Raw genomic sequence first — 46371 nt, 5'->3', positions numbered from 1 at the left:
CCCGCCCAGCCTCGACCACGCAGGCCCCGAGATTGGGAGACACGCCCTAGGCCCCGCCCCCGGCCCGACCGGCTAGAGCCGGGCCAGTTCGGCGGCGAGGTCGTCCAGCCCGAGCGAGCCCTGCGACAGTGCGGCCATGTGCCAGGCCTTGAGGTCGAAGTCCGCGCCGCGGGCCCGCTGCGCCGCCTCCCGGCCCTCGCGCCACGCCCGCTCCCCGAGCTTGTAGCTGATCGCCTGCCCCGGCATGCCCAGGTAGCGCACCAGCTCGCTGTCGAGGAAGGCGACGTCGGCGCCGGAGTGCTCGCCGAGGAACGCGCGGGCCAGCTCCGGCGTCCACGGCCGGCCCCGGTGCTCGGCCAGCACGCCCTCGGCGTCGTCGGGCACCGGCAGCTCCAGGTGCATGCCGATGTCGATGACGACCCGGATCGAGCGCAGCTGCTGCGCGTCGAGGAAGCCCAGCCGCTCGCCGGGGTCCGGGAAGTAGCCCAGCTCGTCCATCAGCCGCTCCGCGTACAGCGCCCAGCCCTCGACGTTGGCGCCGACCGAGCCCACCGACGTCTGGTACGTGGAGAGCTCACCGGAGACCAGCGCCCACTGGGCCAGCTGCAGGTGGTGGCCGGGGACGCCCTCGTGGTACCAGATCGACACCAGGTCCCAGAGCGGGAAGCGGGTGCGTCCGAGGGTCGGCAGCCAGGTGCGGCCCGGCCGGGAGAAGTCCTGGGCCGGGCGGGTGTAGTACGGCGCCGCGGCGCTGCCGGGCGGGGCGATCATCGCCTCCACCCGCTTCACCGGCTCCGCGAGGTCGAAGTGCGTGCCGTCCAGCGCGACGATCGCGTCGTCCATCATCTGCTGCAGCCGCTCGCGGATCGCCTCCACGCCCTCGACCGCGGGGCCGTTGACGCCGAGCCAGCGCATCGCCTCCATCGGGCCGGCAGGACGGGAACCAGCCCCCGGCAGCACCTTCTCCGCCTCGACCCGCTGCTCGGCGAGGATCCGCCGGTGCTCGGCCCAGCCCCACGCGTAGGCCTCCTCCAGCCCCGTCCCGGCCCCGAGATCGGAGCCGGTCCACCGCCGCGCGGCGACGGCGTAGCGGTCCCGGCCGACGGCGTCCGGCGTGCCCTCGGCCAGCGGGGCGTACTCGTCGCGCAGGAAGTCCCGCAGCTCGGCCACCGCCGCGTCCGCCGCCTGCGCCGCGGCGTCGAGCTCCCCGCGCAGCGCCTCGGGACCGGCCGCGACGAAGCCGGCGAAGTACGGGCCGGCCAGCCACTCGTCCAGCTGGGCGACGACGGTGCGCACCTGCCGCGGCGCCACCAGCAGGCCGCGGCGGCCGCCCTCGGTCAGGGTCGCGCGGTAGCCGCGGTACGCCTCCGGCACGCGGGCCAGCCGGCGGGCCAGGACGGACCAGTCCTCCTCGCTCGCCGCCGGCATCATGGAGAACACCTGGCGGACCGAGTGGATCGGCGTGAACAGGTTGTTCAGCGACCGGAAGCCCTCCCCCGCCTCGTGCGCGGCCAGCTCGGCGCCCAGCCGCTCGCGCAGCAGGCGGGCGCAGCGGCGCTCCACCGGGTCGTCGTCCAGCGACGGGTCGGCGGCGAGCACGCGGTCCAGCTCGGCCAGCGTGACCCGGGCCAGCTGCGCCTCCGCCTCCAGCCCGGCCGGGCTGGTGTCGGGCAGCCCGTCCGCGCGCGGGCGGGTGCCCAGCGCGGTGCCCAGGGTGGGGTCGAGCTCGGTGGCGGCCTCGACGTAGCCGTCCGCGACCTGTCTCGGGGTGGTGGGGCGGGGAGACGACGGCGGGGTCGGCGGGGCGGTCATCGGATCCGCTCCAGCCGCGCCGACATGGTCGGTCGCAGTGGACCGTCGCCGACGGCGCGGTCGATGGCGTACATCAGCGCGCCCTCGACGATGCCGTACAGCCGCACCGCCCGGCTCACCTCCGGGGCGTCGGGCGTGCGGGCGACGACGTCGCTGGTCAGCTCCCAGCTGGTCGTCGTCCGCGCGGTGCCGACGTAGATCTCGACGAGCCCGTCCGGTGCGGCCACCAGCAGCTCGACGTCGTCGTTCCCGCGGGGCCGCCAGAACCCGGACTCGCGCACGTCCGGGCCGACGATCTTCCCGTCGTCGGTCAGCCGCCAGGTGCGCGACTCGTAGGCCAGGAAGCCCCGGCCGTCGTGGCTGAACCGGATCCACTGGCCGAACCGGTGGTCGCCGCTGGTCCCGGCGGCCTGCCCCTCCCCGTGCCACTCACCCAGCAGCGGCAGCACCGAGAGGATCTCCTCGGAGACCTCGGCGCCGGTGCGGACGTCGGAGGTGTCGGGCACCGGCAGCTCGGTCTCGCCGTTCATCGCCGACCTCCCTCGGGACGCCGGGACAGGCGGACCGCGCCGTAGCCGGACCCGAGCGCTGCGAGCGCCGACAGGGTGACCAGGACCCAGGCAGAAACCATGGGAACCACCGTAGTGACGCCCCCGCCGCGGCGGGGTGCCCAGGTCGGGTCGGCAGGGGCCGTCACCGGCCCGGCCGGGTGCGCAGGTAGCGACGGCGGCCGAGGGCGGCGACCACGGTGAGCGGCACCAGCACGGCGGAGGTGAGGCCGAACAGCAGGGCGTAGCGACCGTCGTCGGCCGGGCCCGCGCTCAGGGCGGCGCCCGTGGACCCGCCGAGGAACAGGCACGCGGCGAAGAGGGGCACCACCTGGGCGCGCGCCTCGGGCGCCACCGACGTGGCCCACGTCTGGAGCGTGGAGTGCATGAAGGCCCAGGCCGCGCCGAGGAGGACGCACGCCACGAGCCCACCGACGAGACCCCGGTGGACGGCGAGGACCCCGAAGCCGCCCACGCCGGCGACCCCGCCGACGACCAGCAGGGTAGGAGTCGTGAGGCGCCCGGACAGCGGGCGGACGACGCGGGTGAAGAGGAGCACGGAGATCCCGTAGGCGGCGACCACCGAGCCGGCCACGCCCGCGCCACCCGTGATGGACTCCTGCACCCCCGGTGCGATGAAGGTGAGGACGCCGGTCAGCGCCGCACCCTCCACGAAGGCCAGCACGAGGACCAGCGCCGTCCACGGCCGGCGGACCGCGGACACCAGCGTGCGGACGGGCCGGGCGGACCCGGGCACCCGCGGCAGTTCGGGCAGGGTGCGCAGCAGCACCGCCAGGACCACGCCGGCCGCCGCGGTGGCCGCGAACGCCCAGCGCCAGCTGATCAGCTCGGCCGACCACCCGGCCCCGAGCGTGCCCGCCGCCATGCCGACGGCGACCCCTGCCATGAGGTCGGCCAGCGGCTGCTGACGCCGCTCCACCGGGACCCGCGTGCCGACGTACACCAGGGTGGACGGGATGGCCGCCGCGAACAGCCCGCCGGCGATGCTGCGCAGGACGGTCAGCGCCACGACGTCCGGCGCCAGCGCGGACGCCAGTCCCACGACCCCCGCGCCGGCGAGGGTCAGCCGCAGCGTGCGCACGGTGCCCACGCGGGCGGCGACGATGCCCCACACCGGCTGCATCAGGCCGTAGGTGAGGTAGTAGACGCTGGCCACCAGCGTCACCTCGGCCACCGACACCCGGAGGTCGGCCGCGATGACCAGCAGCATCGGCGCGATCGTCGCGCGGTCCAGCGAGCTGACCAGGTTGACGCCCTGGAGCCCGCGCAGGTGGGGGCGGGCGACGCCCGGCGGAAGGTCCTGCGCCGTGTTCACCCCTGCCGCCAGCCCACCGGGCCATGATGCCTCCGGCGGTGCCGCGACCGTCGACCCCCCGGGTGCGGCGTACCCGGCAGGCGGGATGATGGGCGGCGGCGGCACTGCGGCACGGACCAGGGGGAGCGGACATCGACATGGCCGAGGACGGCCCCCAGGGGACGGCGCCGACCCCAGCGGGCCAGGCGCTGCCCGGAACGCCGTCCTGGTACTCGGTGCTCCACGACTCGAGCTTCATGTTCGCCGCCGTCTGCGAGCTCGACGGCCGGCTGCTCACCGCCAACCTGCTCGCGGTCGAGGGCCGCGGCTTCGACCGGGCGGAGCAGCTGGGCCGGAAGTTCTGGGACACCGGGTGGTGGGCCGGCAGCGCCGCGGCGCGGGAGCGGATCCGACAGTGGTGCCAGGAGGTGGCCGCGGGCGGCGAGCCCGTCCGCGCGGTCACGGAGTTCTTCCTCGCCGACGGCAGCCGGCGGATCGCCGACTTCACGCTCCAGCTGGTGCGGGAGGGCGCGCGACCGCAGTTCCTGCTGGCCACCGGCATGGACATCACCGACCGGCTGGACGGCGAGCGCACCGTCGCCGAGGCACGCGCCGCGGGGGCCGAGGCCTCCGCCCTGCGGCGGATCGCCGCCACCCGCGCCCGGGACCTGGAGGTCCTCGGGGAGACCGAGGCGAAGCTGAGCCGCGCCCTGGCGATCAGCGAGCGGGTGCTGGCCAACGTGGCCGACGGCATCTACGGCCTCGACGCCGAGGGGCGGGTCGAGTTCGTCAACCCCTCCGCCGTCCGGATGACCGGGTTCGCCGCGGAGGAGCAGCTGGGCCACGACCAGCACGGCCTCATCCACGCCCACCGTCCCGACGGCTCCCCCTACCCGCGGGAGGAGTGCCCGGTCTGGCGCGCGCTGCGCACCGGTCGCACCGTCGTCGCCGACGACGAGACGTTCTGGCGGCGCGACGGCACCGCCATGCCGGTCGAGATGATCATCGTCCCCACGCTGGAGGACGGCGTGCAGACCGGCGTCGTGGTCTCCTTCCGCGACCTCACCGAGCGCCGGGCCGCGCAGCAGCAGGCCGCCGAGCTGGCCGAGCTGTCCGCGCGCGCGGCCAGCGAGCGGGCGCTGTCGGACCGGCTGCAGCAGTCGCTGCTCACGCCCCCGCCCGCGCCGGACCACCTGCAGATCGCCGTGCGGTACCGCCCGGCCGCGCACGAGGCGCAGGTCGGGGGCGACTGGTACGACGCGTTCCTGCAGCCCGACGGCGCCACCGTGCTGGTCATCGGCGACGTCGTGGGCCACGACAGCAGCGCCGCCGCGGCCATGGGCCAGCTCCGTGGGCTGCTGCGGGCGCTCGCCTACGACTCCGACGGCAGCCCGGCCGCGGTGCTCACGCGGGCGGAGCACGCCGCCCGGGGTCTCGACGTCGCGACCATGGCGACCGGCGTGATCGCCCGGATCGAGCGCCATCCCGACGTCCCGGTCAGCGGCATGCGGCTGCTCCGGTGGAGCAACGCCGGTCACCTGCCGCCGCTGCTGCTCGCCCCCGACGGGACCGTCACCGAGCTGACCACGCGGCCGGAGCTGATGCTGGGCATCGACCCGGATGCGCCCCGCTCCGACCACGTGGCCGACCTGCCCGACCACCACACCCTGCTGCTGGTCACCGACGGCCTGGTGGAGCGGCGGGACATCGATCTCGACGAGGGCTCCGCCCGGCTGGCCGAGGCGTTGGGCGACCTGGGCGAGCGCCCGCTGGAGGAGCTGCTGGACACCGTCCTCGCCCGGCTGCTGCCCGATGCCGGTGCCGACGACGTCGCGATCGTCGCCGTCCGCACCTTTCCGGAGGACCGCCCGCGCCCCGCGGAGGCAGGTCCCAACCGGCTCCCGCCGGGCATCGACTGACCCGACCGATCACTGAGGGCCGCGACGACCCGGGCGCCGCCGCTTCCGCCGGGCGGTGGCCGGCCCCGCCGGGCCGATCGGCATCCGGGCGCGGACGCGACAGCGCCCGCCCCGGCGGTGCCGGGACGGGCGCACTGTCACCCGATGGAGCGGCCCCCCTTCAGGGCCCCGCCCTGAGCCTGCGAAGGGTGGGTGGAAGGGGGGTCCTTCAGTCGATGACGATGGTCGTCTCGTTCAGCCCGACCTCGGCGTCGAGAACCCGCTCACCCTTGCCGACGGCGGCCAGCGAGCGGACCTTCCAGGCGCCGGGGGCGGCGAAGAACCGGAACTCGCCCTCCGGGCTGGTGACCACCTCGGCGGTGAACTCGTCGGTGGAGTCCAGCAGCCGGACGTAGGCACCGGCCACCGGGGCGCCGTCGTGCCACACCGCTCCCTGGATGACCGTCTGCGTGCTCAGGTCGATCCCGGCGAGGGAACCGCCCTGCTTCGGGGCGCCGCACATGTCAGCTCACTTCTCGATCGGGACGCCGACCAGCGAGCCGTACTCGACCCAGCTGCCGTCGTAGTTCTTGACGTTCTTCTTGCCGAGGAGCTCGCTGAGCACGAACCAGGTGTGGCTGGAGCGCTCGCCGATGCGGCAGTAGGCGATGGTCTCCAAGCTGTCGTCGAAGCCCTGCTCGCCGTACAGCGCGGCCAGCTGCTCGTCGCTCTTGAAGGTGCCGTCCTCGTTGGCCGCCTTGCTCCACGGGATGTTGATCGCCGTGGGCACGTGACCGGCCCGCTGCGACTGCTCCTGCGGGAGGTGCGCCGGGGCGAGGATCTTGCCGGAGAACTCGTCGGGCGAGCGGACGTCGACGAGGTTCTTGCTGCCGATGGCGGCCACGACCTCGTCGCGGAACGCGCGGATGGAGAGGTCGGGCTCGGAGGCCTGGTACTGGGTGGCGGGCCGGTCGACGGTGTCCTTCGACAGCGGGCGTCCGTCCAGCTCCCACTTCTTGCGGCCGCCGTCCATGAGCTTCACGTCGCGGTGGCCGTAGATCTTGAAGTACCAGTAGGCGTAGGCGGCGAACCAGTTGTTGTTGCCGCCGTAGAGCACCACGGTGTCGTCGTTGCCGATGCCCTTGGCCGACAGCAGCGCCTCGAAGGCGGTCTTGTCGAGGTAGTCGCGGCGCAGCGGGTCCTGCAGGTCCTGCTTCCAGTCCAGCTTGACGGCGCCTTCGATGTGGCCGCCGTCGTAGGCGCTGGTGTCCTCGTCGACCTCGACGAAGACGATGCCGGGCGTGCCCAGGTTCTCCTGGACCCAATCGGCGGTGACGAGCACGTCGTTGCGGCTCATGGGTGGTCCTCCGGATGATCGGTGTGCGGTCGGTCGGTCAGGCGGTGCGGGACGACGCGGATCGCTCGAGCGCGGGACTCACGGGGGAAATGGGGCATCCCGACGTCGCGGAGAGCGCGTCTGGACGGTGCGGTGCCGCCCTCTACGGGGCCGGACACAGGCAGCTGCCGACGCGGCACAGGTCCACTGTGCGGCGCGAGGTCAGCAGGATGCCCACGGCGCGAGGGTAGCCGATCACGCGGGGGTGCCTCCGTGGGCGTCCACCAGGGCGGCGAGCTCTCCGAGCCCCGGTGCGCCGCTGCTGCGGTGCAGCACCCGCCCCGCGGGGTCGAGGAAGAAGAGCGTCGGCGTGACCTCCACGCCCAGCTCGCGCACCTCGCGGAGGTGGCTCTCGGCGTCGACGTGCACGGTGGCCAGGGCCGGCCGGGTGGCGCGCAGCTGGTCCAGCCGGGCCTTCGTCGCCCGGCACGGGCCGCAGAACGCCGTCGAGAACTGGACGACGGTCAGCCCGGCCTCGCCCGGGCGCACGCCCAGGCGGTCGAACACCGGGGAGCCGTCCGGGCCCTCCTCCTGCCGCCGTCCCGTCACCCCCGGCACAACCGGACCGGTCCGGGGCGCTATTCCGCCGTCAGCACGGCGTCGCGCGCCTCGACCCGGACGTCCACCCCATCGCTCGCGGGCGTGACGTCGGTGAGCTGGAGGCCGAACGGAAGCTCCAGCCGGTAGCGCAGGTCGAGGAGGTCGGCCGCCCGGCCGACCAGGGCGCGGGGGACGTCCACCCCGGCGCCGGAGGCTCGTTCCACGTCGATGACCAGTTCGTCGCCGTCCACCGACACGGTGCCGGCCGCGGTGAGCGGCAGCGAGTAGCCGAGGATCTCGACGGTCCGGGTGATCCGCAGCCCGTTCCCCTCTGGCGCCAGGGTGGTGTTGCCGCCGAGCTCTCCGGCCAGCAGCTCGTAGGACAGCGTCGCCGTGCCGTCGATGCTGTCGACCGGCACCTCCCGGACCTCGCCGGAGAGCACCGAGGACAGCGGCAGGGAGACCCCGCGCAGGGCGATGTCGGCCTCAGTCCCCTCGGGCCGGCCCAGCTGCTCGGCGGTCAGCGAGATGCGGACGTCGTCGTACCTGCCGCCGACGGCCTGGGTGAGGAACGGGAAGCCGCGGATGTCGATGTCCGGCTCGCCGGCCAGGCCGCCCTGGTCCGCGAGCTGCAGCGCCACCTGCCCCTCTGCGACGACCACCGCCACCCGGTCGACCAGCACCGCCAGGCCGGCCAGCAGCAGGAGCAGGACGGCGAGGACCTTCACAGCAGCGTCAGCAGGCCGACCGCGACCGGCGCCGCCGCGGCCATCGGCAGCACGACCTGCACCACGGTCAGCACCCAGGGCGACGAGTCGCCCGGTGCGGCGCCGGCCTCCACCACGACGTAGCTGGCGGCCACCGCCACCAGCGCGACGACGCCGGCCACCACCGCGCCGAGCAGCAGCGCGCGGAGCATCCCCAGGTCGGCGAGGTCACGGGCGGCGAAGGCCACCCCCGCGCCGGCGAGCACGGCCAGCACCAGGCCGACCAGACCGCGCGGCACGCCGTCGGCCACGCGCGGGCGCGGCAGCACCCGGTCCACCAGGTGGCCGACCGCGAGCGACACCCCGGCGGCCAGCGCGACGAGCACCAGCCGGCCCTCGTCGGACGTGCCGAGCACCAGCAGCGCCGCCAGCGCCCCGACGGCGGTCAGCAGCAGCGCCGCGCCGGCCAGCGAGTCGACCAGGGCGTGCCGCGGGGACCGCAGCATCTGCTGCAGCACCGCGGCCAGGAAGCCCACGCCCAGCACCGCCAGCAGCCCGCCGAGCACGGGGCGCTGCGGTAGGACCAGCACCAGGTCGGCGGCGACCGCCGCGGCCGTGCCGACGGTCAGCGAGGCCGTGAAGCCACGCATCCTGGCGACCAGCACCCAGGACAGCACGAGCGCCAGCTGCAGCACCAGGACGGCGGCCAGCGCCCCGACGCCGTCGAGGGCGGCAGGCAGCCCGGCCAGCAGACCGGTGGCGAGCACCGCCACCCCGGCGGCGGGCAGGTGGTGCGCCCGGTCCGGCGTCGCGGGCGGGGCGGCGGTCGAACTCACCCCCGGATCGTCTCAGAAGCCCAGCGCCCGATCCGTTCGACGAGCGGGGCCGAGGCGCTGCTCTCGGCGTGTCCGAAGCCGGGGACCACCCAGGCGGTGGCACCCGGGTCGGTGACGCCGTGCGCGACGACGAAGGTCAGCGCCGTACCGGCCGCGGCGGCCGGCACCACGAGGCCGTCGAGCTCCACCCCGTCCCCGGCCGTCACCCGCAACGGGCGGGTGCCGACGAGTTCGGGCACGTCGACGGGCACGTCGGCTATCCTGCCCTCTCACCTCGACAGCGTGGTCGCAGGTCCGGCCGACGTCCGCCGGCCACGGCCCCTGAGGAGACGACATGCGACTCGTGCTCATGACCGCCGCCCGGCAGGCGACGACCGAGGTGCTGCCCGCCCTCGGCCTGCTCGGTCACCAGGTGCGCGTGGTCGCTCCCGAGCTGTCCAGCCTGCTCGACGGCGACTCCGGCGACGTCGTGCTCGTCGACGCCCGGCACGACCTCATCCGGGCGCGCACGCTCTGCGGGCTGCTCTCCTCCACCGGCGTCGCCGCCGCACTGGTCGCCGTCCTGTCCGAGGGCGGCCTGGTCGCCCTGTCGGCCGACTGGGGCGTGGACGACGTGCTGCTCGACACCGCCGGCCCCGCCGAGGTGGACGCCCGGCTCAAGTGGGCCACCTCCCGCCGGCTGGCCGCCGCGACGCCCGCGGACGGCGCCGACGGCGGCGTGACGCAGGCCGGCGAGCTGGTCATCGACGAGCACAGCTACTCCGCGAAGCTGCGTGGCCGCGCCCTCGATCTGACCTACAAGGAGTTCGAGCTCCTCAAGTACCTCGCCCAGCACCCGGGCCGGGTCTTCTCCCGCGCCCAGCTGCTGCAGGAGATCTGGGGCTACGACTACTTCGGCGGCACCCGCACCGTCGACGTCCACGTGCGCCGGCTCCGGGCCAAGCTCGGTACCGAGCACGAGGCGCTGATCGGCACCGTGCGCAACGTCGGCTACAAGCTCGACCAGCAGGTGGCCGACGCCGCCGCCAAGGCCGCCGCCTCGGACGACAGGACCGACGCCGAACTGGTCTGATGGCGCAGGTGAGCACCGGCAGCACATCCGACGTCGACGTCCCCGCGGTCCTCGAACTGCTGCGCGCCGCCACCGCGGCCGACGGCGTGCGCCCGCTGTCGGAGGACGCCGAGCTGCGTCTGCAGCACCGCTCCCCCGGCGGCTCCGACCTGGTGGTGCGCAGCGACGACGGCGCCCTCGCCGGCTACGCGCGGCTGGACGACGGCGTCGCGGAGCTGGTCGTCCACCCCGAGCACCGGCGCCGCGGGCACGGGACGGCGCTGCTGCGCCAGGTGCTCGACGCGGCCGGCGACCGCGCGCTGGACGTCTGGGCGCACGGGGACCTGCCCGGCTCGGCCGAGCTGCTCGCCGCGCACGGCTTCGACCGCGCACGGGTCCTGCTGCAGATGCGGCGCGACCTCGCCGGCGTCGACCCCGACCCCCGGCCCGCCCTCGCCGACGGCGTCACGGTGGCGCCGTTCCGCCCCGGCCGGGACGAGGACGCGTGGCTGGCGGTGAACGCCCGCGCCTTCGCCTGGCACCCGGAGCAGGGACGCATGACCGCGGCGGACCTGGCGCTCCGGGAGGCCGAGCCGTGGTTCGACCCCGAGGGTTTCCTGCTCGCCTGGCGCGGTCGGCCGGACGACGGCGGGGAGCTGCTCGGCTTCCACTGGACGAAGGTGCATCCGGCCGGTGACGCAGGCCCGGAGCCGGTCGGGGAGATCTACGTGCTCGGCGTCGACCCGGGCGCGCAGGGCCTGGGCCTGGGCCGGGCGCTCACCGACCTGGGGCTGGCCCACCTGCGCGGGCGGGGCCTGGCCGAGGTGCTCCTGTACGTGGAGGAGGACAACCAGGCGGCCGTGCGGCTCTACGAGGCACGGGGTTTCCAGCGGTTCGCCGTCGACGTGGCGTGGCGGTCGGCGCGCGGCTGACGGCCTCCGGCCAGCCCGCCGGGGACGCTCAGCCCTCCCCCCACAGCTCCTCGGTCGGGGGCAGCTGCGGACAGGACTCGTTGAGGAGTTCCCAGTGGGCCGCGTCCCGCGGCTCGACGAAGGAGTACGGGTTCCACGGCCCGGCCGCGGATTCGTCGCCCTCCGCGACATGCGCCGCATCGATCCATCCGTCCCTCGGCGGCGCCGCCGGGACGTCCTGGCCGTGTTCCCGCAGGCACGGGGTCAGCGTGTGCGCGTAGTAGTCGAACACCACACCCTGCTGCTCCCGGGTCAGCTCGCGCAGATACCGGGGGTGGGTGCTGAACCTGGCGCTGCACACGTACACGTCCTCGTTGTAGGCAGCCTGGTCCCCCGGGTCCATGTCGCCGGAGTCCAGCGACCCGTCGCTGGACGCCCGGACGCCGGGCCAGCCGGCTTCGACCAGGCACGCCGCGAGGACGCGGGGCGCCTCGTCGAGGTCCACGTACCGCTCGAGGGCGATCTCCGGGGGGTCGGTGATCCCGTAGAGCTCGGCCAGGTCGTGCAGATGATCGGAGCGGGCCTCGGCGGTGGACCTGACCCCCTCGTCGGGGCGCGCCGCGCAGCTCGTCGCGAGCGCGGCACAGGCCACGACCGCGAGGACGGCATGCACTGGTCGAGTACGCACCTGCGTTCCTTCCCTCGGTCCTCGGTCCTCGGGCGCGGTGCTCGGGCGCCCGGTGGCCGCTCGGGCGACAGGGTGTCGCCCGAGCGGCCCGGTGCTCAGTAGTCGCAGGTGAGCCGGGACGAGAAGATCGACCCGTTCGTGTTGACCTGCGCGGAGGTGACGCTGGTCCAGTCGCCGGGGTTGTACAGCGTGGTCCGACGGGTGCCGCCGTTCACGTACTGCTTCTGCCGGATCTGGCTGTTCCGGAAGTGCACGTGGTTGGTGGTCCCGGTCGAGGACGCGGTGGAGAGGATGAGGCTCGAGCCGCAGTTGAGGGCGCCGAAGCTGTGGATCTCGGCGGAAGCAGGAGCGGCCATGGCGATGATCGCAGCGGGGACGACCGCTCCGGCCAGGACCCGGGAGAGACGGAACTTCATGGTGCCTTCTTCCTGTCGGTGTGCCCGCCGGACCGGCGGCGGAATGGAAGTTATTGACGCACCGGTTCCTGCACAACAGCGTTCCGGTAATTTGTCGTCTTGTAATCCGAGGTTCATCGCGGCGCGGTCGGCGCGCAACTCCGAGCCCGCTCCCGGGGCCTCGGCACGGACCGCCTAGCGGATAACCACCCCCGCGGAGCACACCGCCCCGGACCTCCGGACCACCGCGCGAGGCCGTCGCGGGAGGGTCTCCCCAGCAGGTCGCAGGCGATCCGGCCGGCGCCGCGAGTCCTCGTCCAACCCGCCACAAAAGGCGATTCCTGCCCCGGAGTGACCCGGGACACCGGTGATCATCGAAGACCTCAGCGGTCGTTCACCGTCCGTTCACCTGAGCTGGGTCGGCGCGCCACCTGGCCTCCCTAGCGTCCTCTCCCGACGGTCCATAGCAGCCCGGAGAAGGTCCGGGCCCATGTCGAGAGGCACTGAGTTGAAGCTCCGCACCAAGACGCGCGCCACGGCCCTGTCCATGGCGCTCGCCGGCACCCTCGCGCTCGCCGCCTGTGGTGCTTCCAACGAGTCGGGCAACGGGGGCGGTGGCGGCGGCAGCGACGAGCAGTCCCTCAGCGGAGACCTCGTCGGCGCGGGCGCGAGCAGCCAGCAGGCCGCCATGGAGGCCTGGCAGGCCGGCTTCCAGGGCGAGTACCCGGACGTGAACTTCAGCTACGACCCGGTCGGCTCCGGCGGTGGGCGCGAGCAGTTCGTCGCCGGCAACACCGACTTCGCCGGCTCGGACGCGGCACTGGACGAGGAGGAGCTGGCCGCCGCGCAGGAGCGCTGCGCCGGCGGGGAGATCTTCGAGCTCCCGAACTACATCTCGCCGATCGCGGTGCTGTTCAACCTCGAGGGCGTCGACGACCTCAACCTGTCGCCCGACACGATCGCCTCCATCTTCACCGGCGGGATCACCACCTGGAACGACCCGGCCATCGCCGCGGACAACCCGGACGCCACGCTGCCGGACGTGCCGATCACGCCGGTCCACCGCGCCGACGACTCGGGCACCACGGACAACTTCACCGACTACCTGTTCCAGGCCGCCGGTGACATCTGGACCAACGAGCCCGACGGCGTGTGGCCGCTGGAGGGTGGCGAGGCCGCCAACCAGACCAGCGGTGTCGTGAGCGTCGTCGAGGGTCGCAACGGCGCCATCACCTACGCCGACGCCAGCCGCGCCGGCTCCCTGGGTGTGGCGAACGTGGGCGTGGGCGACGAGTTCGTCGCCCCCACCGCCGAGTCCGCCTCCGCCGTGGTGGAGAACTCGCCGGCGGTCGAGGGCCGGGGCGAGTACGACGGCGCCATCGAGCTCAACCGCACCACGGAGGGCTCGGGCGAGTACCCGATCGTCCTGGTCAGCTACCACGTCGGCTGCATCGAGTACGACGACCAGGCGGCTGCTGACAACGTGAAGGCGTTCATGGAGTACGTGATCAGCGAGGACGGCCAGGCAGCGGCCGAGGAGAACGCCGGCAGCGCGCCGATCTCCGACGCCCTGCGGGAGAAGGCACAGTCCGCGGTCGACGCGATCACCGCCGCGAGCTGACCTCAGTACGCCACGATGGCCCGGGACGTCCACACGACGTCCCGGGCCATCGCACCGCCCGGCCCGGGAGACCGAGCAGATGACCCGGACCAGGCGTACACATCCACGAATGAACCCCACGGAGCAGCGGTGACCGCCACGAAGGCCCCGTCCGAGCCCACGCAGCAGCCGGCCGTCCGCCGGCCCGGCGACCGCATCTTCGCCGGTACCGCGAAGGCCTCGGGCATCCTCATCCTGCTGGTCCTCGCCGGGGTGGCCGCCTTCCTCATCGGCGAGGCGATCCCCGCGCTCGTCGCGCCCGCCGAGGACATCCCCGGCGGCGAAGGGCTGGCCGCCTACATCGCGCCACTGATCCTCGGCACGCTGCTGGGCGCCGTGCTGGCCCTGCTCGTCGCCACCCCGCTCGCCGTCGGGATCGCGCTCTACGTCACCTACTACGCCCCGCGGCGCATCGCCGCCGCCATGGGCTACGTCATCGACCTGCTGGCCGCCATCCCCAGCGTCGTCTACGGCTTCTGGGGCCTGGCGGTCCTGGCGCCGGCCCTGCGACCGTTCCACCAGTGGGCGGCGGACACGCTCGGCTTCATCCCGTTCTTCGCCGGCCCGGCATCCACCACCGGCCGCACGATGTTCACCGTCGGCCTCGTGCTCGCGGTGATGATCCTGCCGATCATCTCCGCCATCTCCCGGGAGGTGTTCAGCCAGGCCCCGGCCCTGCACCGCGAGGCGGCCCTGGCGCTGGGCGCGACCCGCTGGGAGATGATCCGGATGGCCGTGCTGCCCTACGGCAAGTCCGGCGTCATCGCCGGCGCGATGCTGGGTCTGGGCCGCGCCCTCGGCGAGACCATGGCCGTGGCCATCGTGCTCTCCGGCGGCGCGGGCGCGACGCTGACCCTGATCAGCAACTCCAACCCGTCGACGATCGCGTCGAACATCGCACTCAGGTTCCCCGAGGCCACGGGCATCGACGTCAACACGCTCATCGCCAGCGGCCTGGTGCTCTTCGTCATCACGCTCGGCGTCAACATGCTCGCCCGCTGGGTCGTCAACCGCCGCGCCGACTTCTCCGGAGCCAACTGATGAGCACCCCCACCCGGATCGCCCCCGACGCCCCGGCACGTCCGGTCGGCCCCGTCCGCGTCCAGCGGCGGCTGCCGCGCTTCGCGCCGCTGGGCCTCTACCTGGGCGGCGTCGCGCTCGGCTTCGCGCTGTCGGCCCTGACGGGCTTCAGCCTCGCCACCGCCGTCGTCTACGGCGTCGTGCTCGGCACGCTGGCCGTCTACGTCGCGTCCCGCGCGGTCGAGGGCCGGCGCAAGGCCACCGACCGGCTGGTGACCTCCCTGGTGACCACCGCCTTCGGGGTCGCGATGGTGCCGCTGCTCTCCCTGGTGTGGACCGTGCTGGACAACGGTCTGCCCCGGTTCGACGCCGCCTTCTTCACCAACTCGATGTACCGGGTGGTCGGTGAGGGTGGCGGCGCGTACCACGCCATCCTCGGCACCCTCGTGATCACGGCGCTCGCCACGGCCATCTCGGTGCCGATCGGCCTGATGACCGCGATCTACCTCGTGGAGTACGCCAGCGGGCGGCTCAAGAAGTCGATCACCTTCTTCGTCGACGTCATGACCGGCATCCCGTCGATCGTGGCCGGCCTCTTCGCCTTCGCGCTGTTCACGCTGCTCTTCGGCGGCGGCGTCCGGCTGGGCGTCATGGGGGCGGTGGCCCTGTCGGTGCTGATGATCCCGGTGGTCGTCCGCTCCTGCGAGGAGGTGCTGAAGCTGGTCCCCAACGAGCTGCGCGAGGCCAGCTACGCCCTGGGCGTGCCGAAGTGGCGGACCGTGGTCAAGGTCGTGCTGCCGACCGCGATCGCGGGCCTGGGCACCGGCGTCACCCTGGCCGTCGCCCGGGTCGTCGGCGAGACCGCTCCGCTGCTGGTCACCGTCGGCCTGATCACCGGCACGAACCTCAACCCGTTCGACGGGCGCATGGCGACCCTGCCGGTCTTCGCCTACTACCAGCTGACCCAGCCGGGTACTGCCACACAGGCGTTCCTCGACCGGGCCTGGACGGCAGCGCTCGTTCTCATCATTCTGGTCATGGCACTCAACGTCGTGGCCCGCCTGATCAGCCGCTTCTTCGCTCCCAAGACCGGTCGCTGACCGTTCCGACGCCGACCGACCGACCCGGAGGACACCCACGTGGCCAAGCGCATCGAGGTCTCCGACCTCAACATCTACTACGGCAACTTCCGCGCCGTGGAGGGCGTCAACATCTCCATCGAGCCGCGGAGCATCACGGCACTGATCGGGCCGTCGGGCTGCGGCAAGTCCACGTTCCTGCGCTCGCTGAACCGGATGCACGAGGTGCTCCCCGGCGCCCGCGTCGAGGGGAAGGTCGTCATGGACGGCCAGGACCTCTACGGCGCCGACGTCGACCCGGTCGACGTCCGCCGCCAGATCGGCATGGTCTTCCAGCGGCCCAACCCGTTCCCGACGATGTCCATCTACGACAACGTCATCGCCGGCAACCGGCTGAACAACAAGCGGATGAAGAAGTCCGAGACCGACGACCTGGTCGAGAAGTCGCTGATGGGCGCCAACCTCTGGAACGAGGTCAAGGACCGCCTCGACCGCCCCGGCTCCGGCCTGTCCGGTGGCCAGCAGCAGCGGCTCTGCATCGCCCGCGCCATCGCCGTCGAGCCCGACGTGCTGCTCATGGACGAGCCCTGCTCCGCGCTGGACCCGATCTCCACGCTGGCCATCGAGGACCTGATGACCGAGCTCAAGGAGCGGTTCACCATCGTGATCGTCACGCACAACATGCAGCAGGCGGCACGGGTCAGCGAGTCCACCGGCTTCTTCAACCTCAACGGCGTCGGGCAGCCGGGCCGCCTGATCGAGTTCAACCCGACCGAGAAGATCTTCAGCAACCCTGACGAGAAGGCCACCGAGGACTACATCTCCGGCCGCTTCGGCTGAGCCCGGCTGGCACGATGCCGGGGTGCTCCCCCCACCCCGGTTGGCCACCCTGGACGACGCCCCGGCCATCGCCCGGCTGCTGCGGGAGAACCGCGAGTTCCTCGCGCCCTACGAGCCGCACCGCGAGGACTCGTACTTCACCGACGCCGGCCAGCGAGCGGAACTCGAGGCCGTGCTGACCGCGCACGCGGCGGGCACGATGGCGCCCTACGTCGTGCTCGCCCCCACCGGTGAGGTGGCCGGCCGGATCACCCTGGGCGGGATCGTGCGTGGCGCCCTGCTGTCCGGCGTGATCGGCTACTGGGTGGCGCAGCGGCACACCCGTCAGGGGCTGGCGTCGGCCGCCGTCGCGCACGTCGTGCGGACCGCCTTCGACGAGCTCGGGCTGCACCGCCTGGAGGCCGGCACGCTGGTGGGCAACACGGCCTCCCAGCGGGTGCTCGCCCGCAACGGTTTCGAACGGTTCGGGCTGGCCCCGCGCTATCTCCGGATCGCCGGCCGGTGGCAGGACCACGTGCTGTTCCAGCGGACCAACCCGCGGCTGGAGGAGGGCGAGGGCTGACCGGCCCTGCTCAGCAGCGGACCTCGGCCGCCTGCGGCTGCGGTGTCGCCGCCGCGGTGTCCACCGCGGGCTCCGGCGCGACGTCCGCGCCGATCTCCACCGGCACCACGGTGGAGTAGCCAGGGCCGATGACCAGCTGCACCGCGCCGCCGATCGCGTCGCTGGGCTCGAGCACCGCGCCGGGGACGCTCGCCGCCACGGTGCGCGCCGCCTCCTCCGCCCCCGGGCCGAAGCGCACCACGCTCTGGCTCACGGTGCCCGGCTCGTTGCCCACGGCGCCGACGCCGAAGCCCTGCGCGCGCAGCGCGTCGGAGACCGTGCCGGCCAGGCCGGTCGTCCCGGTCCCGTTCAGCACGTCGACGGTGATCTGCCCGGGCGCCGTGGTCAGCGGCGGGGGCCCGGCCGGCGCCTCCGTTGCAGGGGCCTGGGCCTCGGCGGCGGCCGCGTCAGCGGCGGAGTCGGCGCGCTGGGCCTCGAGGACCTCCTCCGGCAGCCGCGCCCCGTCGATCATCTCGTCGAACAGCGCCCTGGTCGCCGGCCGGTCGAGGACCACGTAGGCCTGGTCGGTGCCGGCCGGCACGTAGCCGACCTGCGCGACCGGCAGCCCGGCGCGGTGGACGGCGTCGCCGGAGAGGTCGCCGAGCGTGCCGGCGAGGACGCGGAGGTCGCCCAGCGTCGTCTGCTCGTCGACGGTGAGGGCGTCCGACGCCCGGTTGAGGAACCGGGTCAGCGTCACCGGGTCCAGCAGGGTGTCGGCCGACATCGCCGCCCGCAGGGTGGAGGTGAGCAGCCGCTGGGCGCGCTCGGCGACGGCAGCGCCGGTGACGTCGAGCCCGGCGTCCCCTGGAGCGAGGAAGCCGGACGCGGCCGGGCCGGACAGCTGCGACGGGCCGGCCGGCGGCGGCTCGGCGGCCGCGGCGACGGCATCCGACGGGATCACGCAGACGGGGACGCCGCCGAGCGCGTCGACCATGCCCGGCAGCCGGGCGAGGTCCACACCGAGGTAGTGGTCGATGCGCAGGCCCGACAGCTGCTGCATGGCGCGGACCATGCACGCCGGGCCGCCGTCGAGCAGGGAGCTGGCGAAGGCCTCGGTCACCGGGTTGCGCAGGTCCCCGTCCGGGGTGCGGCACACCGGGGTGTCGATCAGCGCCGTGGGCGGCACGCTGACCAGGACGGCACGGTCGCCGTCGGCCGAGACGGAGGCGACCAGGGTGGCCACCGACGCCGCGCCGGTCTGCCCCGGGATGCCGGTGCCGACCACGAGGTAGGTCTCCACGGCGTCCTGGAGGTCGGGGGCGAGCACCTCGGGTCCGTCGACCGCCAGCGCGTCCACCCGGTCGATCCGCTGGTCCACGTAGAAGTAGAGGGCCAGGTGGTAGAGCACGATGACGCCCAGCACGCCGACGAGGGCGATGGCCGCACGCACCGCCCGGCGCCGGCCCGGGCTGCGCGGCGGGCGCTCCGGCCGGCGGCGCGGGGTCGGGGAGACCGGCGGGGCCGGCGGGATGGCCAGGCCGGGCAGCGGCGGGATCGGGCCGCTGCGCCGCGAGGGGCGCTCGTCGGGGGCCCAGGCGGCGGGGTTCCGCCCGGGTACCGGTGGGAGCCCGGCCTGGGCGCCGGGCGAGGCGTCCGGCACCGGTGGGAGGCCGGGCTGGGCGCTCGGCACCGGTGGGAGGCCGGGCTGGACGACGGGCGCAGCAGCCGGCGGCCGCACCGCTCCGGGCACCGGCGGAAGGCCGGCCCGCACCGCCGGGGCGTCGTCCCGATCGGCCGGCTCGACGCGCGCGGCCGCGCGGTGGACGGGCAGCTCCCCGGGGGAGCTCCCCCGCTCCGGGGCCGCATCGGCGGCCCGGCGGGCTGCGCGGCGGCGACCCGAGCCGTCGCCCTGCCGGGCGAGCAGCTGCTCGACGGTCACCGGCTCGGCGACGCCTCCCCCGGCGGTCCGGCCGCGTCGGGTGCGAGCGGGGACGCTGCGAGCGTCCCCACCGTCCCGCGTCGGCTGATCCCCCACAGGTGTCGACACCTTCTCGTCGTCCGCACGTACGTGTCCCGTCGACCCACGATACGGACAATCGGCCGCGTGCCACGCCGACGCGCGGCACGGGGGCGGACCCGAAGGGGGCAACCGAATGGTGCCCGACCAGCGGGATGCGTAGCGTCGACCGAGTGCGTCTGCCTTCTGTGCCCGGCCCTTCCGACGTGCTCGCCCTGGTGGGGGGCGTCCGGGAGGGGATGACCGATGCGCTGGCACTCGTGCCCCGCGCCGCCGCGATCCTCGGCCGGGTGGAGGACCTGCTCGACCGGGTGTCCGGAGTGGTGGACCGGGTGGACACGCTCGTGGACCGCGCCGACGGCGCTCTCGGCCGGCTCGACGCCACCCAGGCCAAGGCCGACGAGGCCATCGACCGCGTCGGGGACACCCAGCAGAAGGCCGACGCCGCGATCGACCGCGTCGGCGAGACCCAGCAGAAGGCCGACGCCGCGATCGACCGCGTCGGGGACACCCAGCAGAAGGCCGACAGCGCGATCGACCGCGTCGGCGAGACCCAGCAGAAGGCCGACAGCGCGATCGAGCGGGTCGGGGACACGACCGGCCGCGCCGACGCCGTGCTCGGGCGCACCGAGGGGCTGGTCGGCCGGGTCGAGCCGCTGCTCACCGACTACGAGCCGGCGCTGACCGCGCTCGCCCCGGCGGTCCGGCGGCTTGCGGCGTCGTTCGACCCGACCGAGGTCGACGCGCTCATCACCCTGATCGACCGGCTGCCCCAGCTGCTCACGCACCTGGACGAGGAGATCCTCCCGGTCCTGGAGACGCTCGGGACGGTCGGCACCGACGTCCACGACCTCGTCGACACGGTGCAGGACATGCGCCAGATCGTGAAGGGGTTCCCCGGCTCGAAGCTGTTCCGCCGGCGGGGCGCCGAGGAGATCGCCGACGACGAGGCGCGGGAGAACGCCGGCTCCTGAGCCGGCGCCCTCCCGTCCCGACCTGCTACTCCGTCGGGTAGCCGAGGGCGCGGACGACGTCGCCGATCCGCTCGAAGGTCTCCCCCTCGGGCAGGCGCTGCAGCTCGGCCACGACGGCGTCGGGCGCGCGGTGGTCCAGGGCCGCCTCGACGAGGGCCGGGCCGGTGCTCGGGAAGTCGGCCCGGTCGAGCCAGCGCGCCAGCTCGGAGCGGACGACGACCGCGTCCTCGGTCATGCCGACCGGGACGCCACCGACCAGCGTGCCGGCCGGGTTGCTGTCGATGTCGGGCTCGCCCTCGGCGACCGGCTCCACCTCGCGCCACTCGTTCGAGCGCGTGGCCCGCTCGGCCTTGAGCATCCCCTGCATCTCGTGCTCGAGCTCCTCGTCCAGCCGCGGGTTGTGCTTGGTGCTGCGCGAGGACGCTCCGGCGAAGTCGTCCGCTGACTCGGTCACGGTGTCTCCCTGTGTGTCTGGCCCGGACGCCCGGGCACGGTGGATCAGTCCTCGTGCAGGGCGTCGGGCTTGTGCACGGCGGTCTTGCCGCTCTTGTCGCTGCGGACCTCGTACTGCGGGTCGTCCTTGCTCGCCCGCACGGTGCGCCCCGAGGCCTCGGTGTCGGAGGTGATCTTCCGTTCCACCGTGCCCTCGACGGTGTTCCCGTGGCTGTTCCAGGTGACGTGGTCACCCTTCTTCAACTCGTCGGTCATGCCGCTCCCCCGCTCGTGGACGATGCTGCTCGTGCCCTGCCCCCGGCGGGCCGCGAGCACACATCGAGGACCGGGGATCGACCGCACACCTAGGCTGGAGCGACGTGACCTCTCCGAACGGCGCCGTGTTCACCGACGGCCTGCGACCGGCCGATGTCCTGACCGTGGTCGCGGTCACCGACGCGACCCCCTCGGTGCGCCGGGTGACCCTCTCCGGCGATCCCGCCGTCGTGGCCCTGGCCGGGCCGACCGTCAACCTGCTGGTGCCGCGGGTGGACGACCCCGACCCGGTGTGGCCGCGCATCCAGCGGGACGGGCGGATCGTGTGGCCGCAGGGCAGCCACGGCGTCGCGCTGCGCAGCTACACCGCCCGCCGGCAGGACCCTGCCGCCGGCGAGGTGGACATCGACTTCGTGCTGCACGGCGACGGCCCGGCCGCCACGTGGGCGGCCGCCGCGCGCCCGGGCGCCCGGCTCGCCGTCGCCGGGGCCGCTTCGCTCGCCGAGCGGCCCGCCCGCTGGCTGCTCCTGGTCGGCGACGAGACCGCGCTCCCGGCGATCAGCCGGCTGCTGGCCGCCGCGGCACCGGGGACCGCAGGGGTGGCCTACCTGGAGGTGGCCGGGCCCGAGGAGGAGCAGCCGCTGGCGGGCCCCGCCGGGATCGCCGTGCGCTGGCTGCACCGCGGTGCGACCGCCCCGGGCCACAGCACCCTGCTGGTCGACGCCGTCGCCGCGCTCGACCGGCCGGACGGCGACGACGTCTTCGCCTGGGTGGGGGCCGAGTCGGCCACCGTGCGGGCGATCCGAGCCGACCTGCGCGGTCGCTGGGGACTGGGACGGGCGCAGCACCACGCGATCGGCTACTGGCGCCTCGGCCGGGCCATGGGCGGCTGACAGCTCCGGGAGCATCGCAGCGAGGCGGTCGCCGACCGGGAGGGAGCATCGCAGCGAGGCGGTCGCCGACCGGGAGGGAGCATCGCAGCGAGGCGGTCGCCGACAGGGAGGAAGCATCGCAGCGAGGAACGAGCGAGGAGCGGACCGACCGCGGAGGCGGCCTTGGCTGCGAGCGAGGAGCGGACCGACCGCGGAGGCGGCCTTGGCTCCGAGCGAGGAGCGGACCGGGGCGTGGAGGCCGCCAGGGGCCGCGGGCGGGTGACAGCTCTCCCCCGTCTCCGTCGACGGCGGGGCTCCCAGGGGATTCACAGGTAGCGTCCAGGGCCGGGGCAGCCGACCGCCCGACCCTCGAGACCATGACGACCGCACCCGCGCATGCGACCGGAGGGGCCGTGTCCGGCAACCAGCCCATGGGGGGCACCACCCCCGAGGCCCGCCTGCTCGTGGTGGACGACGAGCCGAACATCCGCGAGCTGCTGTCCGCCAGCCTCCGGTACGCCGGCTTCGAGGTCGCCACCGCCGCGGACGGCCACCAGGCGCTGAGCCTGGCCGCGTCGTTCCGCCCCGACCTGCTGGTCCTCGACGTGATGATGCCCGGCCTGGACGGGTTCGGCGTCGTCCGGCGGCTGCGGGAGTCCGGCCGGCACACCCCCGTCCTGTTCCTCACCGCCCGCGACGCGGCCGAGGACAAGATCTCGGGGCTGACCCTCGGCGGGGACGACTACGTGACCAAGCCGTTCAGCCTGGACGAGGTGGTGGCCCGCATCCGCGCGGTGCTGCGCCGCACCGCCGGCGCGCAGCGCGCGGCCGAGGCCCCCCGGCTCACCTTCGCCGACATCGAGCTGGACGAGGAGACCCACGAGGTCATCAAGGCCGGTGAGGTCATCAGCCTGTCGCCGACGGAGTTCAAGCTGCTGCGCTACCTCATGGCCAACGCCGGCCGGGTGCTGTCGAAGGCCCAGATCCTCGACCACGTCTGGAACTACGACTTCAACGGCGAGGCCAACGTCGTCGAGTCCTACATCTCCTACCTGCGCCGCAAGATCGACACGACGGAGCCGCGGCTGCTGCAGACGATCCGCGGCGTGGGCTACACCTTGCGGCTGCCGCGCGGCACATGACGACCCCGCCGGCCGCCCCCCGGCGCGCGCGGATCCCCCTGCGGGTCACGCTGGTCGCGCTGCTCGTCGCGCTCGTCTCCCTCGCCCTGCTGGCGACGGGCGTGGCCGCGACGTCGCTGCTGCGCTCCTTCCTCACCGAGCAGCAGGACAGCCAGCTGCGCGCCACGGCCGACTCGCTGTCCCAGCAGCGGCTGGCCCTGCTGCGCCAGTGCACCGTGGGCGGCCCGGCCTACCCGGCCACCGACTACATCGCCTGCGTGCCACCGGACGGCTCGGAGCTGGTCGTGCTGGCCGGACCGGTCGGCGACGAGGCGCAGCGCCCCGATCTGGACCGGGTGGCCGACCGGATCGCCGACGGCGGCCTGCGGGGCGGACCGGGCGGCCACGGTCCGGAGGACGACGAGGACGACCCGGTCGCCCATCCGCCGGCGCCGCGCATGTTCACCGTCCCCGCGGAGGACCGCAGCACCAGCTGGCGGGTCGCGACCGTGGAGCTCGCCGACGGGTACACCGCCCTGCTCGCCCGCGACCTGCGCGGTGACGAGCGGGTCATCGGGCGGCTGGTGGCCATCGAGGTCGTCGTCGGGTTGATCGTGCTGACCCTGCTGGGCGTGGCCGGCTACCTGCTGGTGCGCAACAGCTTGCGCCCGCTGGCCGAGGTGGAGCACACGGCCCGGGCGATCGCCGCCGGCGACCTGTCCCGACGGGTGCCCGAGGGCGACGAGCGGACCGAGGTCGGCCGGTTGTCGACGGCGCTCAACGGGATGCTCGCCCGCATCGAGAGCGCGTTCCGCGCCCAGCAGGAGTCCGAGGAGCAGGCCCGCGGGTCGGAGCAGCGGATGCGGCGCTTCGTCGCGGACGCCAGCCATGAGCTGCGCACGCCACTCACGAGCATCCGCGGCTTCGCCGAGCTGTACCGCCAGGGCGCCGTGCGCTCGGAGGAGGACGTCGCCCGGCTGATGCAGCGGATCGAGGCCGAGGGCGGGCGGATGGGCCTGCTGGTCGAGGACCTGCTGCTGCTGGCCCGCATGGACCAGCAGCGGCCGCTGTCGGTGGCGCCGGTGGACCTGGCCGCGATCGCCGGGGACGCCGTCCACGACGCCCGCGCTGTCCAGCCGGACCGGCCGATCAGCCTGCACCTGGACGAGTCGCTCACCGAGGTCCCCGTGGTGCTGGGCGACGAGAGCCGGCTGCGCCAGGTGGTGGGCAACCTGGTGACCAACGCCCTGACGCACACACCGCCGGGCACCCGCGTGCTCGTGTCGGTGGCCGAGGCACCGGACGACCCCGCGGTGCTGCTGCTGCGCGTGGCCGACGAGGGGCCGGGCATGGCGCAGGCCGACGCGGACCGGGCGTTCGAGCGGTTCTACCGGGCCGACGCCTCGCGCACCCGGGCCGCCGGTGGCACCGGCCTCGGGCTGTCCATCGTCGCCTCGCTCGCCGTCGCCCACGGCGGATCGGCCTCGCTGGAGACCGCTCCCGGTGCCGGGCTGGCCGTGACCGTCCGGCTCCCCCGCCGCGGCCCGGCCGGGGGTCCCACGCCGCCGTCCTGAGCGGGCTTGCGACGATCTGGCGGTGACGACGACCGACGAGCCCCAGGACACCGGTGCCCCCTACGACGCCGAGCTGATGACGGCGTCCACCGACCTGGGTGCCGCGCTGCGCGAGCTGATCGAGGTCTCGGTGACCACCACGACCCCGGCCGGCGAGGTGGCCGCGGCGGCGGAGCTCGTCCGGCAGGCGACGGCCCGCCTCGCGGTCTCCCGGCGTTCGGCCGCCGTCCTGCCGGCGCTGGACGACCCCTCCGTGGGCCGCCGGGTGTTCAACCCCGTGGTGGGGATCGGCAACGCCATCGCCCCGCCGCTGCTGGTGCGCCGGGACGGCGACGGCGTCACCGCCGAGGTCACGCTCGGGGTCGCCTACGAGGGCCCGCCCAGCTACGTGCACGGCGGCATGAGCGCGCTGTTCATGGACCAGCTGCTGGGCAGTGCGGCGGGCGCCGCGGGCCTGTGGGGCATGACCGCCCACCTGGAGCTGGACTACCGCGGGCCGCTGCCGCTGGAGACGCCGCTGGTGCTGCGGGCGTGGGTGGACAGCAACGAGGGCCGCAAGTCCGTCATCGCCGGGACCATCGCGCTCGCCGCCGAGCCGGACCGGCCGCTGGTGGAGGCACGGGGCATCTTCGTCATGCCGCGGCCGGAGAAGGTGCAGGCCTACTTCGGGGCGATCACCGACGCCGCCGGCAAGCACACCCCGCCGCGCCGGCCGGGCGACGCCACGTCGGTGCAGTGGAGCTGAGCCGCGACGGGGACGTCGCCGTCGCCGTCCGCGCGGCACGGGCGGCGTCCGCGGCACTGCTCCCGCTCCGGTCGACCGGCCGGACCGGCCGGGAGCTGGGCGACGCCGGGGACGCGGCCGGTCAGCGGGCCATCGCCGGCGTGCTCGCCGCCGAGCGGCCCGAGGACGTCGTCTTCAGCGAGGAGGCCGCCGACGACTCCGGGCGGCTGACCGCCGGACGCGTGTGGATCGTCGATCCGCTCGACGGCACCCGCGAGTACTCCGACCCGGCGCGCGGGGACTGGGCGGTGCACGTGGCCCTCTGGTCCGCCGGTGACCTGGTGGCGGCCGCGGTGGCGCTGCCGGCGCTCGGCGAGGTGCACGTCACCGACCCTGCGCCGGCGCCGCCCGCCCGCCCGGACGGACCGGTCCGGATCGCCGTCAGCCGCACCCGGCCGCCCGCGGAGGCGCAGGCGGTGGCCGACGCGCTGGACGGCGAGCTGGTGCCACTGGGGTCGGCCGGCTACAAGACGCTGGCCGTCGTCCGCGGCGAGGTCGACGCCTACGTCCACTCCGGCGGCATGTACCAGTGGGACTCCGCCGCACCGGTCGCGATCGCCCGGGCGGCCGGCCTGGTGACCTGCCGGCTGGACGGCTCGCCGCTGGTCTACAACGCCGCCGACCCCTCGCTGCCCGACCTCGTGGTCGCCCGCCCGGAGCTGGCCGACCGGGTGCTGGCTGCGGCCCGCGCCGGGCGATAGCGGACACTGGAGGGGAATCCGCACCAGGTCGATCGGGTTGGCGGAAGCGGCCGCCCGATCCCCCGAGTCTTGGAGCATGCCCGCGTGACGACCCCCGACTACCGGCTCAGCCAGCTGGAGACGCTGGAGGCCGAGTCCATCCACGTCATCCGCGAGGTGGTCGCGGAGCTCGAGCGGCCGGTGCTGCTCTTCTCCGGCGGCAAGGACTCCATCGTGATGCTGGAGCTCGCCCGCAAGGCCTTCGCCCCGGCCCGGATCCCGTTCCCGGTGATGCACGTGGACACCGGCCTGAACTTCCCCGAGGTGCTGGAGTTCCGCGACAAGCGGGTGGCCGAGCTCGGTGTCCAGCTCGTCGTGGCCTCGGTGCCGGACGCGATCGCGCGCGGCACGGTCAAGGAGGAGCCCAACGGCTCCCGCAACCGGATCCAGACCCCGGTGCTGCTGGACGCGGTGGAGGAGCACGGCTTCACCGCGCTGTTCGGCGGCGCCCGGCGCGACGAGGACAAGGCACGGGCCAAGGAGCGGGTGTTCTCCTTCCGCGACGAGTTCGGCCAGTGGGACCCGAAGAACCAGCGCCCCGAGATCTGGGACCTCTACAACGGCCGCATCCACCTGGGGGAGTCGATCCGCGTCTTCCCGCTGTCCAACTGGACCGAGCTCGACATCTGGCAGTACATCGCCCGCGAGCAGATCGCCATCCCGCCGCTGTACCTCGCGCAGGAGCGCGAGGTGGTCGAGCGCCAGGGGATGCTGTACGCGGTCAACCAGTTCATCACCCCGCGCGACGGCGAGCAGGTCCGCCGCGAGTGGGTGCGCTACCGCACCGTCGGCGACGCCAACCTCACCGCCGCGGTGCCGTCGGAGGCGACCGACGTCGAGGAGGTCATCGCCGAGATCGCGGTGACCCGGATGACCGAGCGCGGGGCCACCCGCGGCGACGACAAGGTCAGCGACGCCGCCATGGAGGACCGGAAGAAGGAGGGCTACTTCTGATGCCCGCCCTCCCGACGACGGCGCCAGCGGGCCAGCAGCAGCCAGGTCACGACGCCGAGCAGCACCAGCCCGGTCGTCCAGCCGACCGCCTCCGGCGCCCGCGTCGCCCCCGCGCCCAGCACGCCGCAGACCCACTCGGTCACCGCGTAGCCGACGACGTAACCCAGGACGACGACCAGCAGCGCGGGCGCCGCCACCGCGAACACGAACACGCACTGCCTCCCCGGGGCCTCAGGTCCAGCGTCCGCGTCGCCGCCGTCCTTCGCCAGGAGAACCCCCGATGAATCCCGTCGACGTGCACTCCGCCGCCGCCGCGCAGGCCCACGACATCGCCGTCGCCCGCAAGGACATCCTGCGGATCGCCACCGCCGGCTCGGTCGACGACGGCAAGAGCACCCTCATCGGCCGGCTCCTCTACGACAGCAAGGCCGTCTTCGAGGACCAGTACGAGGCCGTGGAGCGCGCCAGCAAGGGCGACTTCGTCGACCTGGCGCTGCTCACCGACGGCCTGCGCGCCGAGCGCGAGCAGGGCATCACCATCGACGTCGCCTACCGGTACTTCGCGACGCCGCGGCGCACGTTCATCCTCGCCGACACCCCCGGCCACGTGCAGTACACGCGGAACATGGTCACCGGCGCCTCCACCGCCGACCTGGCGATCGTGCTGGTCGACGCTCGCAAGGGCATGCTCGAGCAGAGCCGCCGGCACGCCTTCCTCGCCTCGCTGCTGCGGGTGCCGCACATCGTCGTCGCGGTCAACAAGATGGACCTCGTCGACTGGTCGGAGGCCACCTTCGAGGCGATCCGCGACGAGTTCAGCGCCTTCGCCGCCAAGCTCGACATCCCCGACCTCACGGTCGTGCCGATCTCGGCGCTGCACGGCGACAACGTCGTCCGCCGGTCCGAGCACACCCCCTGGTACGAGGGGCCCTCCCTGCTGCACCACCTCGAGAACGTGCACGTGGCCAGCGACCGGAACCTGATCGACGCCCGGTTCCCGGTGCAGTACGTGATCCGGCCGCAGTCCGACGCCCACCACGACTACCGCGGCTACGCGGGCACGATGGCCAGCGGCGTCCTGCGCCCCGGCGACGAGATCCAGGTGCTGCCCAGCGGTCTGACCACCACGGTGGCCGGCATCGACGGCCCGCGCGGGCCGGTCGAGGAGGCGTTCGCGCCGATGTCGGTGACCGTGCGGCTGGCCGACGACCTCGACGTCTCCCGTGGCGACCTGATCTGCCGCCCGGCCAACGCACCGCACGTGACGCAGGACCTGGACGCGCTGGTCTGCTGGATGACCGACGAGCCGCTGCGCCCGCGGCAGCGGCTGGCGATCAAGCACACCACCCGCACGGTGCGCGCCGTGGTCAAGGAGCTGCACTACCGGCTCGACGTGAACACGCTGCACCGCGACCTGGAGGCCGGCGAGCTGGGGCTCAACGACATCGGCCGGGTGAAGCTGCGCACCACCCAGCCGTTGTTCGTCGACGAGTACGCCCGCAACCGGGTGACCGGCCGGTTCATCGTGATCGACGAGGCGACCAACGCGACCGTCGGCGCCGGGATGCTGGTCCCCGGCTCCTAGGGGCCATTATCGCCACTTTGGCCCTCAGCGGAGGGTCACGGGGAGGCGTTCGAAGCCGCGGAGCGTCTGCAGGTCGCGGCGCTCCGGGGCACCGGCCACCCGCAGCGCGGGGAAGCGCTCGCTGAGCGCACGGAGCCCGACCGCGCCCTCCAGCCGCGCCAGGCCGGCGCCCACGCAGTAGTGGATGCCTCCGGAGAAGGCCAGGTGCTCCCGGGCGTTGACCCGGGTCACGTCGAACCGGGCCGGGTCGGGGAAGACCTCGGGATCGCGGTTGGCGGCACCGAGCAGCAGGGTGACGCGGGTCCCGGCGCGCACGGTCCGCCCGCCGAGCTGCACCTCCTCGCGGGCGGTGCGGCCGGTGAGCTGCACGGGGCTGTCCAGCCGGAGCACCTCCTCCACCGCGGTGTCCCAGCCGCCCGGGTCCGCCCGCAGCGCCTCCCACTGGTCGCGGTGCGCGTCGAGCAGTACGACGGCGTTGCCCAGCAGGTTCACCGTCGTCTCGAACCCGGCGCCGAGGAGCAGCAGCACGGTGGCGTGCAGCTCGCGGTCGGTCAGCGCCTCCTCCGCCGGGAGGCTCACCAGCCGGCTCACCAGATCCTCCCCCGGATCCCGGCGCAGGCGGGCGAAGTGCTCGTCGAGGAAGCGGTGCATGGCCCGCAGCGCGCGGTCGGCGGCCAGGTAGCGGCGCAGCGGCAGCCCGGGGTCGAGCGTGGCGGCAGCCGCCGCGCCCCAGCGCAGGAAGTCCTCCCGGCGGTCGGTCGGCACCCCGAGCAGGTCGGCGATGACCAGCACCGGCAGCTGCGCGGCGTAGGCCTCGACCAGGTCCACGGTGCCCTCGCGGCGCTCCAGCGAATCGAGCAGCCGGTCGGCCGTCCGCTGGATGGCCGGCTCGAAGGCCGCCGTCGCCCGCGGGGTGAACGCCCGGCTCACCAGGCGGCGGAAGCGGGTGTGGTCGGGCGGGTCCACCACGAGCATGGACGGCGGCTCGGCCACCCCGGAGCTCGCCGGGTCGTCCCCGAACTCCAGCGCCCAGCGGATCGCCTTGGGGGCGCCGGAGCGGTCCCAGCCCACGCCGAACCGGTCCGAGCGCAGGATCTCCTGCGCCACCGCGTGCGACGTCGTCACCAGGCCCAGGCTGCTGGGGCTGAGCGGGCCACGGGCGCGGAGCTGCTCGTAGACGTCGTAGGGCTGCTCGCGCAGCGCCCGGTCGCGCAGCAACCGCCCCACGAGGTCACCCCGGCGGGCGCTGCGGGACAGGTAGACGGCCGGCAGGCCGTGCCGGACGGCCCAGCGGACCGCGGTCCTGGCCGGCCTGACCCACGGGGTGGGCCGGGTTCCGGTCGATCCGGCCCTCGTCTCCGCTGTGGCGCTCATCACCGGAGTCTGTCAGCGCGCCCCCCGGACGCAGCACCGCCCCCGTCCCGGTGCGGGACGAGGGCGGTGCGGGCGAACTACTGGCCGATCAGGTCTCGTCGGTCGGCGCGGGGGCGGAACCCGGGTCGCCGTCCCAGTCCTTGCCGGCGACGTCGGCGTTCTCCGACGCGCTGTCGGTCTGGCCTGCCACGGTCTCGATCATCTCCTCGTCGGAGACGCCCTCGCCGGCCGCGTGCGTGTTCGGCTCGCTCATCGCGCAGTCCCTTCTCTGGCTCGCTACTGCCCTGAACCCTCCCCGCTGAGGGGCCGCGGCAAACCAGTGGTGCATCACACGACGTCAGACCGCAGGCTTCAGAGGCGGGCGGGGCGCAGCTCGAACCAGACCCGCTTCCCGTCCCGGTGGTCCTCGCATCCCCATCGGTCGGAGAGGACCTCCACCATGCGCAGGCCACGCCCGCGCACGCTCTCGGGGTCGGCTGCCTGCACGGCGGGCCGGGCCGGCGAGCAGTCCACGACCGCCAGCCGCAGCCAGTCCTCGGAGTAGGTGGCCTCGAGCGTGAGGCAGCTCGTACCGCCCACGTGGTCGACCACGTTGGCCACCAGTTCCGTCACGAGCAGAGCGGCGTCGTCGTGGTCCTGGCGGGCGTCCCATCCCTGCAGCAGCTGACGCACGAGCCGGCGGGCCACCGGCACGCTTGCAGGGTTCGGCGGCAGGTCGATGCTGGCGGTGAGCGTGGACATGCTGGTGTTCCGTTTCTGCCGGAGGGCTGGGGGAGCGGCCTGGGTGCCCGGTCTCTCTCCTTATCGGCAGGCGCGGACGGGTCCTGTAACTGCGTTGTGCACAACCAAGCAGATCGAGGGCTCGAGCGCAACCCCTATTGCATGTAAGGACTGTTGCATGCAACTGGGGTTGCGCTACTGTCGACACGCCCACGGCCCCGTCCCCGAGGAGCAGCATGAGCGCGCCCCCGTCCGCCGGCGACGACGCCGCGACCCGCGCGCTGGCCGCGCTCGTCGACCGCATCGACCGCTCTGTGGAGGAGCTGCAGCGCGCCCGGACCCGGGCGGTCACGCTGCTCGAGGAGCGCGCCGCCGGGCGGCCATGGCTGGAGCTGGTGACCACCGAGTCCCGGCCACTGGTGGTGGAGAGCATCTCCACCGTGCTCTCCGCGCTGGCGACCGCCGGCCACGCGTGGCGCCGCGAGGAGGCGGCTGCGCTGCAGCGCGAGGACGTCAGCATCAACCGCATCGCCGCGCTGTTCGGCGTCACCCGCCAGCGGATCTCGGCACTCCTGCGCGAGTACGACACCGCAGCCGACGGCTGAGCCCGCAGGTCCTGGCGTCAGGCCAGCAACGCGTCGATCGCCTTGACGATCCGCTGCTCGGACACCGGGCGCGGGGTGCCCACGGCCTGGGCGAACAGGGACACCCGGAGCTCCTCGAGCATCCAGCGCACCCGGACCACCGGGTCATCCGGCCCGCCAGTCGACGGCACCTGCCGTCGGAGCTGCTCGTAGTCGGCGGTCACGGCGGCCACCTGCTGCATCCAGAGCTCGTCGCGCACCGCGTTGGCCGGCAGCTTCTCCAGCCGGTGCGCCATCCCCTTGAGGTAGCGCACCAGGTCCGGCAGCCGGCGGCGGCCGGTCGTCGCCACGAAGCCGCGGTGCAGCAGACCGGTCATCTGCCTGCGCAGGTCGGCCACCGCGGCGTCCGGCACCCGGCGGCCGGGGGCGGCACCGATGGCCACGGCGGTCTCGCGGGCCTGGGTGAGCACCGACTCGACCCGCTGGACGGTGTCGACGGTCAGGCGGTGCAGGTCGGTCCGGGCACCGGCGACCAGCGCGGCGAACGCCTCGCCGTCCCGCGGAGGGCCGCCGGCGGAGGCGATCAGCTCGTCGGCCGCGGCGTCGACGCAGTCGGCCACCAGGTCGGGGATCTCGCCGTCGGGGTTGAACTGCAGCGCCAGCCGGGCCCGCGGCCCGAGGGACTTCACCACCGGCCTGACCGGTGAGCCGGCGACCAGCACGAGCAGCCGCCGGGCGCCGAGCCAGGACAACCGGCGGGCCTCGGCCTCCGTGGGCACGACGCGGACGCCGACCGTCTCCCCCTCGTCGACCAGCGCGGGGAAGGCGGTGACGACGTGCGCCCCGCGCCGCACCTCGACCGACGGCGGCAGGGTGCCGAACTCCCAGGACGTCAGACCGGTGCGCTCGAGGTCCGACGCGGCGCGGGCGAGGCTCACCCGCGCCTGCGGGGCGACCTGGGCCTGCAGCGCGGCGAGGTCCTTGCCGGTGGCCAGCGTTCGCTGCTGGTCGTCGAGGACGCGGAACGTGGCGCGCAGGTGGCCGGGCACCTGGGCGGGCTGCCACGCGTCGGGCGGGACCGTGACGGCCACGGCCCGCCGCAGCTCGCGCTCCAGTGCGGGCAGCAGCGGCTCGCCCGGGTCGATCCGGGGCAGCACCTCGCGAACCCGGTCCGGGATGGGCACCAGGGCGCGGCGCAGCTGCTTGGGCAGGGTGCGCAGCAACGCCGTCACCAGCTCCTCGCGCAGCCCGGGGACGGTGAAGGCCAGCGACTCCCCCGACGTCCGGTCCGCCACGGTGTCCAGCACCCCGAGCGGGACGTCGACGGTGACGCCGTCCTCGGCCGTCCCGGGGGCGAAGGCGTAGGACAGCGGCAGCGTCAGGCCCTGCGTGAGCGCGACCTCGTCGGGGAAGTCCTCGACCCGGACCTGGGCGGCCGCCACCGCGTTCGTGAGCATCTCCGGGGTGAAGCTGAGCAGGTCCGGCTGCTCGTGCCGGGCGCGCTTCCACCACTTGTCGAAGTGCCGGGTGGAGACGACGTCGGCCGGGACGCGGGCGTCGTAGAGCTCGAACAGCGTCTCGTCGTCGACGCCGATGTCGCGCCGCCGGGCGCGCTCCTCCAGCTCCGCGACCCGGTCGATCGCCCGCCGGTTCGCGTCCCAGAACGCGTGGTGCGTCGTCCACTCGCCCTGCACGAGGGCGTGCCGGATGAACAGCTCGCGGGAGATCTCCGGGTCGATGGACCCGTACTGGACCCGCCGGCCGACGATCAGCGGCAGGCCGTAGAGGGTGACCCGTTCGGTGGCGACGACGGAGCCGCGCCGGGCGTCCCACCGCGGCTCGGAGTACTGCCGCTTCACCAGGTGGTCGGCGAGCTTCTCCACCGTCTCCGGGTCGATGCGCGCCACCGTGCGGGCGAACAGCCGGCTGGTCTCGACCAGCTCGGCGGCGACCACCCAGCGCGGCGGCTTCTTCGCCAGCGGCGTGCCCGGCGCCAGCACGAACCGGGTGTTGCGGGTGCCGAGGTACTCCCGGCTCCCCCGCTTCGGAGGGCCATTGTGGCCACTTTGGCCCTTGGGGAGCTCCACCTGCATGCCCACGTGCGAGAGCAGGCCGGCCAGCAGCGCGGCGGAGATGCCCTTCTCGTCGGGCTCGGCCGCCGGCTCCCCCAGGGTCATGCCCAGGCGCCGGGCGGTGCCGCGGAGCTGCCCGTGCAGGTCCTGCCACTCGCGGATGCGGAGGTAGTGCAGGAACTCCCGCTTCACGGTGCGGCGGAACTGGTTGCCGCTCAGCACCTCCTGCTGCTCCTGGAGGTGGCGCCACAGGTTGAGCAGCGCGAGGAAGTCGGAGTTCTCGTCGGCGAACCGGCGGTGCAGCTCGTCGGCGGCCTGCTGGTGCTCGGTCGGCCGCTCGCGCGGGTCCTGGATGGTCAGCCCGGCGGCGATCACCAGCACCTCGTCGAGGACGCCGCGCTCGTTCGCCTCCACCACCATGCGGGCCATGCGCGGGTCCAGCGGAAGCGCGGCGAGCGACCGCCCGGTGGCGGTGAGCTTCGGGTGGGCGGGGGAGTCGCTACCGTCGAGGGCGTTCAGCTCCTCCAGCAGCGCCAGGCCGTCGGCGACCGCGCGGCGGTCCGGCGGGTCGACGAACGGGAACTCCTCGACGTCGCCCAGGTCCAGCGCCGCCATCTGCAGCAGCACCGAGGCGAGGTTGGTGCGCAGGATCTCGGGGTCGGTGAACTCCGGGCGGCCGTCGAAGTCGTCCTCGCTGTAGAGCCGGATGGCGATGCCGGGGCCCAGCCGGCCGCACCGGCCCGACCGCTGCCGGGCCGAGGCCTGGCTGACCGGCTCGATCGGGAGGCGCTGCACCTTGGTCCGATGGCTGTACCGGGAGATGCGCGCGGTGCCCGGGTCGATGACGTAGCGGATACCCGGCACGGTCAGCGAGGTCTCGGCGACGTTGGTGGCCAGCACGATGCGCCGTCCGGTGTGCGGGGCGAAGACCTTGTGCTGGTCGGCGGCCGACAGCCGCGAGTAGAGCGGGACGATCTCGGTGTTCGGCAGCGCCCGCTCGCCGAGCGCGTCCTGGGTGTCGCGGATCTCCCGCTCCCCGGCGAGGAACACCAGGATGTCGCCCGGGCCCTCGGCGGTCAGCTCGTCGACGGCGTCGAGGACGGCGGTGACCTGATCCCGGTCCTCGTCGGCCTCAGGATCGTCCGGGTCGACGACGGGGCGGTAGCGCACCTCGACCGGATAGGTCCGCCCGCTGACCTCGATCACCGGCGCCCCACTGAAGTGGGCGGCCACCCGCTCGACGTCGATCGTGGCCGAGGTGATGACCAGCTTCAGGTCCGGGCGCCGCGGCAGGATCTGCGCGAGGTAGCCCAGCAGGAAGTCGATGTTGAGGCTCCGCTCGTGGGCCTCGTCGAGGATGATCGTGTCGTACTGGCGCAGCAGCCGGTCGTGCGCGATCTCGGCCAGCAGGACGCCGTCGGTCATGAGCTTGACCAGCGTGGAGTCCGAGACCTGGTCGTTGAAGCGCATCTTGTAGCCGACCGCCTCGCCCAGCGGCGTCGCCAGCTCCTCGGCGATCCGCTCGGCCACGCTGCGGGCGGCGATCCGCCGGGGCTGCGTGTGCCCGATCCGGCCGCGGATGCCCCGTCCGAGCTCCAGGGCGATCTTGGGGAGCTGCGTCGTCTTGCCCGATCCGGTCTCGCCGGCGACGACCACCACCTGGGCGTCGCGCAGGGCCGCGGCGATGTCGTCCCGGCGTCCGCTGACCGGCAGCTCCTCCGGGAAGGAGATCGCCGGGACGGCCGCGCGCCGACGGGCGATCCGCTGTTCCGCGGCGGCGACGTCGGCCTCGATCCGCTCGCGCTGACGGGCGCGCGCCTGCGGGTCGCGGACCCGGCGCAGCCCGTCGAGCCGGCGGCGCAGCCGCTGCTCGTCGGCGAGGGTGAGCTGCGGCAGCCGCGAGCCCAGGTCCTCGTGCACGGCGGTCACGGCGGTTCTCGCACTCCTCTCCGGTCTGACGTCACCGGCGACGGGTGACCCCTGCCAAGCATCGCACCGTCTCCTCGTGGTGCCGGACGGCACAGCGAAAGCAGATGCATGCGCCTTACAACAAGGTGTAGCGTGCATGCAGCTATTCCCGCCGCCGCCACCATCCGAGGAGCCCTGTGACGGACAGTCCTGCCACCGGCGACCACCGGGGCTCCGCCGTCGGCATCCTCGGCGAACAGCTGCCCCGCTTCATGCGGCTCATGCACGGCCTGAAGAGCCAGCACACCGCCGAGGGCGGGCGGGATCGCGCGGCCCACGTGCTGCTGTTCCCGCTGTGCCGCCTCGGTCCGCTCCGTCAGGGAACGCTGGCCGATCTGGTGCACGCCGATCCCTCCACGGTCAGCCGGCACGTGGCCCTGCTCGTGGAGCAGGGCCTGGTCCGCCGCGCCGCCGACGAGTCGGACGGACGGGCCAGCAAGCTCGTCGCGACCGACGCGGGGCGCGCACAGCTCGACCGGCTCCGCGTCGAGCGCGAGGCCTACCTCCGCCAGGTGACCGCCGACTGGACCGAGGACGATCTGCGGACCTTCACCGCACTCTTCGACCGGCTGCTCGACGGCGTCGCGGCCTCCCTCCCCTCCGACCCCATGTCCACGCCTCCCGACCGGACGGTTTCCCCATGAGCTTCTCCCGCACGACCTCCGCCGAGCGCCGGGGCGCCCGCGAAGCCGCCGCCGCACCCGGCAGCGACGGCGTCTTCAGCCACCGCCAGATCGTGACGATCCTGGTCGGTCTGATGGTGGCGATGTTCCTGGCCGCGCTGGACCAGACGGTGGTCTCCACCGCGATCAGGACGATCGCCGACGACCTGCAGGGCTACGACCTCCAGGCCTGGGCGACCACGGCCTTCCTGATCACCTCGACGATCTCCACGCCGCTGTACGGGAAGCTCTCCGACATCTACGGACGGCGGCCGTTCTACCTGTTCGCCATCGCCATCTTCATCGTCGGCTCCGCGCTGTGCGGCATCGCCGACTCGATGTACCAGCTGGCGGCCTTCCGGGCGGTGCAGGGCATCGGCGCCGGCGGCCTGATGTCGCTGGCGCTGGCGATCATCGGCGACATCGTGCCGCCCCGGGAGCGCTCGCGGTACCAGGGCTACTTCATGGCCGTCTTCGGCACCTCCAGCGTGCTGGGGCCGGTCATCGGTGGGTTCTTCGCCGGCCAGGACTCGATCCTCGGCCTCGACGGCTGGCGCTGGATCTTCTGGATCAACGTGCCCCTGGGCGTGCTCGCCTTCGCCGCCGTGTGGCGGGTGCTGCACCTTCCCCACGAGCGCCGCGAGCACCGCATCGACTGGCCCGGCGCGCTGACCCTGATCACCTTCCTCGTACCGCTGCTCGTCGTCGCCGAGCAGGGCCGGATCTGGGGCTGGACCGATCCCCGCTCGATCACCTGCTACGCGATCGGCGCCGTGGGCTTCGTGCTGTTCGTGCTGGCCGAGCGGTCCTACCGCGACGACGCCCTGCTGCCGCTGCGCCTGTTCCGCAACCGCAGCTTCGCCGTCAGCGGCATCGGCTCGATCGTCATGGGCGCCGGCATGTTCGGCGGCCTGCTGCTGCTGCCGCAGTACCTGCAGATCGTGCACGGCTCCAGCGCCACGGTCGCCGGGCTGCAGATGATCCCGCTGGTCGCCGGCATCATGACCGGCGCGCTGAGCTCGGGCATCGCGATCTCCAGGACCGGCAAGTACAAGGTCTTCCCGCTCGTCGGCATCGCGCTGATGGTGGTGGCCCTGCTGTCGATGTCGTTCGTCGTCGGCGCCGACACCTCGATCTGGGCGATCGTCCCGTTCATGGTGATGCTGGGCCTCGGGCTCGGCTTCAACTTCCAGCCGGTGATCCTCGCCGTGCAGAACGCCGTCTCCCCGCGGGAGATGGGCGTGGCCACCTCCTCGGTGACCTTCTTCCGCCAGATGGGCGGCACCATCGGGACGGCGGCGTTCCTGTCCATCCTGTTCACCCGGCTGCCGCAGGACATCGACGCCGCCGTGCAGGAGTCGGTGCGGGCCAACCCGGAGCTGGCGCCGCAGTTCCAGCAGCTGGGCGCCGACGGCGGTGCCGCCCTCGACGACACGTCCTTCATCCAGGAGCTGCCGGCCGCGCTGGCCGAGCCGTTCAAGGTCGGGTTCTCGAACTCGATCGACCTGGTGTTCCTCATCGCCGCCTGCGTCGTGGCGGTCGGCTTCTTCGTGTTCCTCTTCCTGCCGCAGCTGGCGCTGAGCACCAAGTCCGGGATCCAGGCGCGGCAGGGCGACGCCGCGGGGCTGGCGACCACCGACCAGGACGACGCCGGCGAGCAGGCGGTCCAGGCCGCCGGCGCCGCCGCGCCCACGTCCACCGCCCCGCCGGTGGGCCGCCCGGGCGGGACGCCGCACTGACCCACCTCCGCCCTGACGATCAGGTCTCCTGATCGTTCCGGGTCCTCCCTCGTGGTCCACCGCGAGGGAGGACCCGGAACGGTGAGGGAGGACGTCGCCGGGTGGGCACGACGACGAGGACGCCGACGTCGCCCGCGGCGGGCCCGCCTACTGTGAGGTGGTTCGCACCGCACCCCGAGCACATGCGCCTGGAGATCCCGTGCCGTCGTCGTCGCTGATCCTGTCCCGCCGTGACCTGGACTTCCTGCTGCACGAGTGGCTCGACGTCGAGTCGCTGACCAAGCGGCCGCGCTTCTCCGAGCACTCGCGGGAGACCTTCGACGCGGTGATGGACCTGGCGCAGCAGATCGCCACCGACCACTTCGCGCCGCACAACCGCACGGCCGACGAGAACGAGCCGCACATGGTCGACGGCAAGGCGGTCCTGATCCCCGAGGTGGCCAAGGCGCTGAAGGTCTTCACCGACGCCGGGTTGATGGCCGGGTCCTTCGACGAGGAGTACGGCGGCATGCAGCTGCCGCACACCGTCGGGCAGGCCGTCTTCGCCTGGTTCAAGGCGGCCAACGTCGGCACCTCGGCCTACCCGTTCCTCACGATGGGCAACGCCCGCCTGCTGCTCGCCCACGGCAGCCAGGAGCAGATCGACACCTACGTGCGGCCCGAGCTCGAGGGCCGCTGGTTCGGCACCATGGCGCTGTCGGAGCCGCAGGCCGGGTCCTCGCTGGCCGACATCACCACCAAGGCCGTGCCGCAGGACGACGGCACGTACCGGCTGTCGGGCAACAAGATGTGGATCTCCGGCGGCGACCACGAGCTGACCGAGAACATCGTGCACCTGGTGCTGGCCAAGATCCCCGGCGGTCCGCCCGGGGTGAAGGGCATCTCGCTGTTCATCGTGCCCAAGTTCCTGGTGAACCCCGACGGCTCCCTGGGCGAGCGCAACGACGTCGTCCTGGCCGGGCTCAACCACAAGATGGGCTACCGGGGCACGACGAACACCCTGCTGAACTTCGGCGAGGGCGTGCACACCCCGGGCGGGCAGGCAGGCGCCGTCGGCTACCTCGTCGGCGAGGCGCACCGCGGCCTCACCTACATGTTCCACATGATGAACGAGGCCCGGATCGGCGTCGGCGTGGGCGCGACGGTGCTGGCCTACACCGGCTACCTGCACGCGCTGGAGTACGCCCGCACCCGCACGCAGGGGCGCCCGGCGGCCGGCAAGGACCCGTCCTCGCCGATGGTGCCGATCATCGAGCACACCGACGTCCGCCGGATGCTGCTGGCCGCGAAGTCCTACGCCGAGGGCGGCATGGCCCTGGGGCTGTACTGCGCGCGCCTCGTCGACGAGGAGCAGACCGCGGAGAGCCAGGAGGACCGCGAGCGCGCCCACCTGCTGCTGGACATGCTGACGCCGGTGGCCAAGGCCTGGCCGTCCCAGTGGGGACTGGTGGCCAACGACCTGGCCATCCAGGTGCACGGCGGGTACGGCTACACCCGGGACTACCCGGTCGAGCAGTTCTACCGCGACAACCGGCTCAACCCGATCCACGAGGGCACGCAGGGCATCCAGTCCCTGGACCTGCTCGGCCGCAAGGTCGTGATGAAGGGCGGAGCGGGGCTGGCCCTGCTCGGGGAGACGATCGCCGCGACGACAGCGCGGGCGGCGGGCACGGAGTGGGCCGGCTTCGCCGCGGACCTCGACGCCGCGGTCGCCCGGATGGGCGCCGTCACCGCCACGCTGTGGGGCACCGGCGACCCGGACCTGGCCCTGGCCAACTCGCACGTCTACCTGGAGGCGGCCGGGCACGTCGTCGTCGGGTGGCTGTGGCTGGAGCAGGCGCTGGCCTGCGAGGGCGCGACGAGCGACTTCCACGAGGGCAAGCGCGCGGCCGCCCGCTACTTCTGGCGCTGGGAGCTGCCGCGCACGCGCGGCTGGTTCGACCTGCTGGAGTCCCTCGACCGCACGGTCCTGGACACCCCGGCCACGGTGCTCTGAGACCCCGCACAGCACGGCGCCCCGCTCCTCCCGAGGGAGGAACGGGGCGCCGTCGCGTTCGGTGCGTTACGTCAAGCGCGGGCAGCCTCGGGGGCGGTCGACCGCCCCGCGGAGGCGCGGGTCGCGCGCTGCTCCTGCTCGTACCGGGCGGTGGACTGCGTGCCCATCGCGATGACCAGGGCCGTCAGGACCAGGAACCCCAGCAGGGCCACGGCCGGCCACAACATCATCAGATCGATCTCCCCACGTGCTCTCCATGCGCCGCCGCCGGGTGAGGGCGGGCGGTACGTCGTCGGAGGCTCTGTCCCCCGAACGCACGCGTCTCAATCGTGGATTTCGAGACATCACCTGACGGTGTGTGAGCAGTGCCACAGCGGTCGACCTCACATCCGCGCCGGGCCGCGGACCGGACGACGCGTGGTCTGATCGACGCGTGTCCGACACCACAGCCGCAGGCACCCGTCCGGCGGTGCTGGTCGGCGCGCTCTCCCTCGGCGTCACCACCGTCGCCCTGCTGCAGAGCCTCGTCGTGCCCGCGCTGGGCCGGATCGAGGAGCAGCTCGGGGTCTCGGCCGGGGCTGCCGGCTGGGTGCTGACCGCCAACCTGCTGGCCGCCGCCGTGCTCACCCCCATGCTCGGCCGCCTGGGTGACCTGCGCGGGGAGCGGCCGGTCATCCTCGGCATCCTGGTCGCGGTCTCCCTCGGCACCCTGCTGGCGATCGTCACCGAGTCGCTGCCGCTGCTGCTGGTCGCCCGCGTGCTCCAGGGCGCCTCCTACGGGCTCTTCCCGCTGTCGATGAGCGTGCTCCGCCGCGAGCTCCCCGCGGCGCGGCTGGGCGTCGCCATGGCCGTGGTGAGCAGCACCCTGGCCGTCGGCGGCGTCGTCGGGCTGGTCACCACCGGGCTGCTCACCGGCGACGACGGCGACTACCGCAACGCCTTCTGGGTCGGGCTCGGGGTCGCGCTGGCCTCCCTGGTCCTCGCCGCCTGGCTGCTCCCCCACCGCCGGGTGACGACCACCGGGCGGATCGACTGGTGGGGGGCGCTGGTGCTCGGGCTCGGGCTGGTCCTCCTGCTCCTGCCCGTGTCGCAGGGCCACCTCTGGGGGTGGGGCTCCCCCGCCACGATCGGCTGCCTCGCGGGTTCGGTGGCCGTCCTGGCCGGCTGGGTCGTGCTGGAACGACGGCTGGCCGACCCTCTGGTGCGCCCGGCGATGCTCACCGACCGGCGCACCGTCGTCCCCAACATCGCCGGGCTCATGACCGGCATCGCGCTGTTCGCCTCCTTCCTCGCGGTGCTGGAGTACGTGCAGTCGCCACCGGAGGTGACCGGCTACGGCTTCGGCGCCGGTGTCCTCGAGGCCGCGGTCGTCTACCTGCTCCCCGGCGGGATCGCAGCCATCCTGCTGGCGCCGTTCGCCGGCCGGGTGGTCGGCCGGTTCGGGGCGCTCCCCACGCTCATGGCCGGTGCGGCGTCCGGGGTGGCCGGGTTCGCGCTGCTCGCCGGCCTGCGCGGCGAGCCGTGGCTGGTGATCCTGGCCGGCCTGCTCACCCAGATGGCGGTGACCGTCGCCTACGCGGCCCTGCCCGCCCTGGTCGTCGAGGCGGTCCGGGAGGACGAGACCGGAGTCGCCAACGCGGTCAACTCCATCGCCCGCGCGGTCGGCCAGGCCCTCGGCAGCACCCTCGCCGTCACCCTCATCGCCGCCAGCCTGGACCCCGACACCGGCTATCCGCGGGCGATCGCCTTCACGCTGGTGGCCCTCATGGGTGCCGGCGCGTCGGCCGCGGTGGTGGCGGTCGCCCTGCTGGGGATGCGCAGCGACCGGCGATCCGCGCGGCGGCACGGGGACGACGTCGACGCCGCCACCGCGGGTGGCCCGGAGTGGTCCCCGGTGTCCGGCCTGCGCTGAGCGGGAGCGGTCGCTGCCGAACCGTTACCGGCGCGTCCGGCATGGAACGGGCCCTACCGGGGAACCGGGGAGCGGACCGCCTTTTGCTGACCTGGAGGACCTCTTCATGGCCCGAGCCACCGGCTCGTCCAGCCGCGACGCGGCGGACACCCGCTCCGGCGGTACCCACGCCGCGCACGACCCCGCCCCCGATGACGACAACGTCAGTGGGACCCGCTCGGACTACGCGCCCACCGGCGCGGACCCGACGCCGACCACCGGCGGCACGATCAAGCGCACGCTCAAGGAGTTCAGCGAGGACAACCTCACCGACTGGGCGGCCGCGCTGACGTACTACGGCGTGCTCGCGCTGTTCCCGGCGCTGATCGCGCTGACCTCGATCGTCGGCCTGTTCACCACCCCGCAGCAGCTCAGCGATGCGCTGACCACCGTGGTCCCCGCGAGCGCCGCCGACACCCTCAACCCGGTGATCGAGCAGATCGCGGGGAACCAGAGCACCGCCGGCTTCGGTCTGGTCATCGGTCTGGCCGCCGCGATCTGGTCGGCCTCGGGCTACGTGGGCGCCTTCACCCGTGCGGCCAACGTCGTCTACGAGACGCCGGAAGGCCGCAAGATCTGGAAGCTCAAGCCGCTCCAGCTGCTCGTGACCCTGATCGGCGTGCTCTTCGCCGCCGTCATCGTCGCGCTGCTGGTGCTCAGCGGTCCGGTGGTGGACGCCATTGCCTCGGCCGTGGGGATCGGTGAGACCGGGCAGACGGTGTGGACCATCGCCAAGTGGCCGGTGATCCTCGTGATCCTCGCCCTGATGATCGCCGTTCTGTACTACTCGACGCCGAACGTGAAGCTGCGCGGCTTCAAGTGGGTCAGCCCCGGTGCCGGCGTGGCGATCCTGGTGGCGATCGTGGCCTCGGCCGCCTTCGCCTTCTACGTGGCCAACTTCAGCAGCTACAACGCCACCTACGGGGCGCTGGCCGGCGTCGTGATCTTCCTGATCTGGTTCTGGCTGATCAACGTCGCGCTGCTCTTCGGCATCGAGCTCGACGCCGAGATGGAGCGGACCAAGGAGCTGAAGGACGGCGTGCCGCGGGCGGACAAGGAGATCCAGCTGGACGCCCGGGCCGAGCCCAAGGACAAGCAGACGACCTGATCGTCGACCGCACGCAGCAGGGCCCCCTCCCGGACTTCCGGGAGGGGGCCCTGTCGCGTGCGGGGCGCGGCCCGTGGCGACGACTTCGGGAAAGGTGCGCCCCGATTCGGCGCGCCGGACGACGACTTCCCCGAAGTCGCGGCCTGCGGCTCAGCGGCTGGTCGGCGGCCGGTCACCCCGGCGCGACAGCGGCACCCGCTCGATCACGCCGGCGACGGCGGCCAGCCCCTGGCTCAGCGCCCGCCCCGCCGGGGCGAACCGGTCCGGCACCCGCCGGGTCCCCGCGTCGACGGCGTCGCGGGTGCGGTCGATCAGGGACAGCGGAAGGGCCGACAGCGCGTTGCCGGGTGGCCGGCGGGAGACCGTGGGGTGCGGCCGGGTGGGCGACAGCCGGGCCACGATCGCCCAGCGGCGGCCCAGCGCGCGCAGCTCGTCGGGGCTGAGCGCCTCCTGGAGCCGGGGGAAGAGGACGTCCTCCTCGTCCCGCACGTCCTCCCGCAGCACCTCCACCAGGCGCCGCAGCCGGGCCGGACGCTCCGGGGAGTCGAGCCCGTCCCGCTCCAGCGCGGTGACCAGTTCGTTGACCTCCTGGTGCTCCTCCTCGACCTGCAGGGTGAGCGCGTCGCCGTCGGGCAGCACGCGGCGGATGACCGGCCACAGCACGGTCTCCTCGGCGAAGGCGTGGCTGAAGACCAGCCGGTCGATGCGCTGCAGCACCTCCTCCTGCGCGGTACCGGTGCTGCCGTCGAGCTCGTGGAGGAGCCGGTCGAGCTGGATGTGGTCCTTGCGCTGGCGGGCCAGGACGCTGCCGGGACCGCCGAGCTCCTCGACGGTCTGGTCGGCGATGGATCGGGTCACGGAACGCCTCCTGGGTCTCGGGTCTGCCGTCCTCGATGCCCGCTCATCCGGTCGTGCATGCCCGGTTGCCGCCGGGGCGCCCGGGTAGGTGGCAACGATGATCGACCACTCGACCGTCACGTCCGATTTCTACGACCTCGAGGCCCTGCTCAGCGAGGACGACCGGGCGCTGCTGCACCGGGTGCGCACGTTCATGGACGAGCAGGTCGAGCCGATCATCAACGAGTACTGGACCCGGGCGGAGTTCCCGAGCCAGCTCATCCCGGCCATGGCCGAGCTGGGCATCGCCGGCACCTCGATCCAGGGCTACGGCTGCCGGGGCAGCTCACCGCTGCTCGACGGGATGATCTCCATGGAGCTGTCCAAGGGCGACCCGTCGATCTCCACCTTCATGGGCGTGCACGGCGGCCTGGCGATGGGCTCGATCTACCTGTGCGGCTCCGAGGAGCAGAAGGAGCGCTGGCTGCCGGCCATGGCGCGCATGGAGCTGATCGGCGCGTTCGGGCTGACCGAGCCCGAGCACGGTTCCGACGTCGCCCGCGGCCTGCAGACGACGTGCCGCCGGGACGGCGACTCCTGGGTGCTCGACGGCGAGAAGAAGTGGATCGGCAACGCCACCTTCGCCGACCTGATCATCATCTGGGCCCGGGACGTGGAGACCGAGCGGGTTCTCGGCTTCGTCGTGGAGCAGGGGACGCCGGGCTTCACCGCGGTCAACATCGAGGACAAGATCGCCCTGCGCGTGGTGCAGAACGCGCACATCACCCTCGAGGGCGTGCGGGTGCCCGAGGAGAACCGGCTGCAGGAGGCGCACAGCTTCCGCGAGACCGCGAACGTGCTGCGGATGACGCGCGCCGGCGTCGCGTGGTCGGCGGTCGGCTGCTCGCGGGGCGCCTACGAGCACGCGTTGCGCTATGCGAAGGGGCGCGAGCAGTTCGGCCAGCCGATCGTGGAGTTCCAGCTGGTGCAGGACCTGCTGGTGCGGATGCTGGGCAACATCACCGCGTCGGGGGCCATGTGCGCCCGGCTCTCGCAGCTGCAGGGCGCGGGCACCATGACCGACGAGCAGGCCTCGCTGGCCAAGGCGTTCTGCACCATGCGGATGCGAGAGACCGTCGGCTGGGCCCGCGAGCTGATGGGCGGCAACGGCATCCTGCTGGAGAACCACGTGGGCCGGTACGTCGCCGACGCCGAGGCGATCTACAGCTACGAGGGCACCCGCGAGGTGAACACGCTGATCGTGGGTCGCGGCGTCACGGGGGCCAGCGCGATCGTCTGAGGCGGAGTGGGGGCGGGCAACGAGGGCCTCCGATCGGCCATCGCCCCGCCGCCGCCGCCCCGCCGCCACTCCCCCGGCCGGAGGGCGGTCGCGCGCTCGGCTGGGTAACGAGACGGACACGTTCTAGCGGCGCAGGTAGACTCCCATCACGGTGCGCCACACCGTCAGTACGTTGCGCAGGCGCGCGGCCTCGCGCGCACAGGGGGACGTGGAGGAAAGTGGTGCGAACTCACCGATCCAAGATCTATCCGCGCATTCAGTGATGAAGTACCTGACACGGACCCAGTACCTGGCCATCGCGAGCCTGAGTTCGAGCGCGCTCGATCTGATGAAGGATGCCTTGGGGATCGGCGACTGCATCGCGCTGATCCGGGCGACGTAGGTGGTGGCGTGCTGATCGCGATCGGTGTGGTGACGGGGCTGCTCCTGGGCGTCTGGGCGACGTGCGTCTGGGGCCTGCGCAAAGCCAAGCGTGTCGGGCCGGAGCTGCTCCTGGTCGTGCTCGCGCTGTCCCCGATCCTCCTTTCCTGGGGTGCCGATGCATCCGGGTGGCCAACACCGGGGTCGATCGCCGAGTCCACCGGTGCGGTGACCGACAGCGCCGGCCACGGGCTGCTCGTGGGGATCGAGTTCGCGACGGCGGCGGTCGTGGTGGCGGTGCTCGTGAGGGCGGGCGCGACCCGTCGACTGGAGAGCTGGTCGACGAGCAAGGCCGAGTGATCGAAGCTAGACCCGAGGCGATCCACAGCCGCGAGGGCGCCCGCGACGTCACCACGCTGAGCGGGGGTCGCGGCGTCGCAAGGACGAGCACGTCGTCGGACACCCGCGTCACGGCGGGGGTCGTCGTGGCGGTGCTGGTGAGGACGGGCGTGACGTCGGCTGGCGAGATGGTCGCGGAAGCCCGAGCGCCCGACCGACTAGCTGCGCGGATCCGTCCGGTCGCGGAGGGCGGCCAGGGCGGGGGCGTACATCCGCGCCTTGATGGTGCCGAGGGTGTCCCCCGCCTTGCCGGCCAGGGACGCGGCCAGCTCCACGGCGGTCGACCGCACGGCGTCCTCGTCGACGGCGCGGTCCACGACGGCGGCGGCCAGCGCGTCGGAACCGCCGTAGCGCCGCGCCGTCGTCATCGCCTCGTGCGCGGTCTGCGGGGTGAGCCGGGCCTGGATCAGCGCGGACATCCCACGGGTGAACGGGATGCCGATGTCGGCCTCGGGCAGGCACCAGAACCCGCGGTCGGCCCGCATCACGCGGAAGTCGTGGGCCAGCGACAGCATGGCGCCCGCCGCGAAGGTGTGCCCCTGGAGCGCGGCCACGGTGATCAGCGGCAGCGAGAGCACCCGGGCCAGCAGTTCGTGCACGCGGACGACATAGGCCTCGTGCTGACCGGCGTGGGCGTACAGCCAGTCCAGGTCCAGGCCGTTGGAGAAGAACTTGCCGGTCGCGGTGGTGACCAGCGCGCGTGGCCCGTCGGCACGCTCGACCTCGTCCAGCGCG

47 protein-coding genes are annotated in these 46371 nt (G+C 73.6%); 25 read left to right on the top strand and 22 right to left on the bottom strand.

Annotated features, from left to right (window positions below):
• Window positions 1–72: 72 nt before the first annotated feature.
• From GCU60_RS17490 to GCU60_RS17480, 3 genes are all read right to left on the bottom strand, one after another.
• A complete protein-coding gene (locus GCU60_RS17490; RefSeq protein ID WP_163207602.1) occupies window positions 73–1812 on the bottom strand; it encodes a DUF885 domain-containing protein in 1740 nt (579 codons plus the stop codon).
• The gene (locus GCU60_RS17485) at window positions 1809–2342 is read right to left on the bottom strand and encodes an FABP family protein (RefSeq protein ID WP_163207600.1); all 534 of its coding nucleotides are present in this window, start codon (window positions 2340–2342) and stop codon (window positions 1809–1811) included. Before GCU60_RS17485 ends, GCU60_RS17490 begins: the two co-directional genes overlap by 4 nt.
• 163 nt (window positions 2343–2505) lie before the next feature.
• Window positions 2506–3696 (bottom strand): MFS transporter, encoded by a 1191-nt coding sequence (locus GCU60_RS17480; protein ID WP_163207598.1) that lies wholly within the window; start codon window positions 3694–3696, stop codon window positions 2506–2508.
• Between the two features lie 137 nt (window positions 3697–3833).
• Here GCU60_RS17480 and GCU60_RS17475 point away from each other — a divergent pair, with 137 nt between their 5' ends.
• The gene (locus GCU60_RS17475) at window positions 3834–5594 is read left to right on the top strand and encodes a SpoIIE family protein phosphatase (RefSeq protein WP_163207596.1); all 1761 of its coding nucleotides are present in this window, start codon (window positions 3834–3836) and stop codon (window positions 5592–5594) included.
• A 208-nt stretch (window positions 5595–5802) separates the two neighbouring features.
• On the opposite strand, the gene GCU60_RS17470 is transcribed toward GCU60_RS17475, so the two are convergent.
• The 6 genes from GCU60_RS17470 to GCU60_RS17445 form a co-directional block, all read right to left on the bottom strand.
• Window positions 5803–6096 carry a DUF1416 domain-containing protein gene (locus GCU60_RS17470; protein ID WP_163207594.1) on the bottom strand — a complete coding sequence of 98 codons (294 nt, stop codon included), beginning with the start codon at window positions 6094–6096 and terminating at the stop codon, window positions 5803–5805.
• A gap of 6 nt (window positions 6097–6102) precedes the next feature.
• Window positions 6103–6930, bottom strand: a complete 828-nt coding sequence (locus tag GCU60_RS17465) for a sulfurtransferase (protein ID WP_163207592.1) — start codon at window positions 6928–6930, stop codon at window positions 6103–6105.
• Window positions 6931–7164: 234 nt separating this feature from the next.
• The gene (locus GCU60_RS17460; protein WP_163207590.1) at window positions 7165–7518 is read right to left on the bottom strand and encodes a thioredoxin domain-containing protein; all 354 of its coding nucleotides are present in this window, start codon (window positions 7516–7518) and stop codon (window positions 7165–7167) included.
• A 29-nt stretch (window positions 7519–7547) separates the two neighbouring features.
• On the bottom strand, window positions 7548–8237 hold the full coding sequence (locus GCU60_RS17455) for an LmeA family phospholipid-binding protein (protein WP_163207588.1): 690 nt from the start codon (window positions 8235–8237) through the stop codon (window positions 7548–7550).
• Window positions 8234–9052 carry a hypothetical protein gene (locus tag GCU60_RS17450; protein WP_163207586.1) on the bottom strand — a complete coding sequence of 273 codons (819 nt, stop codon included), beginning with the start codon at window positions 9050–9052 and terminating at the stop codon, window positions 8234–8236. Before GCU60_RS17450 ends, GCU60_RS17455 begins: the two co-directional genes overlap by 4 nt.
• Window positions 9049–9303 carry a hypothetical protein gene (locus GCU60_RS17445; protein ID WP_163207584.1) on the bottom strand — a complete coding sequence of 85 codons (255 nt, stop codon included), beginning with the start codon at window positions 9301–9303 and terminating at the stop codon, window positions 9049–9051. Before GCU60_RS17445 ends, GCU60_RS17450 begins: the two co-directional genes overlap by 4 nt.
• An 83-nt stretch (window positions 9304–9386) precedes the next feature.
• Between GCU60_RS17445 and GCU60_RS17440 the strand changes: the two genes are divergently transcribed.
• A complete protein-coding gene (locus tag GCU60_RS17440; protein ID WP_163207582.1) occupies window positions 9387–10124 on the top strand; it encodes a winged helix-turn-helix transcriptional regulator in 738 nt (245 codons plus the stop codon).
• Between the two features lie 8 nt (window positions 10125–10132).
• Window positions 10133–11035 (top strand): mycothiol synthase, encoded by a 903-nt coding sequence (gene mshD / locus GCU60_RS17435; RefSeq protein ID WP_345770671.1) that lies wholly within the window; start codon window positions 10133–10135, stop codon window positions 11033–11035.
• A gap of 28 nt (window positions 11036–11063) precedes the next feature.
• On the opposite strand, the gene GCU60_RS17430 is transcribed toward mshD, so the two are convergent.
• Together GCU60_RS17430 and GCU60_RS17425 are read right to left on the bottom strand one after the other, a co-directional pair.
• Complete coding sequence (locus tag GCU60_RS17430) at window positions 11064–11702, bottom strand: hypothetical protein (RefSeq protein ID WP_163207578.1); 639 nt, start codon at window positions 11700–11702, stop codon at window positions 11064–11066.
• Between the two features lie 95 nt (window positions 11703–11797).
• Window positions 11798–12118: a hypothetical protein gene (locus tag GCU60_RS17425; protein WP_163207576.1), complete on the bottom strand. Its 321-nt coding sequence runs from the start codon at window positions 12116–12118 to the stop codon at window positions 11798–11800.
• 469 nt (window positions 12119–12587) lie between these two features.
• Here GCU60_RS17425 and pstS point away from each other — a divergent pair, with 469 nt between their 5' ends.
• The 5 genes from pstS (at window position 12588) to GCU60_RS17400 (ending at window position 17258) form a co-directional block, all read left to right on the top strand.
• On the top strand, window positions 12588–13718 hold the full coding sequence (gene pstS, locus GCU60_RS17420) for a phosphate ABC transporter substrate-binding protein PstS (protein ID WP_163207574.1): 1131 nt from the start codon (window positions 12588–12590) through the stop codon (window positions 13716–13718).
• A gap of 129 nt (window positions 13719–13847) precedes the next feature.
• Window positions 13848–14798, top strand: coding sequence for a phosphate ABC transporter permease subunit PstC (gene pstC, locus GCU60_RS17415; RefSeq protein WP_345770670.1), 951 nt, complete (start codon window positions 13848–13850; stop codon window positions 14796–14798).
• Window positions 14798–15877 carry a phosphate ABC transporter permease PstA gene (pstA, locus tag GCU60_RS17410; RefSeq protein ID WP_163207570.1) on the top strand — a complete coding sequence of 360 codons (1080 nt, stop codon included), beginning with the start codon at window positions 14798–14800 and terminating at the stop codon, window positions 15875–15877. The genes pstC and pstA overlap by 1 nt, the downstream gene beginning before the upstream one ends.
• Window positions 15878–15916: 39 nt before the next feature.
• Complete coding sequence (gene pstB, locus GCU60_RS17405; protein ID WP_163207568.1) at window positions 15917–16696, top strand: phosphate ABC transporter ATP-binding protein PstB; 780 nt, start codon at window positions 15917–15919, stop codon at window positions 16694–16696.
• A 22-nt stretch (window positions 16697–16718) separates the two neighbouring features.
• Window positions 16719–17258 (top strand): GNAT family N-acetyltransferase, encoded by a 540-nt coding sequence (locus tag GCU60_RS17400; RefSeq protein WP_163207566.1) that lies wholly within the window; start codon window positions 16719–16721, stop codon window positions 17256–17258.
• A 10-nt stretch (window positions 17259–17268) separates the two neighbouring features.
• Here GCU60_RS17400 and GCU60_RS17395 read toward each other — a convergent pair whose 3' ends face one another.
• Window positions 17269–19176, bottom strand: coding sequence for an LCP family protein (locus tag GCU60_RS17395; protein WP_345770669.1), 1908 nt, complete (start codon window positions 19174–19176; stop codon window positions 17269–17271).
• A 251-nt stretch (window positions 19177–19427) separates the two neighbouring features.
• Here GCU60_RS17395 and GCU60_RS17390 point away from each other — a divergent pair, with 251 nt between their 5' ends.
• The gene (locus GCU60_RS17390; protein ID WP_163207561.1) at window positions 19428–20228 is read left to right on the top strand and encodes a hypothetical protein; all 801 of its coding nucleotides are present in this window, start codon (window positions 19428–19430) and stop codon (window positions 20226–20228) included.
• 25 nt (window positions 20229–20253) lie between these two features.
• Here the strand turns inward: GCU60_RS17390 and GCU60_RS17385 are convergent, their stop codons facing one another.
• Window positions 20254–20682 carry a DUF2795 domain-containing protein gene (locus GCU60_RS17385; protein WP_163207559.1) on the bottom strand — a complete coding sequence of 143 codons (429 nt, stop codon included), beginning with the start codon at window positions 20680–20682 and terminating at the stop codon, window positions 20254–20256.
• A gap of 44 nt (window positions 20683–20726) precedes the next feature.
• Window positions 20727–20936, bottom strand: coding sequence for a DUF2945 domain-containing protein (locus GCU60_RS17380; RefSeq protein WP_163207557.1), 210 nt, complete (start codon window positions 20934–20936; stop codon window positions 20727–20729).
• Between the two features lie 104 nt (window positions 20937–21040).
• On the opposite strand from GCU60_RS17380, the gene GCU60_RS17375 reads away from it, so the two are divergent.
• From GCU60_RS17375 to cysD, 6 genes are all read left to right on the top strand, one after another.
• Window positions 21041–21829, top strand: coding sequence for an SIP domain-containing protein (locus tag GCU60_RS17375; RefSeq protein WP_163207555.1), 789 nt, complete (start codon window positions 21041–21043; stop codon window positions 21827–21829).
• Between the two features lie 356 nt (window positions 21830–22185).
• Window positions 22186–22950, top strand: a complete 765-nt coding sequence (locus GCU60_RS17370; RefSeq protein ID WP_430537429.1) for a response regulator transcription factor — start codon at window positions 22186–22188, stop codon at window positions 22948–22950.
• Complete coding sequence (locus GCU60_RS17365; protein ID WP_163207553.1) at window positions 22947–24503, top strand: sensor histidine kinase; 1557 nt, start codon at window positions 22947–22949, stop codon at window positions 24501–24503. Before GCU60_RS17370 ends, GCU60_RS17365 begins: the two co-directional genes overlap by 4 nt.
• Window positions 24504–24525: 22 nt before the next feature.
• On the top strand, window positions 24526–25248 hold the full coding sequence (locus GCU60_RS17360; protein WP_345770668.1) for a PaaI family thioesterase: 723 nt from the start codon (window positions 24526–24528) through the stop codon (window positions 25246–25248).
• Window positions 25239–25988 (top strand): inositol monophosphatase family protein, encoded by a 750-nt coding sequence (locus tag GCU60_RS17355; protein WP_345770667.1) that lies wholly within the window; start codon window positions 25239–25241, stop codon window positions 25986–25988. Before GCU60_RS17360 ends, GCU60_RS17355 begins: the two co-directional genes overlap by 10 nt.
• Window positions 25989–26072: 84 nt before the next feature.
• A complete protein-coding gene (gene cysD, locus GCU60_RS17350; RefSeq protein ID WP_163207551.1) occupies window positions 26073–26981 on the top strand; it encodes a sulfate adenylyltransferase subunit CysD in 909 nt (302 codons plus the stop codon).
• Here the strand turns inward: cysD and GCU60_RS17345 are convergent.
• Window positions 26972–27193 (bottom strand): hypothetical protein, encoded by a 222-nt coding sequence (locus GCU60_RS17345; protein ID WP_163207548.1) that lies wholly within the window; start codon window positions 27191–27193, stop codon window positions 26972–26974. The two genes, cysD and GCU60_RS17345, sit on opposite strands and share 10 nt — an antisense overlap.
• 68 nt (window positions 27194–27261) lie before the next feature.
• Between GCU60_RS17345 and GCU60_RS17340 the strand changes: the two genes are divergently transcribed.
• Window positions 27262–28566: a sulfate adenylyltransferase subunit 1 gene (locus tag GCU60_RS17340; RefSeq protein ID WP_204262240.1), complete on the top strand. Its 1305-nt coding sequence runs from the start codon at window positions 27262–27264 to the stop codon at window positions 28564–28566.
• A 24-nt stretch (window positions 28567–28590) separates the two neighbouring features.
• Here GCU60_RS17340 and GCU60_RS17335 read toward each other — a convergent pair whose 3' ends face one another.
• From GCU60_RS17335 to GCU60_RS17330, 3 genes are all read right to left on the bottom strand, one after another.
• Window positions 28591–29940 carry a cytochrome P450 gene (locus GCU60_RS17335; RefSeq protein ID WP_163207546.1) on the bottom strand — a complete coding sequence of 450 codons (1350 nt, stop codon included), beginning with the start codon at window positions 29938–29940 and terminating at the stop codon, window positions 28591–28593.
• 88 nt (window positions 29941–30028) lie between these two features.
• Complete coding sequence (locus GCU60_RS19950) at window positions 30029–30193, bottom strand: hypothetical protein (RefSeq protein ID WP_204262239.1); 165 nt, start codon at window positions 30191–30193, stop codon at window positions 30029–30031.
• A gap of 98 nt (window positions 30194–30291) precedes the next feature.
• A complete protein-coding gene (locus GCU60_RS17330; RefSeq protein WP_163207545.1) occupies window positions 30292–30681 on the bottom strand; it encodes an ATP-binding protein in 390 nt (129 codons plus the stop codon).
• A gap of 215 nt (window positions 30682–30896) precedes the next feature.
• Between GCU60_RS17330 and GCU60_RS17325 the strand changes: the two genes are divergently transcribed.
• On the top strand, window positions 30897–31265 hold the full coding sequence (locus GCU60_RS17325) for a hypothetical protein (protein ID WP_163207543.1): 369 nt from the start codon (window positions 30897–30899) through the stop codon (window positions 31263–31265).
• 17 nt (window positions 31266–31282) lie between these two features.
• Here GCU60_RS17325 and hrpA read toward each other — a convergent pair whose 3' ends face one another.
• Window positions 31283–35245 (bottom strand): ATP-dependent RNA helicase HrpA, encoded by a 3963-nt coding sequence (gene hrpA / locus GCU60_RS17320; RefSeq protein ID WP_163207541.1) that lies wholly within the window; start codon window positions 35243–35245, stop codon window positions 31283–31285.
• Window positions 35246–35421: 176 nt separating this feature from the next.
• Here hrpA and GCU60_RS17315 point away from each other — a divergent pair, with 176 nt between their 5' ends.
• The 3 genes from GCU60_RS17315 (at window position 35422) to GCU60_RS17305 (ending at window position 39681) form a co-directional block, all read left to right on the top strand.
• A complete protein-coding gene (locus tag GCU60_RS17315) occupies window positions 35422–35928 on the top strand; it encodes a MarR family winged helix-turn-helix transcriptional regulator (protein ID WP_345770666.1) in 507 nt (168 codons plus the stop codon).
• Window positions 35925–37685 (top strand): MDR family MFS transporter, encoded by a 1761-nt coding sequence (locus tag GCU60_RS17310; protein ID WP_163207538.1) that lies wholly within the window; start codon window positions 35925–35927, stop codon window positions 37683–37685. Before GCU60_RS17315 ends, GCU60_RS17310 begins: the two co-directional genes overlap by 4 nt.
• A gap of 199 nt (window positions 37686–37884) precedes the next feature.
• Window positions 37885–39681: an acyl-CoA dehydrogenase C-terminal domain-containing protein gene (locus GCU60_RS17305; protein WP_163207536.1), complete on the top strand. Its 1797-nt coding sequence runs from the start codon at window positions 37885–37887 to the stop codon at window positions 39679–39681.
• Window positions 39682–39752: 71 nt separating this feature from the next.
• Here the strand turns inward: GCU60_RS17305 and GCU60_RS19945 are convergent, their stop codons facing one another.
• Window positions 39753–39911, bottom strand: a complete 159-nt coding sequence (locus GCU60_RS19945; protein ID WP_204262237.1) for a hypothetical protein — start codon at window positions 39909–39911, stop codon at window positions 39753–39755.
• Between the two features lie 203 nt (window positions 39912–40114).
• Here GCU60_RS19945 and GCU60_RS17300 point away from each other — a divergent pair, with 203 nt between their 5' ends.
• Together GCU60_RS17300 and GCU60_RS17295 are read left to right on the top strand one after the other, a co-directional pair.
• The gene (locus GCU60_RS17300) at window positions 40115–41593 is read left to right on the top strand and encodes an MFS transporter (RefSeq protein ID WP_163207533.1); all 1479 of its coding nucleotides are present in this window, start codon (window positions 40115–40117) and stop codon (window positions 41591–41593) included.
• A gap of 106 nt (window positions 41594–41699) precedes the next feature.
• Window positions 41700–42740 (top strand): YihY/virulence factor BrkB family protein, encoded by a 1041-nt coding sequence (locus GCU60_RS17295; RefSeq protein ID WP_163207531.1) that lies wholly within the window; start codon window positions 41700–41702, stop codon window positions 42738–42740.
• Window positions 42741–42890: 150 nt separating this feature from the next.
• Here GCU60_RS17295 and GCU60_RS17290 read toward each other — a convergent pair whose 3' ends face one another.
• A complete protein-coding gene (locus tag GCU60_RS17290; RefSeq protein ID WP_163207529.1) occupies window positions 42891–43598 on the bottom strand; it encodes a hemerythrin domain-containing protein in 708 nt (235 codons plus the stop codon).
• A gap of 97 nt (window positions 43599–43695) precedes the next feature.
• Between GCU60_RS17290 and GCU60_RS17285 the strand changes: the two genes are divergently transcribed.
• From GCU60_RS17285 to GCU60_RS17275, 3 genes are all read left to right on the top strand, one after another.
• Window positions 43696–44877, top strand: coding sequence for an acyl-CoA dehydrogenase family protein (locus GCU60_RS17285; RefSeq protein WP_163207527.1), 1182 nt, complete (start codon window positions 43696–43698; stop codon window positions 44875–44877).
• A 151-nt stretch (window positions 44878–45028) separates the two neighbouring features.
• Window positions 45029–45259, top strand: coding sequence for a hypothetical protein (locus GCU60_RS17280; protein WP_163207525.1), 231 nt, complete (start codon window positions 45029–45031; stop codon window positions 45257–45259).
• 8 nt (window positions 45260–45267) lie between these two features.
• Window positions 45268–45597, top strand: a complete 330-nt coding sequence (locus GCU60_RS17275; protein ID WP_163207523.1) for a hypothetical protein — start codon at window positions 45268–45270, stop codon at window positions 45595–45597.
• A gap of 197 nt (window positions 45598–45794) precedes the next feature.
• Here GCU60_RS17275 and GCU60_RS17270 read toward each other — a convergent pair.
• A partial coding sequence (locus tag GCU60_RS17270) for an enoyl-CoA hydratase/isomerase family protein (protein WP_163207521.1) occupies window positions 45795–46371 on the bottom strand: 577 nt, incomplete at its 5' end.

The organism is Blastococcus saxobsidens (genome assembly GCF_010682065.1).
Classification (GTDB): Bacteria; Actinomycetota; Actinomycetes; order Mycobacteriales; family Geodermatophilaceae; genus Blastococcus; species Blastococcus saxobsidens_B.
The sequence above is the reverse complement of the archived record's forward strand: the minus strand, read 5'-3'. Positions and strand labels throughout refer to the sequence as shown.

Bases quoted from the DNA above. Each gene is read 5' to 3' on its own strand.
- GCU60_RS17490 (WP_163207602.1), bottom strand. From the start codon at position 1,812: ATGACCGCCCCGCCGACCCCGCCGTCGTCTCCCCGCCCCACCACCCCG.
- GCU60_RS17485 (WP_163207600.1), bottom strand. From the start codon at position 2,342: ATGAACGGCGAGACCGAGCTGCCGGTGCCCGACACCTCCGACGTCCGC.
- GCU60_RS17475 (WP_163207596.1), top strand. From the start codon at position 3,834: ATGGCCGAGGACGGCCCCCAGGGGACGGCGCCGACCCCAGCGGGCCAG.
- GCU60_RS17470 (WP_163207594.1), bottom strand. From the start codon at position 6,096: ATGTGCGGCGCCCCGAAGCAGGGCGGTTCCCTCGCCGGGATCGACCTG.
- GCU60_RS17465 (WP_163207592.1), bottom strand. From the start codon at position 6,930: ATGAGCCGCAACGACGTGCTCGTCACCGCCGATTGGGTCCAGGAGAAC.
- GCU60_RS17440 (WP_163207582.1), top strand. From the start codon at position 9,387: ATGCGACTCGTGCTCATGACCGCCGCCCGGCAGGCGACGACCGAGGTG.
- GCU60_RS17425 (WP_163207576.1), bottom strand. From the start codon at position 12,118: ATGAAGTTCCGTCTCTCCCGGGTCCTGGCCGGAGCGGTCGTCCCCGCT.
- pstS (WP_163207574.1), top strand. From the start codon at position 12,588: ATGTCGAGAGGCACTGAGTTGAAGCTCCGCACCAAGACGCGCGCCACG.
- pstA (WP_163207570.1), top strand. From the start codon at position 14,798: ATGAGCACCCCCACCCGGATCGCCCCCGACGCCCCGGCACGTCCGGTC.
- GCU60_RS17380 (WP_163207557.1), bottom strand. From the start codon at position 20,936: ATGACCGACGAGTTGAAGAAGGGTGACCACGTCACCTGGAACAGCCAC.
- GCU60_RS17370 (WP_430537429.1), top strand. From the start codon at position 22,186: ATGACGACCGCACCCGCGCATGCGACCGGAGGGGCCGTGTCCGGCAAC.
- GCU60_RS17365 (WP_163207553.1), top strand. From the start codon at position 22,947: ATGACGACCCCGCCGGCCGCCCCCCGGCGCGCGCGGATCCCCCTGCGG.
- GCU60_RS17340 (WP_204262240.1), top strand. From the start codon at position 27,262: ATGAATCCCGTCGACGTGCACTCCGCCGCCGCCGCGCAGGCCCACGAC.
- GCU60_RS17335 (WP_163207546.1), bottom strand. From the start codon at position 29,940: ATGAGCGCCACAGCGGAGACGAGGGCCGGATCGACCGGAACCCGGCCC.
- GCU60_RS19950 (WP_204262239.1), bottom strand. From the start codon at position 30,193: ATGAGCGAGCCGAACACGCACGCGGCCGGCGAGGGCGTCTCCGACGAG.
- GCU60_RS17330 (WP_163207545.1), bottom strand. From the start codon at position 30,681: ATGTCCACGCTCACCGCCAGCATCGACCTGCCGCCGAACCCTGCAAGC.
- GCU60_RS17325 (WP_163207543.1), top strand. From the start codon at position 30,897: ATGAGCGCGCCCCCGTCCGCCGGCGACGACGCCGCGACCCGCGCGCTG.
- GCU60_RS17310 (WP_163207538.1), top strand. From the start codon at position 35,925: ATGAGCTTCTCCCGCACGACCTCCGCCGAGCGCCGGGGCGCCCGCGAA.
- GCU60_RS19945 (WP_204262237.1), bottom strand. From the start codon at position 39,911: ATGATGTTGTGGCCGGCCGTGGCCCTGCTGGGGTTCCTGGTCCTGACG.
- GCU60_RS17295 (WP_163207531.1), top strand. From the start codon at position 41,700: ATGGCCCGAGCCACCGGCTCGTCCAGCCGCGACGCGGCGGACACCCGC.
- GCU60_RS17285 (WP_163207527.1), top strand. From the start codon at position 43,696: ATGATCGACCACTCGACCGTCACGTCCGATTTCTACGACCTCGAGGCC.